Annotated in this window: 53 protein-coding genes, 4 tRNA genes, 1 pseudogene and 1 CRISPR repeat array (1 of these 59 cut by a window edge); of the genes and pseudogenes, 52 read left to right on the plus strand and 6 right to left on the minus strand. The window is 41.2% G+C overall.

Annotated elements, in window-relative coordinates; genetic code table 11:
- Nucleotides 1–524: 524 nt before the first annotated feature.
- The 3 genes from HMPREF9380_RS05135 (at nt 525) to HMPREF9380_RS12025 (ending at nt 4,144) form a co-directional block, all read left to right on the plus strand.
- Nucleotides 525–2,453 (plus strand): CAP domain-containing protein, encoded by a 1,929-nt coding sequence (locus HMPREF9380_RS05135; RefSeq protein WP_002933564.1) that lies wholly within the window; start codon nt 525–527, stop codon nt 2,451–2,453.
- 335 nt (nt 2,454–2,788) lie between these two features.
- Nucleotides 2,789–3,490: a hypothetical protein gene (locus HMPREF9380_RS12020; protein WP_002933574.1), complete on the plus strand. Its 702-nt coding sequence runs from the start codon at nt 2,789–2,791 to the stop codon at nt 3,488–3,490.
- A 45-nt stretch (nt 3,491–3,535) separates the two neighbouring features.
- Nucleotides 3,536–4,144 (plus strand): CAP domain-containing protein, encoded by a 609-nt coding sequence (locus HMPREF9380_RS12025; protein ID WP_002933575.1) that lies wholly within the window; start codon nt 3,536–3,538, stop codon nt 4,142–4,144.
- Between the two features lie 136 nt (nt 4,145–4,280).
- On the opposite strand, the gene HMPREF9380_RS05130 is transcribed toward HMPREF9380_RS12025, so the two are convergent.
- Together HMPREF9380_RS05130 and HMPREF9380_RS05125 are read right to left on the minus strand one after the other, a co-directional pair.
- Entirely contained in the window at nt 4,281–4,523 is a 243-nt protein-coding gene (locus HMPREF9380_RS05130) for a type B 50S ribosomal protein L31 (RefSeq protein WP_002895374.1), read from the minus strand.
- 107 nt (nt 4,524–4,630) lie between these two features.
- Nucleotides 4,631–5,566 carry a DHH family phosphoesterase gene (locus HMPREF9380_RS05125; RefSeq protein ID WP_002933576.1) on the minus strand — a complete coding sequence of 312 codons (936 nt, stop codon included), beginning with the start codon at nt 5,564–5,566 and terminating at the stop codon, nt 4,631–4,633.
- Between the two features lie 105 nt (nt 5,567–5,671).
- Here HMPREF9380_RS05125 and HMPREF9380_RS05120 point away from each other — a divergent pair, with 105 nt between their 5' ends.
- From HMPREF9380_RS05120 to csn2, 11 genes are all read left to right on the plus strand, one after another.
- The gene (locus HMPREF9380_RS05120; protein WP_002933577.1) at nt 5,672–6,112 is read left to right on the plus strand and encodes a flavodoxin; all 441 of its coding nucleotides are present in this window, start codon (nt 5,672–5,674) and stop codon (nt 6,110–6,112) included.
- Between the two features lie 124 nt (nt 6,113–6,236).
- A complete protein-coding gene (sufB, locus tag HMPREF9380_RS05115) occupies nt 6,237–7,619 on the plus strand; it encodes a Fe-S cluster assembly protein SufB (RefSeq protein ID WP_002902982.1) in 1,383 nt (460 codons plus the stop codon).
- Between the two features lie 276 nt (nt 7,620–7,895).
- On the plus strand, nt 7,896–8,159 hold the full coding sequence (locus tag HMPREF9380_RS05110; protein ID WP_002933578.1) for a chorismate mutase: 264 nt from the start codon (nt 7,896–7,898) through the stop codon (nt 8,157–8,159).
- The gene (gene crcB, locus HMPREF9380_RS05105) at nt 8,159–8,533 is read left to right on the plus strand and encodes a fluoride efflux transporter CrcB (RefSeq protein WP_002933579.1); all 375 of its coding nucleotides are present in this window, start codon (nt 8,159–8,161) and stop codon (nt 8,531–8,533) included. Before HMPREF9380_RS05110 ends, crcB (HMPREF9380_RS05105) begins: the two co-directional genes overlap by 1 nt.
- The gene (gene crcB / locus HMPREF9380_RS05100; RefSeq protein WP_002933586.1) at nt 8,530–8,856 is read left to right on the plus strand and encodes a fluoride efflux transporter CrcB; all 327 of its coding nucleotides are present in this window, start codon (nt 8,530–8,532) and stop codon (nt 8,854–8,856) included. Before crcB (HMPREF9380_RS05105) ends, crcB (HMPREF9380_RS05100) begins: the two co-directional genes overlap by 4 nt.
- A gap of 119 nt (nt 8,857–8,975) precedes the next feature.
- Nucleotides 8,976–9,323, plus strand: a complete 348-nt coding sequence (gene rplS, locus HMPREF9380_RS05095; RefSeq protein ID WP_002900259.1) for a 50S ribosomal protein L19 — start codon at nt 8,976–8,978, stop codon at nt 9,321–9,323.
- A 40-nt stretch (nt 9,324–9,363) separates the two neighbouring features.
- Nucleotides 9,364–9,435, plus strand: a tRNA-Arg gene (locus HMPREF9380_RS05090).
- Between the two features lie 266 nt (nt 9,436–9,701).
- Nucleotides 9,702–13,967 carry a type II CRISPR RNA-guided endonuclease Cas9 gene (gene cas9 / locus HMPREF9380_RS05085; protein WP_002933589.1) on the plus strand — a complete coding sequence of 1,422 codons (4,266 nt, stop codon included), beginning with the start codon at nt 9,702–9,704 and terminating at the stop codon, nt 13,965–13,967.
- Nucleotides 13,967–14,833 (plus strand): type II CRISPR-associated endonuclease Cas1, encoded by an 867-nt coding sequence (cas1, locus tag HMPREF9380_RS05080; protein ID WP_002933592.1) that lies wholly within the window; start codon nt 13,967–13,969, stop codon nt 14,831–14,833. The genes cas9 and cas1 overlap by 1 nt, the downstream gene beginning before the upstream one ends.
- Nucleotides 14,830–15,174, plus strand: coding sequence for a CRISPR-associated endonuclease Cas2 (gene cas2 / locus HMPREF9380_RS05075; RefSeq protein WP_002933593.1), 345 nt, complete (start codon nt 14,830–14,832; stop codon nt 15,172–15,174). Before cas1 ends, cas2 begins: the two co-directional genes overlap by 4 nt.
- Nucleotides 15,164–15,826 (plus strand): type II-A CRISPR-associated protein Csn2, encoded by a 663-nt coding sequence (csn2, locus tag HMPREF9380_RS05070; protein WP_002933600.1) that lies wholly within the window; start codon nt 15,164–15,166, stop codon nt 15,824–15,826. The genes cas2 and csn2 overlap by 11 nt, the downstream gene beginning before the upstream one ends.
- 89 nt (nt 15,827–15,915) lie before the next feature.
- Nucleotides 15,916–16,545: direct repeats of the CRISPR family, unit length 36 nt; unit sequence GTTTTAGAGCTGTGTTGTTTCGAATGGTTCCAAAAC.
- A 99-nt stretch (nt 16,546–16,644) separates the two neighbouring features.
- On the opposite strand, the gene mnmE is transcribed toward csn2, so the two are convergent.
- Nucleotides 16,645–18,018, minus strand: a complete 1,374-nt coding sequence (gene mnmE, locus HMPREF9380_RS05065) for a tRNA uridine-5-carboxymethylaminomethyl(34) synthesis GTPase MnmE (RefSeq protein WP_002933603.1) — start codon at nt 18,016–18,018, stop codon at nt 16,645–16,647.
- A gap of 177 nt (nt 18,019–18,195) precedes the next feature.
- Between mnmE and rpiA the strand changes: the two genes are divergently transcribed.
- The 9 genes from rpiA (at nt 18,196) to HMPREF9380_RS11220 (ending at nt 25,617) form a co-directional block, all read left to right on the plus strand.
- Nucleotides 18,196–18,873: a ribose-5-phosphate isomerase RpiA gene (gene rpiA / locus HMPREF9380_RS05060; RefSeq protein WP_002933604.1), complete on the plus strand. Its 678-nt coding sequence runs from the start codon at nt 18,196–18,198 to the stop codon at nt 18,871–18,873.
- Between the two features lie 13 nt (nt 18,874–18,886).
- Nucleotides 18,887–20,098 carry a phosphopentomutase gene (locus HMPREF9380_RS05055; protein WP_002933606.1) on the plus strand — a complete coding sequence of 404 codons (1,212 nt, stop codon included), beginning with the start codon at nt 18,887–18,889 and terminating at the stop codon, nt 20,096–20,098.
- 29 nt (nt 20,099–20,127) lie between these two features.
- Entirely contained in the window at nt 20,128–20,940 is an 813-nt protein-coding gene (locus HMPREF9380_RS05050; RefSeq protein WP_002933610.1) for a purine-nucleoside phosphorylase, read from the plus strand.
- A 287-nt stretch (nt 20,941–21,227) separates the two neighbouring features.
- Complete coding sequence (gene deoD / locus HMPREF9380_RS05045) at nt 21,228–21,941, plus strand: purine-nucleoside phosphorylase (RefSeq protein WP_002933615.1); 714 nt, start codon at nt 21,228–21,230, stop codon at nt 21,939–21,941.
- The gene (locus HMPREF9380_RS05040) at nt 21,938–22,699 is read left to right on the plus strand and encodes a hypothetical protein (protein ID WP_002933620.1); all 762 of its coding nucleotides are present in this window, start codon (nt 21,938–21,940) and stop codon (nt 22,697–22,699) included. The genes deoD and HMPREF9380_RS05040 overlap by 4 nt, the downstream gene beginning before the upstream one ends.
- An 11-nt stretch (nt 22,700–22,710) precedes the next feature.
- Nucleotides 22,711–23,442: an NAD-dependent protein deacylase gene (locus HMPREF9380_RS05035; RefSeq protein ID WP_002933622.1), complete on the plus strand. Its 732-nt coding sequence runs from the start codon at nt 22,711–22,713 to the stop codon at nt 23,440–23,442.
- A 130-nt stretch (nt 23,443–23,572) separates the two neighbouring features.
- The gene (locus tag HMPREF9380_RS05030; protein WP_002933624.1) at nt 23,573–24,592 is read left to right on the plus strand and encodes a hypothetical protein; all 1,020 of its coding nucleotides are present in this window, start codon (nt 23,573–23,575) and stop codon (nt 24,590–24,592) included.
- A gap of 38 nt (nt 24,593–24,630) precedes the next feature.
- Entirely contained in the window at nt 24,631–24,846 is a 216-nt protein-coding gene (locus tag HMPREF9380_RS11215; protein ID WP_050540542.1) for a hypothetical protein, read from the plus strand.
- A 51-nt stretch (nt 24,847–24,897) separates the two neighbouring features.
- Nucleotides 24,898–25,617 carry a hypothetical protein gene (locus tag HMPREF9380_RS11220; protein ID WP_155114627.1) on the plus strand — a complete coding sequence of 240 codons (720 nt, stop codon included), beginning with the start codon at nt 24,898–24,900 and terminating at the stop codon, nt 25,615–25,617.
- Between the two features lie 143 nt (nt 25,618–25,760).
- On the opposite strand, the gene HMPREF9380_RS05025 is transcribed toward HMPREF9380_RS11220, so the two are convergent.
- The gene (locus HMPREF9380_RS05025) at nt 25,761–26,669 is read right to left on the minus strand and encodes a LysR family transcriptional regulator (RefSeq protein ID WP_002895403.1); all 909 of its coding nucleotides are present in this window, start codon (nt 26,667–26,669) and stop codon (nt 25,761–25,763) included.
- Nucleotides 26,670–26,915: 246 nt separating this feature from the next.
- Between HMPREF9380_RS05025 and HMPREF9380_RS05020 the strand changes: the two genes are divergently transcribed.
- The 12 genes from HMPREF9380_RS05020 to nt5e all read left to right on the plus strand — a co-directional run bounded on the left by HMPREF9380_RS05020 (nt 26,916) and on the right by nt5e (nt 39,546).
- On the plus strand, nt 26,916–27,761 hold the full coding sequence (locus tag HMPREF9380_RS05020; RefSeq protein ID WP_002933634.1) for a hypothetical protein: 846 nt from the start codon (nt 26,916–26,918) through the stop codon (nt 27,759–27,761).
- A gap of 30 nt (nt 27,762–27,791) precedes the next feature.
- Nucleotides 27,792–28,766, plus strand: coding sequence for a hypothetical protein (locus HMPREF9380_RS05015; RefSeq protein ID WP_002897495.1), 975 nt, complete (start codon nt 27,792–27,794; stop codon nt 28,764–28,766).
- Between the two features lie 209 nt (nt 28,767–28,975).
- Nucleotides 28,976–29,782, plus strand: a complete 807-nt coding sequence (locus tag HMPREF9380_RS05010) for a dihydroorotate dehydrogenase electron transfer subunit (protein WP_032907372.1) — start codon at nt 28,976–28,978, stop codon at nt 29,780–29,782.
- A gap of 11 nt (nt 29,783–29,793) precedes the next feature.
- On the plus strand, nt 29,794–30,732 hold the full coding sequence (locus HMPREF9380_RS05005) for a dihydroorotate dehydrogenase (RefSeq protein WP_002933636.1): 939 nt from the start codon (nt 29,794–29,796) through the stop codon (nt 30,730–30,732).
- Between the two features lie 247 nt (nt 30,733–30,979).
- A complete protein-coding gene (gene pyrF / locus HMPREF9380_RS05000) occupies nt 30,980–31,672 on the plus strand; it encodes an orotidine-5'-phosphate decarboxylase (RefSeq protein ID WP_002933637.1) in 693 nt (230 codons plus the stop codon).
- Nucleotides 31,673–31,751: 79 nt separating this feature from the next.
- Complete coding sequence (gene pyrE, locus HMPREF9380_RS04995) at nt 31,752–32,381, plus strand: orotate phosphoribosyltransferase (RefSeq protein ID WP_002933638.1); 630 nt, start codon at nt 31,752–31,754, stop codon at nt 32,379–32,381.
- 111 nt (nt 32,382–32,492) lie between these two features.
- Nucleotides 32,493–34,031: a glycosyltransferase family 39 protein gene (locus tag HMPREF9380_RS04990; protein WP_002933641.1), complete on the plus strand. Its 1,539-nt coding sequence runs from the start codon at nt 32,493–32,495 to the stop codon at nt 34,029–34,031.
- Nucleotides 34,028–34,780, plus strand: coding sequence for a DUF4336 domain-containing protein (locus tag HMPREF9380_RS04985; protein ID WP_002933642.1), 753 nt, complete (start codon nt 34,028–34,030; stop codon nt 34,778–34,780). Before HMPREF9380_RS04990 ends, HMPREF9380_RS04985 begins: the two co-directional genes overlap by 4 nt.
- 35 nt (nt 34,781–34,815) lie before the next feature.
- A complete protein-coding gene (locus tag HMPREF9380_RS04980; protein ID WP_002933643.1) occupies nt 34,816–35,469 on the plus strand; it encodes a uracil-DNA glycosylase in 654 nt (217 codons plus the stop codon).
- Between the two features lie 8 nt (nt 35,470–35,477).
- Entirely contained in the window at nt 35,478–35,942 is a 465-nt protein-coding gene (locus HMPREF9380_RS04975) for an NUDIX hydrolase (protein ID WP_002895418.1), read from the plus strand.
- 12 nt (nt 35,943–35,954) lie between these two features.
- Nucleotides 35,955–37,223: a dihydroorotase gene (locus tag HMPREF9380_RS04970; protein WP_002933645.1), complete on the plus strand. Its 1,269-nt coding sequence runs from the start codon at nt 35,955–35,957 to the stop codon at nt 37,221–37,223.
- A 163-nt stretch (nt 37,224–37,386) separates the two neighbouring features.
- Nucleotides 37,387–39,546 (plus strand): cell surface ecto-5'-nucleotidase Nt5e, encoded by a 2,160-nt coding sequence (nt5e, locus tag HMPREF9380_RS04965; protein WP_002933648.1) that lies wholly within the window; start codon nt 37,387–37,389, stop codon nt 39,544–39,546.
- Nucleotides 39,547–39,585: 39 nt separating this feature from the next.
- Here the strand turns inward: nt5e and plsY are convergent, their stop codons facing one another.
- Nucleotides 39,586–40,236 (minus strand): glycerol-3-phosphate 1-O-acyltransferase PlsY, encoded by a 651-nt coding sequence (plsY, locus tag HMPREF9380_RS04960; RefSeq protein WP_002933649.1) that lies wholly within the window; start codon nt 40,234–40,236, stop codon nt 39,586–39,588.
- Nucleotides 40,237–40,426: 190 nt separating this feature from the next.
- On the opposite strand from plsY, the gene parE reads away from it, so the two are divergent.
- From parE to HMPREF9380_RS0111045, 15 genes and pseudogenes are all read left to right on the plus strand, one after another.
- The gene (gene parE / locus HMPREF9380_RS04955; protein WP_002933651.1) at nt 40,427–42,370 is read left to right on the plus strand and encodes a DNA topoisomerase IV subunit B; all 1,944 of its coding nucleotides are present in this window, start codon (nt 40,427–40,429) and stop codon (nt 42,368–42,370) included.
- A gap of 48 nt (nt 42,371–42,418) precedes the next feature.
- The gene (locus tag HMPREF9380_RS04950; RefSeq protein WP_235787797.1) at nt 42,419–42,856 is read left to right on the plus strand and encodes a hypothetical protein; all 438 of its coding nucleotides are present in this window, start codon (nt 42,419–42,421) and stop codon (nt 42,854–42,856) included.
- Between the two features lie 29 nt (nt 42,857–42,885).
- On the plus strand, nt 42,886–43,710 hold the full coding sequence (locus HMPREF9380_RS04945) for a hypothetical protein (protein WP_002933655.1): 825 nt from the start codon (nt 42,886–42,888) through the stop codon (nt 43,708–43,710).
- A 218-nt stretch (nt 43,711–43,928) separates the two neighbouring features.
- Complete coding sequence (locus HMPREF9380_RS04940; protein ID WP_002933656.1) at nt 43,929–44,672, plus strand: DUF6261 family protein; 744 nt, start codon at nt 43,929–43,931, stop codon at nt 44,670–44,672.
- A gap of 15 nt (nt 44,673–44,687) precedes the next feature.
- Entirely contained in the window at nt 44,688–45,038 is a 351-nt protein-coding gene (locus HMPREF9380_RS04935) for a hypothetical protein (protein ID WP_002933668.1), read from the plus strand.
- Between the two features lie 39 nt (nt 45,039–45,077).
- On the plus strand, nt 45,078–45,614 hold the full coding sequence (locus tag HMPREF9380_RS04930) for a GNAT family N-acetyltransferase (protein WP_002933669.1): 537 nt from the start codon (nt 45,078–45,080) through the stop codon (nt 45,612–45,614).
- Between the two features lie 16 nt (nt 45,615–45,630).
- Entirely contained in the window at nt 45,631–46,443 is an 813-nt protein-coding gene (locus HMPREF9380_RS04925) for an aminoglycoside 6-adenylyltransferase (protein WP_032907375.1), read from the plus strand.
- Nucleotides 46,444–47,226: 783 nt separating this feature from the next.
- Nucleotides 47,227–49,677: a DNA topoisomerase IV subunit A gene (gene parC, locus HMPREF9380_RS04915; protein ID WP_032907518.1), complete on the plus strand. Its 2,451-nt coding sequence runs from the start codon at nt 47,227–47,229 to the stop codon at nt 49,675–49,677.
- 168 nt (nt 49,678–49,845) lie between these two features.
- Nucleotides 49,846–50,871, plus strand: a pseudogene (locus HMPREF9380_RS04910) (branched-chain amino acid aminotransferase); the annotation flags it as partial.
- A gap of 105 nt (nt 50,872–50,976) precedes the next feature.
- Nucleotides 50,977–51,207, plus strand: a complete 231-nt coding sequence (locus HMPREF9380_RS04905; RefSeq protein ID WP_002895433.1) for a DUF2969 domain-containing protein — start codon at nt 50,977–50,979, stop codon at nt 51,205–51,207.
- Between the two features lie 49 nt (nt 51,208–51,256).
- Nucleotides 51,257–51,337 (plus strand) — tRNA-Tyr (locus HMPREF9380_RS04900).
- Between the two features lie 13 nt (nt 51,338–51,350).
- Nucleotides 51,351–51,422, plus strand: a tRNA-Gln gene (locus HMPREF9380_RS04895).
- A 163-nt stretch (nt 51,423–51,585) separates the two neighbouring features.
- Entirely contained in the window at nt 51,586–52,788 is a 1,203-nt protein-coding gene (rpsA, locus tag HMPREF9380_RS04890; RefSeq protein WP_002909688.1) for a 30S ribosomal protein S1, read from the plus strand.
- 87 nt (nt 52,789–52,875) lie between these two features.
- Nucleotides 52,876–52,947, plus strand: a tRNA-Arg gene (locus tag HMPREF9380_RS04885).
- Nucleotides 52,948–53,005: 58 nt separating this feature from the next.
- Nucleotides 53,006–53,389 (plus strand): NUDIX hydrolase, encoded by a 384-nt coding sequence (locus HMPREF9380_RS0111045; RefSeq protein ID WP_032907377.1) that lies wholly within the window; start codon nt 53,006–53,008, stop codon nt 53,387–53,389.
- A 77-nt stretch (nt 53,390–53,466) separates the two neighbouring features.
- Here the strand turns inward: HMPREF9380_RS0111045 and HMPREF9380_RS04880 are convergent, their stop codons facing one another.
- Entirely contained in the window at nt 53,467–54,453 is a 987-nt protein-coding gene (locus HMPREF9380_RS04880; protein ID WP_002933678.1) for an L-lactate dehydrogenase, read from the minus strand.
- Nucleotides 54,454–54,647: 194 nt separating this feature from the next.
- Between HMPREF9380_RS04880 and gyrA the strand changes: the two genes are divergently transcribed.
- Entirely contained in the window at nt 54,648–57,107 is a 2,460-nt protein-coding gene (gene gyrA, locus HMPREF9380_RS04875) for a DNA gyrase subunit A (protein ID WP_032907379.1), read from the plus strand.
- Between the two features lie 14 nt (nt 57,108–57,121).
- Nucleotides 57,122–57,671, plus strand: the 5' portion of a protein-coding gene (locus tag HMPREF9380_RS04870) for a class A sortase (protein ID WP_002933682.1). 206 nt of this gene lie beyond the right edge of the window; the window shows 550 of its 756 coding nt (coding positions 1–550); the start codon lies at nt 57,122–57,124; the stop codon falls past the right edge of the window.

Genomic DNA, 57,671 nt, shown 5'->3' on the forward strand with positions numbered 1-57,671 from the left:
AGATATATCTTTAAGTATTGATTTATTTTTTTGCTATTATAAGATACTTCAAAAAATCAGTAATATAAGGGTTTTAGTTTTGTTATTCAAATATGATAAATAAAAAGCAAAAAAATATTTTACACAGTGTAAACTGAATTTAAATATCATTAAATAAAATAACATTCGGATTTAATGCTTTTATAAATAATAAATTCTGGTGTTATAAAAAAAAAGAACAAAAATCCGAACCTTTTAAAAATGACCATCATAAAATTTTACACAATGTCAATCAAAACTGTTGATTTAGAAAAAATCTTGTGCTATAATTTCAAATCGAGGGTGAGATATGCATAAAAAAGTATTTTTTGAGCATATAATCTATTTAATATCTAAACTAAAAAAGGGAGAAGAGATTAGAAGATTATTATGCTGGCTCAAATAAATTATTTTTTTATGAAGTTGTGCACAAAAAAATAATTTACCCCCCTAATAAAAAAGTTTTTTTTGAAGCGACACTCTGTTGCTTTTGGAGGTTTAATTCAATGGATAAAAAATTCAGATTTGTAACTAGATCTGTTTTGGCTGCTGCGGTTATTATTCCAGTTTTGGCTGCGAATAACGCACAAGCGGCTGAATACGGCTACAATAACCGTTACCAACCAGGATATAATTACTGGAATACAAATACACGTACTACTCGTACTTCTCGCAACACAAACAGAACGCGTAATAACTATAGCTACAATAACTATGGTTATAACTACAACAATTATGGCTATGGCTACAACAACTATAACTATGGTTATAACAACTATTACTATGGCTATAACAATTATAACTATGGCTATAACAACTATAACTACGGTTATAACAACTATTACCCAGGTTATAACAACTGGAATTATAACTACAACAATCTTGAAAATGATGACAATTATATTTACTGGAATGGTAACCATTACTATCGCATGAGTGACGGAACTTACCGTATCTACCGTGATGGTGCGTGGAAACCTTTGACAAACAACAGTAACAATAATTCATCAACTAACAATTTGGAGAATGATCCACATTATCGCTATGAAAATGGCTACCATTACTATGTTTTAGAGAATGGTGACTATTACTATTATCAAAATGGTAAGTGGGTGCTTGTTAAAGATTCTGCTGATACAACAACTCCAGCACAGCCAGAACAACCAACAACTCCAACAGAGCCAGCTCAACCAGAAGTTCCTGCTCCAACTCCAGCTGAACCAGCTCAACCGACTCCAGCTCCTAGCGATAGACCTGCAGAGCCAACAACACCAGCTGAACCAAAACCAGAACAACCAACAACTCCAAGTGTTGATTTGCCAGATAATCCACCAATTAATGGTGCTGATAGCGAGTTTGATCCATTCAAACCATCTACAGAAACGCCAGCTGAACCAAAACCTGAAACACCAGCAACACCAGCTGTTCCAACAACACCAGGTTTGGTAACAACTGATGAACCAAGTGAAAACCAAATCCCTGATTATGTTGAAAAACCAGCAGAAGGACTTGAGCACTTGGCATGGGCACCAAATGGACAAACACCAAAATTGGTTTACCCACCAGGAAAACCAGGTGATAAAGCCCTTAAAAATGATAAAAACTACTACTTCGATGGTAGCACACATTATTACTATGTACCATCTAACTCAGAGCGTACAGGTTATTCACCATATTGGAAGTGGATTGGTGGAAAATGGAAACTTCAAGGTATGACTGATCCAAACGATCCAGCACTTGATCCAAAACTTCACGAAAATACTGCTGACGATGAGTACATGTACAGTGATCAAAACTCTAGCGTGAAATTGTACTCAACTAATCTAGTTGCTACTGCTAAAGCAGGTCAGCCGCTTCCGTTTAAGAACGTTGAAGAGTTCAAAAACTACGTTATCGAAAAGATGAAACCTAAGTTCCTTGATAACTCAGGTTGGGATGCTAAAGTTGAGTGGGAAATCGAAGATCCAGAAATCTTTGAGAAAACCAAAGAAAACCCATACGCTAAGGATTATGTCTTGATTGCGAACCTTAAGAGTGGCGTTGAAGACAAGAAATACAGTGATGTAGAGTTTGGTTATGTTAAGTTTGTTTACCGTGTTGAAGCAACAAACGATACAAACTATGACTATGTTTCAAAAGCTAAAGAAGCTTTCGCTAAAATCAATGAAGAACGTAAAGCTCAAGGTTTGAAAGAGTTGACTTGGTCAGAAGATATTTATCAAAATCAAGCACTTCCAAAAGTAAATGAAATCTCACGTCAATACGATAGCTCAGGCTTTGTTGGACGTCGTGATGAAGATGCCTCTGTTGTCGTTAAAAAATGGGCTAACAGCGGTCTGAGAGAATTGCTTCTTGATCCTAACGTAACTGAAGGTGCAGTAGCTACAGTTGTAGACGGAAACGGTGTTTACTACTGGGCATACAGCTATAAATAATATTTAATTTAAATTCCTAATAATATTGACTTAATTAACGGAAAAACACCCTTAGGAGCGGCCTAACTCCCTAGGGTGTTTTTTTATACAAAATAGTAGAAGTGTTTAATTGTAGGATAATATTTTTGTTATTATTTGACGGAGAAAAACTAGAGTATTAAAATATTATAATAAGAAGAGGTGGATTTTCGGTGATTTTTTGTGATAAAAGGAGTGAAAATCATGAACATAAAAAGAAATCACTTATTAAAAGCTTTAATCATTTATGGAGCTCTTGCTTTCTCTTTCTTTTTATTGTCAGAAGTAATGCTGAAACAAATTATGGTAGAGATTACATGATTCAACCGGGCTATCGTTATTATAACAGACGCGGCTATGATTATGGTTATAGCTACGGCAACGGCCGTTATCTGGGATATTACAATCCTTGGTATCGTTCTGATATTTTTTATTGGAACGGCTCTTATTATTATAAGAACAAAGACGGTGACTACTATATCTATAGAAATGGAAAGTGGGAACTCTACTATCAAGATGGCTTTAACAAGCTAAAAAATGATCCTCATTACCGTTATGAAAATGGCTATCACTATTATGTATTGGATGATGGCTCTTATTATTATTACCAAAACGGTCAGTGGGTTTATGTGAAGAAGGCAGAGGAACCATCTCCAACACCGACTCCAGATCCAGAACCAAGTCCAGATCCACAACCAAGTCCAGATCCACAACCAGAACCTAAGCCTGAGCCAGATAAGCCAGAAACACCTGACTGGGCTCCGAAACCGAATATCGACTATAGCAAACTACCAAAACCTCTCTACAGACCTGATGATCCTCGGATGAAGAGTGATCATCGCTTTGTAGATGATAACGGCACCTATTATTACCGAGTCCATCTAGGAGACGAAAACCCTGATGGTATTGATGGATATTACAAGTGGATGGGCGACCGCTGGAAACTCTTTAACGGAACAGATTTAGACGATCCGGCTCTTGATCCAAATAATCATTCCAATCCAAAAGACGATGAATAAAATTATGATGATAATGCATCTAGTGTTAAACTTTATTCTGAAAATGTGGTAGGAACTGGTAAAGCAGGAGAAGCGCTACCGTTTAAGAATAAAGAAGAATTCATTGATTATGTTCAGAAACAGTTGTCACCAAAAATGCTGGATAATGCAGGTTACGAATGTAAAGTAACTTATGAAATCGAAGAAGAAGATGTCTTCAAACAGGCAGTGGAACATGCTTGGGCTAGAGATTATGTTCTGACTGCTAATCTAACCAGCAGCGTTAAGGGTTATGAAAAAACGGAATTCGGTTCCATCAAATTTATCTATCGAGTTGAGAAAACAGAAGATTCTAATTTCCCAGATATAGATAAGGCCAAGGCAGCTTTTGCAGCCATTAATGCTGCTCGTAAGGAGCAAAATCTACCTGAATTAATCTGGTCTGATGATATCTACAATAATCAATCTCTCCCAACAGCTAATAAATTAGCTGTTAGCTATGACAGTGATGCTGGCATTACCTTCCGTCGAGAGGATGATGCGTCAGTACTAGCTTCTAAATGGCTTAAAAGTGGCAATCGTGAGCTATTGCTCAGCCCGGATGCTAAAGAGGGCGCTGTAGCTTGTTTACTAGCAGGAGATGGTACCTATTATTGGATATTCAACTATAAATAATTTTTATTTAGTCTAAATTATTCTTTATAATCTATCTCTTCAAAAAAGCTGGGCACCTCTACCCAGTTTTTTCTCTCTATCTTTACATTTTATAAACATACTAGGATACAAAAAAAGCACCGATTGGTGCTTATGATTATTTGAGACCGTATTTTTTGTTGAAACGATCCACACGTCCATCTGCTTGAGTGAACTTTTGACGTCCAGTGTAGAATGGGTGTGAGTCTGATGAAATTTCTACACGGATCAATGGGTAAGTTTCCCCTTCGAATTCAACTGTTTCGTTTGAACGCTTAGTTGAACCACTAAGGAACTGGTAGCCGGTAGAAGTGTCCATGAAGACAACTGGGCGGTATTCTGGATGAATATCTTTTCTCATTTTACAAAAATTTCCTTTCTGCCATGGTCTCTTTGCGAGCCATAGATTAGTTACTTTGATAGTTTATCAAATTCTGATTGATTTGACAAGACTTTTAGACTAATTTCTTACTTTTTTGCCAATTCTTTCATCTCGGTGTAGATTTGCTCTATTTCTTCTTTAGAAAATGCATTGGCTCCGCTGGCTAAGGGGTGTCCACCGCCGTGATGATTTTTAGCAATACCATTGATAGGAATAACCTTGCTGCGCATGCGGACACGATAGTGCCCGTCTGGTTGCTCAACAAAGATAGCCCACAGACCGACTTCTTCGATTCGTCCAGGTGCCCCGACGATGGCTGCTGTATCAGCATCGGTTAGTTGATAGGCTTGTAAAACTTTCTGAGGCAGAATGACCCGCGCAGCTCCATTTTCATCTATTTCCAATTGCTCATATACATAACCCTGCAGTTTAGCTACTTGGCGGCTGATAGAGTCCATTTTGCGGGACAAGGCTGATAAGTCGAAATCGTACTGGCGCAGCTTGGCAGCTACTTCTAATGTGCGGGCGCTAGTGGAAGGATAAAGGAAGCGGCCAGTGTCGCCGATGATACCAGCATAGAGGAGTTCAGCAGCTTCCTTGCTCAAGTCTAAGTTATTTTCAAAGGCAAAGAGAGCAATCATCTCACTGGCACTGCTAGAGCTTGTATCAACTAGAGAAATATCTCCGTAAACCTCATCATCAGGATGATGATCGATTTTGATGAGGAAGTCGCCTGTCGTGTAGCGTTGGTCGTCAATGCGGGCTGTATTAGCAGTGTCACAGACGATGACTAGGGCCTCTTGGTATTCTTCGTCTGCAACTTGGTTCATTTGCGCCAACCACATGAGATTAGGCTCATCGTAGCCTGTCGCTTTGATTGTTTTTTCTGGGAAATGGTACTGAAGCAGCTTTTGTAGTCCGACCTGACTGCCAAGAGCATCAGGATCTGGCCGCATATGGCGGTGGATAATAATAGTATCGTATTCTTTGATCTTACTTAAAATATCATGATAAAGAGTCATAAATAACCTCGTCAACTTTCTTTACCCATTGTAGCATAAGAGTTTTTATTTTTAAAATAAAAAAGATATGATATAATGAGAGCAGATTAGAATTTGGAGGAAGATATGACCTTAGCGAAAATTGTATTTGCCAGCATGACTGGAAACACCGAGGAAATTGCTGATATTGTGGCGGATAAGCTAAGAGACCTGAATGTAGAAGTTGAAGTGGACGAGTGCACCACTGTCGATGCAGAAGATTTCTTGGAAGCAGATATTACGATTGTAGCAACCTACACCTATGGTGACGGTGAGTTACCTGATGAGATGATGGACTTCTACGAAGACTTGTCTAGTTTGGATTTGTCTGGCAAGGTCTATGGGGTGGTCGGTTCAGGCGATACTTTCTATGACGAATTCTGCAAGGCTGTCGATGACTTTGATGCTGCCTTTGCTGCTACAGGAGCGACGAAGGGTGCAGAAAGTGTTAAGGTGGACCTATCTGCGGAAGATGATGATATTGCACGCTTGGAAGCTTTTGCGGAAGGCTTGGTTAATAAAGTTTAAAGTGATAAATAGAGGAAACGGCTGCGGCCGTTTTTATTTTGCGAAAGTGTTATTTTCTGACAATTCTCATGATTAGGGGTATAATATAGGTAAGCGCTATCCATCAGATAAAGGAGGAGTTCCTATGAAAGAACGTGACTACGCTTTTGGTTTTCATGATGATGTCAAGCCGCTCTTTTCGACTGGTAAAGGTTTGACCGAAGAAGTTGTTCGAGAAATCTCAGAAATCAAGAATGAGCCCCAGTGGATGTTGGACTATCGTCTGCGCTCCTTGGAACTCTTTCATAAGCTGCCTATGCCCGACTTTGGCCCAGATTTGTCAGGGATTCGCTTTGATGATGTTATCTATTATCAGAAGCTAAGCGGAGATCGGGCTCGCAGTTGGGATGAGGTTCCAGAAGAGATTAAGAAAACCTTTGACCGCTTGGGAATTCCAGAAGCTGAGAAGCAGTTCCTATCTGGAGCTGTGGCTCAGTATGAATCTGAAGTGGTTTACCACAATATGAAGGAAGAGTTTGCCAAGCTGGGGATTATCTTTACCGATACGGATACGGCTGTTCAGGAATATCCGGACTTGGTCAAGCAGTATTTTGGTACTGTGATTTCAAACGCTGAGCATAAATTTTCTGCGCTTAATAGCGCAGTTTGGTCTGGCGGAACCTTTATCTATGTGCCCAAGAACGTCCAGTGCCAAGTTCCTGTTCAGACCTATTTTAGAATCAATGGTGAAAATGCCGGCCAGTTTGAGCGCTCTTTGATGATTATCGAGGAGGGCGGTTCTATCCAGTACATCGAGGGCTGTACAGCACCGACTTACACAAGCAATAGTCTTCATGCGGCAAATGTCGAAATCATTGTCAAAAAGGATGCCTTTTTCCGATATACGACCATTCAAAATTGGTCAGACAATGTCTATAATCTCGTAACGGAGCGGGGGATTGTTGATGAAGGCGGCACCTTAGAGTGGATTGATGGGAACTTAGGCAGCAAGGTCAATATGAAATATCCCTGCAGTATTCTCAACGGTCGCAACGCAAGGACTTCTGTTCTCTCTATGTCTTTTGCCAACTATGGCCAGCACTTGGACGCGGGCTGCAAGGTCTTTCATAATGCGCCCAAGACTTCCAGTACCTTAATTTCTAAATCAGTGGCCAAGGATGGTGGTAAGACAGACTATCGTGGTCAGGTTCGCTTTGGCAAGAATAGTGCAGGCTCCAAATCTCATATCGAGTGTGATACCATTCTGATGGATGGTGAATCCAGTTCTGACACCATTCCTTTTAATGAAATCCATAATTCCAATGTCGCGTTAGAGCATGAAGCCAAGGTTTCCAAAGTGTCTGAGGATCAGCTCTACTATCTGATGAGCCGCGGCATCAGTGAAGAAGAAGCCACAGCTATGATTATCAATGGATTTATGGAACCCATTACTAAGGAACTACCAATGGAATACGCCGTCGAACTAAACCAACTCATTAATATGAGTATGGAAGGCTCAGTTGGTTAAAAAGGTTCGGGGAACCTTTTTAATCTGTAGTTAGGGGCTCGCTTCTGCGAGTTCCCTTTAATCTGAGGTCCGGAGGACTGTTTTAGGTTGCGGATAAAAACTCGCTTTTGCGAGTTCTCTTTAATCTAAGGTCCACTGGACCTTTTTAATATGTAGATAGAGACTCGCCCTTGCGAGTTCCCTCTAATCATGGTCCATTGGACCTTTTTATTTAGAATTTAACTAGAAAATTTTACTATTTTTTGATATGATAGATAGAATATAAGGAGGAATGAGATGACGTTAGAAGAAATCAGACAGGAAATTGATCAAGTGGATGATGCAATCGTTGCCCTGCTGGAGCAACGCATGAATCTGGTTGGCCAAGTCGTGGCTTTAAAAAAATTAACAGGCACAGCTGTCTTGGATAGTAAAAGAGAAGATGTGATTTTTGCCAGAGTGGCGGATAAGGTTGAAAACAAAGACTACAAGGAAACTGTTATTGCGACCTTTTCTGACATTTTAAAACGTTCGCGTGAATTTCAGAATAAAAATATCTAATGAAAGAAGTACAGAACTCTATAGCTGTGGCTTTATCTGCGATGGCAGGCGGCTGGCTGCGTTATCAGATAGCTCTTTTATTAGTTGTTGCTGATTCATTTCCGCTGAGTACCTTGCTGGTCAATTATTTGGGAACTTTTTTGCTGGTCTATATTATCAAGGGCTATCTTAGCAGTAAAGTTAAGTCCCAGCGTCTAATTCTAGCGCTTTCGACCGGTTTTTGCGGAGGTTTGACGACTTTTTCTGGTCTTCTGCTAGACAGTATCAAACTAGCAGATTCAGGGCGCTATATGGAGCTTCTTGTCTATCTAGTTTTAAGTGTAGGTGGTGGCCTTGCAATCGCCCTATGGGCTGGAAAGCAGGTGAAGGCATGATGTGGGCGATGTTAATCTGCTGCGGCGCTGGTGCTCTTGTGCGTTATGTTTTCTCCAAGGTCAATAGCAGAGCATCTCTGCCGATTGGGACTTTATTGGCAAACTTGCTAGGTGCTTTTCTCATTGGATATTTTTATAATCATATAGAAGACAAGCAGCTTTATGTGATTTTGACAACAGGCTTCTGTGGTGGACTGACGACCTTTTCCACCTTGAATGCTGAGCTGGCCGGTCTCTTTTCGGATCGAAAGAAATTTGCTCTCTATTTGGCTTTGACTTATATTCTCGGATTTTTAGCGATTCTTTTGGGAATTTTCATTTAAACATCTTTACATTTTTAGAAATTTTGATATAATATAGTTTGTGCCTAATGGAAGCACGAAAAACGGCTAATCCGCTGCGGTCTTGAACCTTAAGATTAGTAAGATAGGAGTAGAAAAAAATGAATCCATTAATCCAAAGCTTGACTGAAGGTCAACTTCGTACTGACATCCCTGCATTCCGTCCTGGTGACACTGTCCGCGTTCACGCGAAAGTTGTCGAAGGAAGTCGCGAACGTATCCAGATCTTTGAAGGTGTGGTTATTGCTCGTAAAGGTGCTGGTATCTCAGAAACTTACACCGTTCGTAAAATCTCTAACGGTATCGGTGTTGAACGTACTTTCCCAATCCACACTCCACGTGTTGACAAGATTGAAGTCGTTCGTTACGGTAAAGTCCGTCGTGCTAAATTGTACTACCTTCGTGCATTGCAAGGTAAGGCAGCGCGTATCAAAGAAATTCGCCGTTAATCTTAGAAAGACTCTGTCGTTGGGCAGAGTTTTTCTCTAAGTCCCCTTAGTTCAATGGATATAACAACTCCCTCCTAAGGAGTAGTTGCTGGTTCGATTCCGGCAGGGGACATGTATATGAAAAAAACTACGTCATTTAACGTAGTTTTTTTCTATTTTTAAATGAAAGCGCTCTAAAATAAATTGTTTTTTTAGGAAAATAGGAGTACAATAAGTTAGTGTAATAAATAAAAAAGCACCGAATCGGTGCGCATAACTGATTATGGATAACCATATTTTAACTCAAAAGAAAAATCTTTTGGCTGTGTTGTTTCGAATAGTTCCAACGTAGTTATTATACAAAAAATAAAATCGAAAATCAAGACAAGGAGTAGTTTTATGACGAAATTTAATAAGAATTATTCAATCGGCTTGGATATAGGTGTATCATCTGTTGGCTATGCTGTTGTAACTGAAGATTATCGAGTACCTGCGTTTAAATTTAAAGTTTTAGGTAATACAGAAAAAGAAAAAATAAAGAAAAATTTAATCGGGTCTACAACTTTTGTATCTGCTCAACCAGCTAAAGGAACTCGAGTTTTTCGTGTTAATCGCCGTAGGATTGATAGAAGAAATCATAGAATTACGTATTTACGAGATATTTTTCAAAAAGAGATTGAAAAAGTAGATAAAAATTTTTATCGTAGATTAGACGAAAGTTTCAGGGTGCTTGGTGATAAAAGTGAGGACCTACAGATCAAACAGCCATTTTTTGGTGATAAAGAACTAGAGACTGCCTATCACAAGAAATACCCTACGATTTACCATTTACGAAAACACTTAGCTGATGCAGATAAAAACTCTCCTGTAGCCGATATTCGTGAAGTTTACATGGCCATATCACATATTTTAAAGTATAGGGGACATTTTTTAACGTTAGATAAGATTAATCCTAATAATATCAATATGCAAAACTCTTGGATTGATTTCATTGAATCTTGTCAAGAAGTTTTCGATTTGGAAATCTCTGATGAATCTAAAAACATAGCAGATATATTTAAGTCAAGTGAGAACAGACAAGAAAAAGTTAAAAAAATACTACCCTATTTTCAACAAGAGCTTCTTAAAAAAGACAAAAGTATTTTCAAACAACTATTACAGCTATTATTTGGTTTAAAAACGAAATTTAAAGATTGTTTTGAATTAGAAGAAGAACCAGATCTTAATTTCTCCAAAGAAAACTATGATGAAAATCTAGAAAATTTTCTTGGCTCATTAGAAGAAGATTTTTCCGATGTATTTGCTAAACTAAAAGTTTTACGTGATACTATACTTCTATCTGGTATGCTAACATACACTGGAGCAACTCATGCTCGCTTTTCTGCTACTATGGTCGAGCGATACGAGGAACATCGCAAAGATTTGCAACGCTTCAAATTTTTTATTAAACAAAATCTATCTGAGCAAGATTATTTAGATATTTTTGGCAGAAAAACACAAAATGGTTTTGATGTAGATAAGGAAACAAAGGGATATGTTGGATATATAACCAACAAGATGGTATTAACTAATCCACAGAAACAAAAAACAATACAACAAAATTTTTATGATTATATTAGTGGGAAAATAACAGGTATCGAAGGAGCAGAATATTTTCTTAATAAAATATCAGATGGAACATTTTTAAGAAAACTTCGTACATCTGACAATGGAGCTATTCCTAATCAAATTCATGCTTATGAACTAGAAAAGATTATCGAAAGACAAGGGAAAGATTATCCTTTTCTACTAGAAAACAAGGATAAATTACTATCCATCTTGACATTTAAAATTCCTTATTATGTTGGTCCGTTAGCAAAAGGAAGCAATAGTAGATTCGCTTGGATTAAACGAGCGACTAGCTCAGATATTTTAGATGATAATGATGAAGATACTAGAAATGGCAAAATACGTCCGTGGAACTATCAAAAACTGATAAATATGGATGAAACTAGAGATGCCTTCATAACCAATTTAATAGGAAATGATATTATTCTCTTAAATGAAAAAGTTTTACCAAAACGTAGTTTGATCTATGAAGAAGTCATGCTGCAAAATGAATTAACTAGGGTCAAGTATAAAGATAAATATGGAAAAGCTCACTTTTTTGATTCAGAACTCCGACAAAATATAATCAATGGTTTATTTAAAAATAACAGTAAACGTGTAAATGCTAAAAGTCTTATTAAATACCTATCGGATAATCACAAAGATTTAAATGCCATTGAAATTGTTTCTGGAGTTGAAAAAGGAAAATCTTTTAATTCTACTTTAAAAACATATAACGACCTTAAAACTATTTTTTCAGAAGAATTACTAGATTCTGAAATCTATCAAAAAGAGTTAGAGGAGATTATCAAAGTTATTACTGTTTTTGATGATAAAAAATCTATTAAAAACTACCTTACAAAATTTTTTGGACATCTTGAAATTTTAGATGAAGAGAAAATTAATCAACTCTCAAAATTACGTTATTCAGGTTGGGGACGTTATTCTGCGAAGTTATTATTAGATATTCGTGATGAGGATACGGGTTTTAATCTATTGCAATTCCTTCGAAACGATGAAGAAAATCGTAATTTAACTAAACTCATATCTGATAACACCTTATCTTTTGAACCTAAGATCAAAGACATTCAATCTAAATCAACTATTGAAGATGATATATTTGACGAAATTAAAAAATTGGCTGGTAGTCCAGCTATCAAACGTGGAATTTTAAATAGTATTAAAATTGTTGATGAACTGGTTCAAATTATAGGGTATCCACCCCACAATATCGTCATTGAAATGGCTCGTGAAAATATGACCACAGAAGAAGGGCAAAAAAAGGCAAAAACTCGTAAAACTAAATTAGAATCTGCACTAAAAAATATTGAAAATAGTCTATTAGAAAATGGGAAGGTTCCTCATTCAGACGAACAGCTACAATCTGAGAAATTATATTTATACTATCTTCAAAATGGGAAGGATATGTACACCTTAGATAAAACAGGAAGCCCTGCCCCCTTATACCTAGACCAGCTAGATCAATACGAAGTAGATCATATTATCCCCTATAGTTTTTTACCAATCGATTCAATTGATAATAAAGTATTAACGCATAGGGAAAACAATCAACAAAAGTTGAATAATATACCAGATAAAGAGACGGTTGCTAATATGAAACCTTTCTGGGAGAAATTATATAATGCCAAGCTAATTTCTCAAACGAAATATCAAAGATTAACTACTAGCGAAAGAACTCCTGATGGTGTTCTGACCGAGAGCATGAAAGCTGGCTTTATTGAACGCCAATTAGTCGAGACACGACAAATTATAAAACACGTTGCTCGCATACTAGATAATCGTTTTTCAGACACCAAAATCATTACTTTAAAATCTCAACTAATTACCAATTTTAGAAACACCTTTCATATTGCCAAAATACGTGAACTTAATGATTATCACCATGCTCACGATGCTTATCTAGCAGTTGTTGTAGGACAAACTCTTCTTAAAGTCTATCCCAAATTAGCTCCTGAGTTGATATATGGCCACCATGCTCACTTTAATCGGCACGAGGAGAATAAAGCAACGTTAAGAAAGCATCTCTATTCTAACATCATGAGATTCTTTAATAATCCAGATTCCAAAGTTAGTAAAGATATTTGGGATTGTAATAGGGATTTACCGATTATAAAAGATGTCATCTACAACTCTCAAATCAACTTTGTCAAACGAACAATGATTAAAAAAGGAGCATTTTATAATCAAAATCCTGTTGGAAAGTTTAATAAACAACTTGCTGCAAATAATCGCTATCCACTAAAAACAAAAGCTTTATGTTTAGATACCTCTATATATGGAGGTTATGGACCAATGAATTCTGCCTTATCTATTATCATAATCGCAGAACGGTTTAATGAAAAGAAAGGAAAAATAGAAACTGTAAAAGAATTCCATGACATTTTTATCATAGATTATGAAAAATTTAATAATAATCCATTTCAATTCTTAAATGACACTTCAGAAAATGGTTTTCTTAAAAAGAATAATATAAATCGTGTTCTAGGCTTCTATAGAATTCCAAAATATTCACTAATGCAGAAAATTGATGGAACAAGGATGCTATTTGAAAGCAAGTCAAACCTTCATAAAGCTACCCAATTTAAATTAACAAAAACTCAAAATGAATTATTTTTCCATATGAAACGACTTTTGACTAAATCGAATTTGATGGATTTAAAATCTAAAAGTGCAATAAAGGAAAGTCAAAATTTCATACTCAAACACAAGGAAGAATTTGATAATATTTCGAACCAGCTATCAGCTTTTTCACAAAAAATGTTGGGTAACACTACATCGTTAAAAAATCTTATAAAAGGATATAATGAGAGAAAGATTAAAGAAATTGATATCAGAGACGAAACCATCAAATATTTTTATGATAATTTTATAAAAATGTTTAGTTTTGTCAAAAGTGGTGCCCCAAAAGATATAAATGATTTCTTTGATAATAAGTGTACAGTCGCAAGAATGCGTCCTAAACCAGACAAAAAATTGCTCAACGCCACCCTCATCCACCAATCCATCACTGGTCTCTACGAGACTCGAATTGACTTAAGCAAACTGGGAGAAGACTAATGGGATGGAGAACCGTTGTAGTCAATACGCACTCTAAACTCTCCTACAAGAACAACCACTTGATTTTTAAAGATGCCTCTCGGACAGAGTTGATTCACCTGTCCGAGGTGGACATCCTGCTTTTGGAGACGACAGATATCGTTCTCTCCACTATGCTGATAAAACGCTTGGTGGATGAAAATATTCTAGTCATCTTTTGTGATGATAAACGCTTGCCAACGGCATACTTAATGCCTTACTATGGTCGACACGATTCCAGTTTGCAACTCTCTCGGCAAATCACATGGAACGAGGAAACTAAAGCACAAGTTTGGACTACCATTATTGCACAAAAAATTCTCAATCAAGCTTTTTATCTGGGGAGTTGTGGTTTTCTGGAAAAGAGCCAGTCCGTCATCGATCTCTATCATGGGTTGGATTTATTTGATCCTAGCAACCGTGAAGGACACGCTGCTCGGATTTATTTCAACGCCTTGTTTGGAAATGATTTTAGCCGTGAACAAGATAATGATGTCAATGCCGCGTTGGACTATGGCTATACCTTGATTTTAAGCATGTTTGCGCGTGAGATTGTTTTGTCGGGTTGCATGACCCAGTTTGGCTTGAAACATGCCAATCAGTTCAATCAATTCAATCTAGCTAGCGATATCATGGAACCTTTTCGTCCGATTATTGATAAAATCGTCTATGAAAATCAAAATAGTTCTTTTGTCAAAATCAAGCGAGAACTTTTCACTATTTTCTCAGACACCTTCCACTATAATGGTAAGGATATGTACCTGTCCAATATCGTCAGTGACTATACTAAGAAAGTCATCCAAGCTCTCAATCAACCCGAGAAAGGAGTTCCTGAGTTTAGGATATGAGTTATCGATATATGCGTATGATTTTAATGTTTGATATGCCAGTTGATACCGTAGAGGAACGTAAGGCCTATCGGAAATTTCGGAAGTTCCTCATAGATGAAGGATTCATCATGCACCAATTTTCTATCTATAGTAAGCTCTTACTCAACAACTCTGCTAATAATGCCATGATTGAGCGACTCAAAATTCATAACCCTAAAAAAGGAAACATTACTCTCTTAACCGTTACAGAAAAGCAGTTTTCTCGCATGATTTACTTAAATGGCGAGCGAAATACCAGCGTAGCAAACTCCGACGCTCGCTTGGTCTTTCTGGGAGAGGAGCCTAGAGATGAAGATTAATTTCCCGCTATTGGATGAACCATTAGCTATTGAAAATGCAACTTTTTTAGTGTTGGAAGACCAGCTTACTTTTTCAACTATCGTCAAGCAGTTCTACCAATATACTGATGATGGGAAGTTGAAGTTGTTTGATAGAAATTTAAAAGCTCTGAAAGAGTCTGAATTACTAGTGATAACGGATGTCTTAGGATACAATCTCAACTCACCTGCAATGCTTAAATTAATACATGCTGATTTAGAAAATCAACTCAATGACAAACCAGAAGTCAAGTCCATGATTGAAAAGCTGGTTGCTACGATTACAGAATTGCTGGCATTTGAGTGTTTGGAAAACGAGTTAGACCTAGAGTATGATGAAATCACCATTCTAGAGTTAATCGATGCACTTGGTGTCAAAGTCGAAACTCTAAGTGATACACTTTTTGAAAAGATGCTAGAAATTGTCCAGGTTTTTAAATATCTTTCTAAAAAGAAACTCCTTGTTTTTATCAATGCGACCGCCTATCTATCAAAGAATGAGTTAGTAAATCTGATAGAGTATATCCAACTAAATCAACTAAGGGTCTTATTTGTCGAACCTCGAAAAGTCTATGATTTTCCGCAGTATGTGCTTGATCAAGACTATTTCTTGAACCCTGAAAATATGGTATAATAAGAGTAATAATGGAATTAAACGAACTGAAGTCTAGCTGAGATGAATGGCGTGATTACGAAATTTCGTAAGAAAAATTTTTCTACGAGGTTTTAGAGCTGTGTTGTTTCGAATGGTTCCAAAACCACGGTTTTAGGAATTTTGAAAAGTCTGGTGTTTTAGAGCTGTGTTGTTTCGAATGGTTCCAAAACTTGCCTCACAGTATCCTAGATATAATGTAAGTTTTAGAGCTGTGTTGTTTCGAATGGTTCCAAAACAATATAGAGAGGCTTAATGTTGCCTTTGTAGTTTTAGAGCTGTGTTGTTTCGAATGGTTCCAAAACAATATCCATGGCGTCCATGTTCAACAGGTTGTTTTAGAGCTGTGTTGTTTCGAATGGTTCCAAAACACAAGTGCAATCACATCACCACCCTGGTGAGTTTTAGAGCTGTGTTGTTTCGAATGGTTCCAAAACAGCTGGGACGACGAATTGACAATCGACGGTGTTTTAGAGCTGTGTTGTTTCGAATGGTTCCAAAACATTTTCTGTCACAATTGATACGGCTACTAAGTTTTAGAGCTGTGTTGTTTCGAATGGTTCCAAAACCTTTTTGCCAACGGAACTTTTTCAAGCTGCGTTTTAGAGCTGTGTTGTTTCGAATGGTTCCAAAACTAAAATCAAGTTGCACATGCAAGGCCAATAGTTTTAGAGCTGTGTTGTTTCGAATGGTTCCAAAACCAGAATCTTATCTGAAAAAACCAAAACATAGTTTTAGAGCTGTGTTGTTTCGTTTTTATTTATCATAAAAAGGACTGAGTAAATCAGTCCTTTTGTTCTCTACTTCCCTAAGCAGAATTGGCTGAAGAGTTGGGTGATGAGTTCGTCTGGTGCGGCGTCACCAGTGATTTCGCTGAGGATTTCCCAGGTGCGAGTCATATCGACTTGGAGAAGATCTACCGGCATACCCATTTCCAAGCCTTGGTTGACGGCTTGCAGGCTTTCCAGAGCCTTTTCAATCAGGGAGATGTGACGGGCATTGGAAAGATAGGTGGCGTCTTGCTCGAAAATACCAGCATTTTCAAAGAAGAGTTGATTGATGCGTTCTTCAATTTTATCGATATTTTGGTTGTGAAGCACAGAAATCTTGATAGCATCTGCTGGCAGCTGATCCAGCTCAATCTTTTCCTCAAGGTCAGTCTTGTTAAGTAGGACGATACGATTGCTATCTTGGCTGATTTCAAGCAATTGTCTGTCCTGATCCGTCAGAGGCTCGCTGGCATTGAGGACTAAAAGAACCAAGTCAGCTTCCTGCAGGGCTTTTTTAGATCGTTCAACTCCAATCTGTTCTACAAGGTCATCGGTTTCTCGAATCCCTGCGGTATCGATGAGTTTGAGCGGCACACCCTTGATATTGACATACTCCTCAATCACATCCCGAGTCGTACCCTCGATATCAGTCACAATGGCCTTGTCCTCCCGCAGGAGATTGTTGAGCAGGCTGGACTTGCCAACATTAGGTCGGCCGATGATAGCAGTGGAAATGCCTTCGCGTAAAATCTTACCTCGTCGTGCAGTATCGAGAAGATTGCTCAGCAGAGCCTCGAACTCAGCTGTTTTTTCTCGCATAAGCTTGGTCGTCATCTCTTCCACGTCGTCGTATTCAGGATAGTCAATATTGACCTCGACCTGAGCCAGTGTGTTGAGAATTTCCTGCCGGGTATTGTTGATAAGGTTGGAGAGAGAGCCATCCAGCTGCTTGACAGCGTTGTTCATAGCTTTATCGGTCTTGGCTCGGATGATGTCCATAACGGCCTCAGCCTGAGTCAAATCTACGCGCCCATTGAGAAAAGCCCGCTTGGTAAACTCACCAGGCTCAGCCATTCTAGCACCCTCGCGGATAGCCAACTGCAGGATTTCATTCGTGACCGCAATCCCGCCGTGGGTGTTAATCTCAATGATATCCTCGCGCGTGAAGGTCTTGGGAGAGCGCATAGCACCAACCATGACCTCGTCCAAAATTTCCTGATTTTGAGGGTCAACGATATGGCCATAGTTGAGTGTGTGACTTTCTACTTTGCTTAGATTTTTCCCTTTGAAGATCTTTTGGGCAATAGCAAAGCTGTCAGTCCCGCTTAGTCTGACGATACCGATGGCTCCTTCGCCAAGAGGTGTAGAAATCGCAGCGATTGTATCAAATTCTCTGGTAATCATACTGTATTTTTCCTTGTGTTTTAAAATCAATTAATCTAATTGTAACGCAAAAATCAAGGAGGAGCAAGGCTTTCGATTATCAAGCAGAGTAAATGAATTTTAAGTCTGGTAAAGAAAACACTTTCATGTTAGTGAGAATCATGATATAATGAAAGTAGTGTGATTTGAGGAGGTGCTATGGAAAATCTAAAGAAACTGGCAGGAATCAAGGCTGCTGAATTTGTTCAAAGCGGGATGATAGTTGGTCTCGGGACGGGTTCGACCGCTTATTATTTTGTCGAAGAAATTGGTCGGCGGATTAAGGAAGAAGGATTGCAGATAACAGCTGTTACGACTTCCAGTGTCACTAGCAAACAGGCGGAAGGATTAGGTATTCCGCTCAAATCCATTGATGAAATTGACTTTGTTGATGTGACAGTTGACGGTGCTGATGAGGTTGACACCGCTTTTAACGGTATCAAAGGCGGTGGCGGCGCACTTCTCATGGAGAAAGTCGTAGCGGTACCTACAAAGCACTATATCTGGGTAGTCGATGAGAGCAAGATGGTCGAGAAGTTAGGTGCTTTCAAGCTACCAGTAGAAGTTGTTCAGTACGGTGCTGAGCAGCTCTTTCGTCGCTTTGAGCGTGCGGGCTATAATCCATCCTTTCGTCAGAAGGATGGTCAGCGTTTTGTTACGGACATGCAGAATTTCATTATTGACTTAGATTTAGGTGTGATTGAAAATCCAGTTGAGTTTGCGCAAAAACTAGATCATATAGTGGGCGTAGTGGAGCACGGACTGTTTAATCAAATGGTAGACAAGGTCATTGTTGCTGGAAAATCGGGTCTTCAAGTTTTAGAGGCCAATAAATAGAAAGAGGTATTTTATGCCAAAATTTAATCGTATTCACTTGGTAGTCATGGACTCAGTTGGTATCGGTGCTGCGCCAGATGCCAATAACTTTGTCAATGCAGGGGTACCAGATGGTGCTTCAGATACTCTGGGACATATTTCCAAAACTGTAGGACTGAATGTGCCAAATATGGCTAAAATCGGGTTGGGAAATATCGAGCGCCCTGCTCCTTTGAAGACAGTTCCTCAAGAAGAAAATCCTAGTGGTTACTACACCAAGCTGGAAGAAGTATCACTCGGAAAAGACACGATGACAGGCCACTGGGAAATCATGGGTCTCAATATTACTGAGCCTTTTGATACTTTCTGGAATGGCTTCCCAGAAGAAATCCTGACTCAGATTGAAGAGTTTTCTGGTCGCAAGGTCATTCGTGAGGCTAACAAGCCATACTCTGGTACAGCAGTTATTGATGACTTTGGCCCTCGTCAGATGGAAACAGGCGAGCTGATTATCTACACCTCTGCTGACCCAGTATTGCAAATCGCGGCACACGAAGAAGTGATTCCTTTGGAAGAGCTCTATCGTATCTGTGAATTCGCCCGCTCTATTACCTTGGAACGTCCTGCGCTTCTGGGACGTATCATCGCTCGTCCTTATGTAGGTGAGCCAGGTAACTTCACTCGTACAGCAAATCGTCACGACTATGCCGTATCTCCGTTCAATCCAACTGTACTTGACAAGCTCAATGAAGCCGGAATTGATACTTATTCTGTTGGTAAGATAAATGACATCTTTAACGGTGCTGGAATCAATCATGACATGGGACACAATAAGTCTAACAATCATGGTGTAGATACATTGGTCAAAGCCTTGAAAGATGAAAACTTCAAAGAAGGTTTCTCATTTACTAACCTAGTAGACTTTGATGCTCTTTATGGTCACCGCCGTGATCCACATGGCTACCGTGACTGCTTGGAAGAGTTTGATGCTCGCATCCCAGAAATTATTGAAAACATGCGTGAAGATGACTTGCTCATGATTACTGCTGACCATGGTAATGATCCGACCTATGCCGGAACGGACCACACTCGTGAGTTCATTCCGCTCTTGGTCTTCGGAAAATCGCTGAGCGGTCATGGTCATATTCCTGTCGGACACTTTGCAGATATCTCAGCTACCGTTGCTGAAAACTTCGGAGTGGATAAGGCGATGATTGGTCAAAGCTTCTTGGACAAATTGATTTAAGCATAATAAGAGAGTGAGGGAAATATTTTATGACAAGCTTATCAGAAAAAATCAAAGCAACAGCAGCCTTTTTGAAAGAAAAAGGTATGACAGAACCTGAATTTGGTCTGATTTTGGGATCTGGTTTGGGAGAATTGGCTTCTGAAATCGAAAATGCCGTTAGTCTTGACTATGCGGATATTCCAAACTGGGGCCGCTCAACTGTTGTTGGCCATGCTGGTAAATTAGTCTATGGGGACTTGGCAGGACGGAAAGTCTTGGCGCTGCAAGGCCGTTTCCATTTCTATGAAGGAAATCCTTTAGAAATCGTTACTTTCCCAGTGCGTGTGATGAAGGCTCTTGGTGCGACAGGTGTTATTGTGACCAATGCTGCCGGTGGTATCGGCTATGGCCCTGGTACGCTTATGGCGATCACTGACCACATCAATATGACTGGCCAAAATCCTTTGATCGGTGAAAACTTGGATGAATTTGGTCCACGTTTCCCTGATATGTCTAAATCTTACACTCCAGAATACCGTGCCGTCGCTCACAAAGTTGCTGATAAGCTTGGTATCAAGCTGGATGAGGGTGTTTATATCGGTGTAACTGGACCAACTTATGAAACACCTGCTGAAATTCGTGCTTACAAGAGTTTGGGTGCAGATGCAGTCGGCATGTCTACTGTTCCTGAAGTGATTGTAGCAGCACATTCTGGTTTGAAAGTCCTTGGAATTTCATGCATTACAAACTTTGCTGCTGGGTTCCAAGAAGAGCTTAATCATGAGGAAGTGGTGGAAGTAACAGAACGTGTCAAGGGTGATTTCAAACGACTGCTTAAAGAAACACTTGCTGAATTGTAAAAAAATGTTGAAAGGCGGAGTGTCTGGGTTGGTAATTAAACCCGGAACAGCCTTTCTATCTATGCTGATAAAATCATTAAACTAAAGAAAGGTAGAGCGAGGTGTTCAGATTTGAACACAAGCGGAAAACTATCTTTCAAATAAACACAGAAAGGAAGGGCATCTGAGTTTGAATTGAACTCGGGCTAGAGGCGGTGCAAAAAAGATAAATCTACCTAGATGCAGTCGCATCTTCGTTCGTTTCCTATTTTTGCTTTGCCTCTTTTAAGCCCTTAGTATCTTATATTATGTCTATTCATATTGCTGCTAAACAAGGCGAGATTGCTGATAAAATCCTTCTTCCGGGGGATCCGCTTCGGGCTAAGTTTGTTGCGGAAAATTTCCTTGAGGACGCTGTTTGCTTCAATGAAGTCCGCAACATGTTTGGCTACACTGGAACTTATAAAGGCCAGCGTGTTTCTGTTATGGGGACAGGGATGGGAATGCCATCAATCTCTATCTACGCGCGTGAGCTGATTGTTGACTACGGTGTGAAAAAGCTAATCCGTGTCGGAACAGCGGGCTCGCTGAATGCTGATGTGCATGTTCGTGAATTAGTACTGGCGCAGGCGGCTGCAACTAACTCCAACATTATCCGTAATGACTGGCCACAGTATGATTTTCCGCAAATCGCTAGCTTTGATTTACTAGATAAAGCCTATCATATCGCCAAAGACCTCGGTATGACAACCCATGTTGGGAATGTTTTGTCGTCTGATGTCTTTTACTCAAACTACTTTGAAAAGAATATCGAGCTTGGTAAGTGGGGCGTTAAGGCAGTTGAAATGGAAGCGGCAGCTCTTTACTATCTGGCTGCTCAGCACCATGTAGATGCTCTGGCAATTATGACTATTTCTGACAGCTTGGTCAATCCTGAAGAGGATACAACAGCTGAAGAGCGCCAAAATACCTTCACCGATATGATGAAGGTTGGTTTGGAAACCTTGATTACAGAAGCATGAAACTAGATGTCAAAGAAGCCATTCTCTTTGCTATTTCCCGCTATGACTATGCTTATGCTCATAAACTAGCTGAGAGAGCAGGAAGTGGTGTCCAGTCTGACTTGGTCCGTCTTCTTGGCGCTTTAGCGGAGCGAAGAGAGCTCAACATCCAATCTATGATGAATCTAAAGTTGGAAATCACTGGGTCTAACCTAGCTGATTTTCAGCTTTTTTGCCATGAAAATGAATCGGACGAGCAGCTGGTCAATTACCTTTATGATCTGGAAGCCAAGCTGAGAAATGAGCAGCTGATTGACTTTATCCGAGCTGTTAGTCCAGCTATTTATCGGATTTTTATGCGGCTGATTCGCATGCAAATACCGGATATTGACTGCTATATTCATAACTCGCGAGGGGCTAGTTACGACCGTTGGAAGTTTGAAAAGATGCGAAATTCTGATAATCCTGACCTGCAAAATTTTCATGCAGAAAGCACGGTCAATTCTTCTAGTTTGACGGAGCTGATTTTGCAGTTGAATTTACCCGAATCTGTCAAAGAATCAGCACAGCAGCTAAGAGAGTTAGAAAAATCAGTCCGCAATCCGTTGGCTCATCTTATCAAGCCTTTCGATGAGGAAGAATTGCACAGGACGACAGGTTTCTCGTCTCAGCACTTTATGGCGCTTCTGGTTGATTTGGCTCTGGAGACAGGCATTGTCTATCAGAGAGAACCTTTTTACTTTGACCGAGCGAATGCGGTCATAGAAAGTCTCTTATAAAGAGTAGCAGGATGGATAAGATTGCAAGGCTGCAAGAATTAATAGACCAAAGTCAGAATATCGTCTTTTTCGGTGGAGCGGGGGTTTCGACTGAGTCCAATATTCCGGACTTCCGCAGTTCTGATGGGATATACAGCGTCAAGCTAGGACGGCATTTTACAGCGGAGCAGCTGGTTTCTCATACTATGTTTGAGCGCTATCCGCAGGAGTTTTTTGACTTTTACAAGAAGTACCTGCTCTATCCGGATGCCAAGCCTAATGCTGCTCATGTCTACTTGGCGGACTTGGAGAAGACGGGCAAGCTCAAGGCTGTAGTGACTCAAAATATCGATAGCTTGCATGAAATGGCCGGTTCAAAGAAGGTTCTCAAACTACATGGCAGCGCGGATAGAAATTACTGTCTGAATTGTCAGCGATTCTACGATTTGGACGTCTTTCTGGCTCTGCAGGGTACCATTCCTCACTGCCTTGACTGTGGCGGTATTGTCAAGCCAGATGTGACTCTTTATGAAGAGCCTCTAGATATGGAAGTTTTCCGTCAGGCGGCCCAAGCTATCCAGCAAGCAGATCTGCTGATAATCGGCGGCACGTCCTTGGTCGTCTATCCCGCAGCCAGCCTCATCCAGTACTTTGCAGGTAAGCATCTGGTTGTCATCAACAAGACCAGCATCCCTCAAGACAGCCATGCAGATCTAGTCATTGAAGGGAAGATTGCCCAAGTATTTTCTCAATTAAGACAATAAAAGAACACCTGAAAGAAGTGGAAATCCACTTGTTTCAGATGTTTTTTGATTGAATGTTCTCTCATTAGGAAGTCTATAATAATGATGGTGATTATGATATAATGAAATTAATTTCCCAGGAGGTGAGGAGTTGAAAAAGGTAAAAAAAGTGAAGCGTAAAATTCCACTTACTATTAAAGTTTTAGTTTGTTTTGCTATTGGACTTTATATTTTGCTTCGATATTATGTTGCTCCTGGCTTATTTGATAGCAAAAATCAATACATCAAAGTATATAATTATCAAACTAGTTCGATAAAAGCTAGACAGTCAACCATAAAAGAAATAAATCTAGAATTTATTTATGAGAAAGAGGCTGAAGTTCCTGAGGGACTAACTTGGTCAGAAATGACTTTGACAAATGCTGATCGCTATTATAAAAGTAGGGTCATTTTGAATGCTAAATTGGATGATGGGACAAGTGTTTGGATTCCGCTAAAAAAATTTTCTGAAACGGGTCCAGCTTTTAGCGATAAATTTTACATTGATGATGAACTTTTTCTAGACATGACCCAAAGATTTCCAGGCTTAAATAAGGCATATATGTCTGGTTATAGGCTCGTCTTTCTCTCTGGGATGCTATATACTGGGGATACATTATACCAAATTCCAAAAGCATCCGTTGTAACTCGTTTTGACCTCAAAAATCCTAGAACAGGTAAGTTACAGACCTATTATGAGTATGGAAATCCTCCAGGAAAAACAATATTTCCGATTTATTTGAAAGTTGAAAGAAGAGCGAATCAGGACGGATTGCAAGAATTTTATGATGATTATAACACCAGTAGTCTTGGTTATTGGGATAAGAGCTCTGACATCCCTAGAAAAATGCTTAGTCATGATTTTACTTTTCTATATGCTAAATGGTATTATTCCGATGCTTTAACTAATCTTCCTGTGAGTGTCAAACTGACGGGTTCAAAATTTAAAATCTCTGTTACAAGGACTCAACTACTGGATTATGGTTATGGTAAAGTAAAAGTACGAAAGGCGACCAAGTTATATTCAGAAGAAAATAAAGACGAATACATCAAAGAAGTTCTAGACGATCTTGATACTTTTGTAAAATCCAATGATGACGCTTTAACAAAAAGATATAAAAATAAAAAATAAGCTATCATTTTATGAAATTAATTTCCCAGGAGGTGAGTATGAAGAAGTTGAAGATTAAGAAGAAATATATCTTTCTCGCTTTAATTAGTTTGTTTATTGGCTATATTGGTCTTCGCTATTATATCAAGCCAGAGTGGTTTGATTCGGAACACATTTATCATAGAGTTTATAATTTAAAAGTTAGTCATAAAAAGGGCCAGAAAAAGACTATACAAGATATTAATATTGAGTTTGTTCATTTTAATGAGGAATGACCTGTCGATGGTCAATGGTCAGAATCTATAAGAACTGATTTAAAATCTGATTTGAATTATACCATTATACATTTGTCCTTTACTGATAATACAAAAATAGATATCTTATTTGACCGTTATAATAGCGGTTCATTCTTTAAATCGGATGGCTTTAATTATAAACAGTTTAATAAATTATCACTTCGTTTTCCGGGAATTGACCACGGAGATGGTAGTGAGTTTAGAAACTACCTGATGATTTACCAAGGGGATACGATCTCCCAAAATTATGGTAATCAATATGAAGTTACGAGTTTCCAGTTGAAAAATCCACAAACTCATAAACTTCAAACCTACTATGAATATGACGTTACACCCGAATCTAATATTTTTCCACCAGTTTATTTTTTACAAGATACTTCACATTCAGCAGAAGGACGTCAAAAATTTTTTGATGATTATCAACCTAATGATAGTAGAAATTATTGGATACGAAGTTCTATGAGATTTTTTAGTGGTACTGATAGTTTATGGAATAACAGGCTAAATATCGAGCTTGAAAGCTATCCCTATCAATTATTTTATTCTGAACGGTTTGAAAACTTACCAATACACCTTGATATGACAGGTGATAACTTTAAAATGGTTGTAACTGAAACGTATGTGATGGATCATAAAGATAATAGTAATGGTATTAGGGTTCAGTCTAGATCAAAAACTTATACAAATGAGAATAAGGACCAATATGTAACTGAAATACTAAATAATAAGGAAAAAACTAACGTCAGATAGTATAAAGCTATCTGACGTTAGTTTTTAAAGGTGTAATTTCCATCAGTAGTATTCGGATTTGAATTGTAGTTTACGGCCAGGAGTCCAAGGATAAATATAATTGTAGCAAAAGCTAGAATTGTTTTTACCTTCATAGTCTCTCCTTATTTATCAAACTGTACTTCCTCAATCAGATACTCAATGAAACGTTCTCCCATTTTGGAAAGGCTGGCTTTTTCGTGTTGGATGTAAACCAATTCAATCGGATCATCAATGTCCAGTGGGATTGACACGATATTATCTCCGTTGAGGTTGCTATTGAGGATACCAGTTGCAATCGTGTAGCCATCCAGACCGATCAAAAGGTTAAAGAGGGTCGCACGGTCGCTGACCACGATAGATTTTTTATGGTGTTCCTGAGAGAGAATTTCCTCAGAAAAGTAGAAAGAGTTGTGAGTCCCTTGGTCATAGCTGAGGTAGGGGAAGTTTTCTAAGTCAGATAATTGGACCAGCTTTTTCTTGGCAAGTGGATTGGACTTGCTGACAAAGATATGGGGCTGGGCTGTGAAGAGATGAGTTGCAATCAGGTGATTGTCATCCAGCATCTTGGATAGGACATCGCGGTTGTAGCTATTGAGAAAGAGGACGCCGATTTCGCTGCGGAAGTTTTTTACGTCGTCAATAATTTCCCAAGTTCGAGTTTCCCGCAGAAAGAGCTCGTATTTCTCCATATCGCTTTTTTTAAGCAGGGAGACAAAGGCATTAACTACAAAAGCATAGTGCTGAGCAGACACGCTGAAAAGCTCGCGGTGGGCGACAGGGTTTTTGTATCGCTCCTCTAGAAGTTGCGTCTGCTCAACAACCTGCCGGGCATAGGAAAGAAACTCCATGCCGTCCTTGGTCAAGGTAATTCCTTTGGGATTGCGAATGAAAATTTCAATGCCCATTTCATTTTCCAAATCCCGCACAGCATTGGACAAACTAGGCTGAGTAATGAAAAGCTGCTTCGCAGCTTCGTTCATACTGCCGGTCTCGACGATTTTGATAATATAGTGTAACTGTTGAATTCTCATAGGACTATTTTATCACAAACTGGGGATTTTTTCCCGGTAAATCAATGAAAGGTAGCATGTTTTTATAATTGAATTTATTAAAATGGACAGATGGTAAAAGCAATTCTATTGGATATAGTGACATTTTTAAAGTTTATTCTTATCGGAATTATAAAGCGATTTTATCAAGTCTTTTATAATGAAACAGGTTTTGCAATTTCAAGTTATTCGTGATATGATGATTTTTAGACTGTAAAAGGAGTAGTTATGAAGAGAAAAGAAGATTCTTTTGAAGATATTGCTTTTGAGTTGGAGAAGGAGACATCTAAGTCTAAGTTCTTACCATTCGTTCTATTAGCCATTATTGGCTTTTCTATCGTTGGAGCAGTTTTTTTGATGCTTTCTATATCGCAAAAGACTAAATCTAAGCAACCGGTGAGCCAGTCAAGTCAGATTATTTCACCATCAAAAAAATTAGAGGATAAGAAGACTGAAGTAAAAAAATTTGCTGAGAGCCTTATCGTTTCTCCAGAAAAAAGCGGTCCCTTTCTTTGGACGGTTGACAAGGCAGTTTCTCTACCCATGGACAAAGATAAAGGCGGAGCGGCCTTGGAAGATGTTTTAAGAGAATTTGGAAGACCTGTTGAAGCTGGTTCGTGGATTGATTTTTCATCAAATAATGAAATTCAAAAGCATATTCGTCTTTTTTGGAAAGAGAAGGATGGTGCTCTTGGTTATGTTTCTTTAACCTTTGCTGAATTTGATGGTGTCTATAAGCTCATTTCCAAGTACCATTCTAACCTTGCAAGTGATGAAATTAAGGTGGATCAAAATCCTAATAGAAACTTTTTATGGACACAAGAATATATAGATAGTCTTGTTATTGGTGCTAGAGAAGGTACTGACAAAGGTACGGTGTATGATGAGATTGTTTCAAATGTTGGTTTGCCGCTGTATCAGACGATTTTGGGAGAGGACAATCAACTTCAAATGCGAGTTACTTATCATAATCCTCATTCTTTGACAAATCCGGAACAATTGAAGTCTGTCAATCTAGAATTCTATAAGCAAGAAGATGGAACATGGCGTTTGGTTTCTAAACAAAACCAGTAAACTAAAATAAAAAAGACAGAGGAGATAATCTTGAGAAGGAGTAGCAAGAAAAAACATGATGCTAATTCATTTAGAGCCATAAAAAAAGAACTTTATCAACAACAAAAGATAAAAAGAGAAGAACTTAGCATGATGGCCATACAGGAGGAGAAAAAAAGGATTAATTCGGCCTTTATTCTTCTTTGTTTGACCTTGTCATTTGCTTTATTCTTTGGCTTCTATTATTTTTCTCAAAAGATTCCTAGAGCCAACCTTAAGTACAAATATAATAAGACAGTGTCGTCAGTTAGTAAAGAAAGCTCTACTACTCAGCAAGATGAAGCTGAGTTAGAAATGGACAAAAAACAGAAGGAACTGAAAAAGAAAATTGTTGAGGAAGATGAAAAAAAGTTTGTTTTTAATTGGACATTAGACAATTTTGTAGAACTCAAAATAGCCAAAGTCGGGGAGTGGGAAAATAATCCGACTTTGGAAGAGGTTATTACGAAATACGGTAAGGGTTCAAATGTGAGTTTTACCGAAAATGGATTGACACTAACTTATAAGACAAGAATTGTAGATGTTCCGAGATATGGTTCATCAGGACATCCTCAGGAAATCAGTTTGGGTTTTTATGACCCCGATTCCAATGGAAAAAAGTACTATTTAATAACTAAAACGGCAGTTTACTTGGATGACATTCATAACCTACCAGCTATCAAAAATGAGTTTGTTTTTAAGTGGAAGCCAGAAGATATGGATACATTGACAGTAGGTGATAGTCAATATGGAAAAGGTGGAATGACATATCAGGAGATTGTTGCTCGATTTGGACTGCCTTCAGATAGTAATTTTTCTGGAAGCGATACAGATTATAGCCCGTTATCGTTGCGGGTGAATTATTTTAATATTCATCGTCCACCTGCTGAACGAAAATTGGATAGGGTGTCTTTGATTTTCAAGAGGCAGGAGGATGGCAGCTTTCGTCTTGCGGATGCAAGAAGTGAATTCGACAAGAGCTGGTAATGCTTCGATTCATTAGTGATATGAAAATTCTAATATTTTTTATGCCTTGACAATCCTCATTTCTAACGATATAATGTTTACAATTTAACCTTTAATCAAGTCCAGTGAGGCTGCAAGGTGGGAAAAACGGTATAAGAGGCAGTTGGCTGCCTTGTTTTTTGCGAAACCTTGCTGTGGCGAGGTTTTTTCTTGTAGAAAGTGAGGTTGTCATGGTTAGTGACAGTTGCAAAAAGAGATTTGGCAAAATTATGCTGGAGCAGATGCAGCTGCTGGAGCAAGTAGAGATTGCGCCTAATATTTTTTCTATGATTCTAAAGGGCCAAATGGTTGCTCAGATGCAGGCTGGGCAGTTTTTACATATTCGAGTACCAGATGACAGCAAGCTTTTGCGCCGGCCTATCTCAATCGCTGAGATTGACCGAGACAATCTGAATTGTCGCATCATCTATCGGATAGAAGGCGGCGGGACGGCTATTTTTTCTCAACTGACAGTCGGCTCGTTTCTTGATGTTATGGGGCCTCAGGGCAATGGCTTTGATTTGAGTCCTGTAAGGGCAGGTGACCACGCTTTGGTTATCGCTGGTGGGATTGGTGTCCCTCCCTTGCTTGAGGTTGCTAAAGAATTGCATACCAAGGGTGCACAAGTGACAGCTGTACTGGGATTTGCTGATAAAGCTGCTGTCATTTTGGAATCAGAAATGAAAAAATACGCTGATGTCATTGTCACGACGGATAATGGTTCCTATGGTCGCAAGGGCTATGTATCAGCGGTGGTAGATGAGATGATTCAAGACTATGCGGCTGTCTATTCCTGTGGAGCGCCAGCCATGCTCCAGTATGTCGATCGTAAGTTTCAGGACCATCCGCATGCTTATCTCTCCATGGAGTCTCGTATGGCTTGTGGTATGGGCGCTTGCTATGCCTGCGTCGTTCATGTGGCAGGTCAGGACGAGTCAGTCAATAAGCGCGTTTGTGAAGACGGTCCGGTCTTTGAAACGGGCACGATTATTGTCTAGGAGGGGAAAGAATGAGTGACCAACGTTTAAGGATTTCCTTGCCAGGCTTGGACCTGAAAAATCCAATTATTCCAGCATCAGGCTGCTTTGGCTTTGGACAAGAATATGCCAAATACTATGACTTGGACTTACTGGGTTCTATCATGATAAAGGCTACGACTTTGAACCCCCGCTTTGGCAATCCCACTCCGCGGGTGGCAGAAACGCCAGCTGGTATGCTCAATGCCATTGGCCTTCAAAATCCAGGTGTTGAGGTTGTTCTAGCTGAAAAACTGCCCTGGTTGGAAAAACATTATCCCGACCTTCCAATCATCGCTAATGTAGCGGGATTTTCCAATCAAGAATATGCCACAGTGGCTGGGAAAATTTCCCAAGCCCCCAATGTCAAGGCTATTGAGCTCAATATCTCCTGCCCTAATGTTGACCATGGAAATGCTGGCCTTTTGATTGGCCAAGTTCCAGAATTAGCCTACGAAGCAACCAAGGCAGCAGTAGATGCTTCTGCAGTACCTGTCTATGTCAAATTAACTCCGAGTGTGGCTGATATCACTCAGATAGCTAAGGCTGTTGAAGACGCTGGTGCTGCTGGTTTTACCATGATTAACACCTTAGTAGGTATGCGATTTGACTTGAAGTCGCGCAAGCCTATTATCGCTAATGGCACAGGTGGTATGTCGGGTCCGGCTGTCTTTCCGGTAGCGCTCAAGCTGATCCGTCAAATGGCGCAAGCAAGCAAACTTCCCATTATTGGTATGGGTGGAGTTGATTCGGCAGAGGCTGCTCTGGAGATGTTTATAGCGGGCGCTTCAGCTATTGGAGTGGGAACTGCTAATTTCACGGATCCTTATGCCTGCCCGACCATCATTGAAGATCTGCCTGAGCTTATGGATAAATACGGCATCGAAAGTCTTGAAAGCTTACGAAAAGAAGTTCGAGAGAATTTGCTTTAAAGTTACATTTTTACTTGACAATCCTGCTGTGAAATTATAGAATGAACTAAATATAACCTTTAAAGAAGTCCAGAGAGGCTACTAAGGTACATACGTTTGAATGGCAAATACTGCCACATTTTCGTGTAACCTTGCTCTCGGGCAAGGTTTTTCTATGGCTTTGAGCCTAATGCGAAGGTTGGTTTTGAGATATAAATGCCTAATGGACTTTTTTGAAGATAATAATTTAAAAGGAGATTTTCCCCTCATGCGTGAAGAACGGCCTATTATCGCCCTCGACTTTCCATCTTTTGATGATGTCAAAGATTTCTTGGAGCATTTTCCAGAAGATGAAAAACTCTATGTCAAAATCGGTATGGAATTCTTCTATGCCATCGGTCCAGAAATCGTTCATTATCTGAAAGGTCTTGGACACAGCATTTTCTTGGATCTGAAACTGCACGACATTCCCAATACGGTGCGCTCAGCCATGTCTGTCTTAGGAACTTTTGGTATCGACATGGTGACGGTCCATGCAGCAGGCGGTGTAGAGATGATGAGCGAAGCCAAGAAGGTCTTGGGAGATAAGGCTAAGTTGGTTGCGGTGACTCAGCTGACCTCGACCAGCGAGGAAGATATGCGTGATTGCCAAAATATTCAAACTACGGTTCAGGAGTCTGTTGTCAATTACGCTCGGAAGGCCAAAGAAGCCGGTTTGGATGGTGTCGTTTGTTCGGCTCAAGAAGTTGAACTGATTAAGGCGGCAACTGCCGATGACTTTATCTGTGTGACGCCGGGTATTCGGCCGTCTGGATCAGAAATCGGTGACCAAAAGCGGGTCATGACTCCGCAGGAAGCCCATCAAATCGGCAGTGATTATATTGTAGTCGGCCGTCCGATTATCCAGGCTGAAAATCCTTGGGATGCTTACCATGAGATTAAGAAGCAGTGGAATAGCTAGACAGTAACACGGGATTCGAATTAAATCGTTATACGTAATTGACAGCATCAAAAACATTCAAATTTATAAGGAGCAAAAAATGACTTTAGCAAAAGAGATTGCGCGTGATTTATTGAAAATCAAAGCTGTGTATTTGAAGCCAGAAGAGCCTTTTACGTGGGCGTCGGGCATCAAATCACCTATATATACGGACAACCGTGTGACCTTGGCCTATCCAGAGACTCGGACCTTGATCGAGGATGGTTTTGTCGAAAAGATTCGGGCGGAATTTCCAGATGTAGAAGTCATTGCTGGAACTGCGACAGCAGGCATTCCTCATGGAGCCATTATCGCGGATAAGATGAACCTGCCATTTGCCTATATCCGCAGCAAACCAAAAGATCACGGAGCGGGCAATCAAATCGAAGGTCGCGTAGCGCCTGGGCAGAAGATGGTTGTCATTGAGGATTTAATCTCAACTGGCGGTTCGGTCTTGGATGCGATTGCTGCAGCGAAACGAGAAGGTGCGGATGTGATTGGAGCAGCAGCCATCTTTACCTATGAGCTGCCAAAGGCAGAAAAGAACTTCAATGAAGCGGATGTGAAATTGGTGACTTTGTCAAACTATACGGAACTAATCACTCTGGCTGAAGCAGAAGGCTATGTCAGTCCTGAGGGCTTGACCTTGCTTGAGAAATTTAAGCATGACCAAGAAAATTGGCATGTCTAGACCGAATAGAAATAAAATGATCTGACTCTTATTCAGGTCATTTTTCAGTAAAACGTCCTTGTCTTACCTTTAAAAATGGCTTAAAGTCTAGGCATTTGGTATAATAGAGCTATGTCTAAGATTTATCATCTATCCTTTTCAATATTACAGAAAGTTATGCTGATTACGGCTGTTCACTGGTTTCTGATTGCCATCTGGCATGTTGCAGAGCTGAATAGTATAGCTATAATTGCCTTTGCTGGCTTGGCTTATCTGGCCTATCGCTATCGGCATTTGCTAGAAAAAGCTTATCATTGGCTGATGAAGCATAAACTTCTTATTATGCTAGCCGTCTTTATTTTTCAGCTGATCATGCTCTTTTCAGCAGAGCTTTTGATTAGGCGGGATGCAGCAGTTGTCTTTACAGGAGCTTTCAAAACTCTGAAAGAAAGCTCTATTTCCAGCTATCTGACCCGCAACCCTAACAATGTCTCACTCTTTCTCTACGAGCGTTTTTTCTTTAACGTATTTGGGGAATCTGGTCTATGGGTCATGCAGGCCTTGAATATTGTTTATACTAACGTAACGGCCTTGATTCTCTACAAGGGCTGCCAAAAGTATTTTTCCCAAAAGGCTGCAGATGCTGTCTTTAGTCTTTATGTGCTTTTACTGGGCTTTTCTCCTTATTTCTTTTCAATGTATACCGATATTCCGCCCCTTCCTTTCATCAGTTTGCAGATTTTCCTAGTTCTGGGATTGCTGAAAGGAGAGGAATCAAGCCGACAGCTGGTTTGGCGTAGTATATTGCTTGGGCTAATGACTAGTCTGGCTTTCTTCTTTAGACCAACAGTAATGATTCTGCTGATAGCTGTCTTCGGAGTTCTCTTTTTCAAAAAGAACTGGAAGAAGTTCTTTCTGACACTAGTCGTTTTTGCTTGCAGTTTTGCGATTAGTTACGCCCCGCTGCATTACTGGTCCAAGCATCAGACGGAAGTGCCGATTATGAAGGGAGAGGGACTAGCAAAAGGTCCCCTGCTCTTTATCAATTTGGGTCTGACCTTCAATGGCCACAATCAGGAAGACATGAAAGAAGGGCTCTTGCAGTATATTGAGCCCGATAAGCAGTATGACTATAACAATGGCATGTTTGCCAAGGAATATGTTATCAAGGAAATCAAGCGGCGCTTAAGTGAATATAATCCTTTGACTTTAGCTCATCATCTCTTCCACAAGCAGTCTCTGACTGTGGCAGAGGGAGATTTGGGCTGGCTCTACCGCAGTGTTGAAAATGAAAAGACGCCTTATATATCGCCTTTTTACCAAGATACGAAGGATAATCCTTTAACTCAGTTTGTCCGTGACTTCTTCCTGAACACTGACAAGTCAGAATTTGTCTATTTCTCGCTGTCCAAGCAGGTGGTTTGGATTGTCATGGCAGCAGGACTTGTCTTTGCCCTTTGGGAATATCGCTCCAGTGATGAGCTGAATTTTCTAACCCTAGCTGTTTTTGGCGGCCTGCTCTTTTTGCAGATTTTCGAGGGAGGAAAGACGAGATACCTGATTCAGTTTTTGCCACAAATTTTGATTCTATCCACCCTAGGATTAGCCCAGTATCCTCAAGCTCTAGGGAAGTTTCGCTTTTGGACTAGAAAGCAGGAGTATTTAGAATGAAAAGACCTGTTCCTATCTATGAACCGCTTTATACCTTGAAACCTATTGCCGAGAATATCTGGATTGTCGACGGTGATTTGATTGAGATGGATGCGGTTCTGACACAGTTGCCCTTTTCCACCCGCATGACTGTCATCAAGTTAGCAAATGGCCAGCTCTTGTGTCATTCACCAATCCAACCAAATCAAGCCTTGTTTGACCAGTTGGACGCTTTGGGACCAGTTGCGCATCTTGTTTCACCTAATAAGATTCACTATGCCTATATAGCTGACTGGAAGAAGCGTTATCCTGAGGCAATTGCTTGGTCTAGCCCAGGAGTGGAAGAGAGAGCAGCCAAGCAGAAAATACCAGTCTCTTTTGATGAAAAGCTGACAGATGAGGCTCCAGAAGCTTGGGCAGGTCAGATAGATCAGTTGATTTTCAAGGGAAGTACTCATATTGAGGAAGTTGTCTTTTTTCATAAGGACAGTCAGACCTTGATTTTGACAGATTTGATTGAGAATTTTGAAACAGAGCATTTTCCAAGTCAGATTCGCGGCAAGGCTTATAAATTAGTTCGTGTTGCAGCTCCGGATGGACAGACGCCTATTGACTACCGTATGACCTTTATCGGTCATCAAAAAGAAGCCAAAGAATGTCTAGAGCAGATGCTGGCTTGGCAACCGGAGAAAATCATACTAGCTCATGGTCGTTGTTTTCTGGAAAATGGCACAGCAGAACTCAGAAGAGCGCTTAGGTGGATAAGGTAAGAGAATTTTATCGTAGGAAATGAGAGGAGACATGTATGCAGCATTCAGCTTGGCATGCTTTGATTAAGGAGCAGCTGCCGGAAGGTTATTTTGCAAAAATCAATCATTTTTTAGACGAAGTGTATGCTTCAGGGACTATTTATCCACCTCGGGAAAAGGTGTTTAATGCGATTCAGACGACAGATTTAGCGGATGTTAAGGTAGTTATTTTAGGGCAGGATCCCTACCACGGACCGAGACAGGCACAGGGCTTGAGTTTTTCGGTACCTGATGATATTCCAGCTCCGCCTTCTTTGCAGAATATTCTCAAAGAACTGGCTGATGATATCGGAGTGAAAGAGTCGCATGATTTGACTTCTTGGGCTCAGCAGGGTGTTCTCTTGCTCAATGCTGGGCTGACAGTGCCTGCTGGTCAGGCCAATGCGCATGCCGGTTTAATCTGGGAGCCTTTTACGGATGCTATTATCAAGGTAGTCAATGAAAAGTCTGATCCAGTTGTCTTTATTCTCTGGGGTTCTTACGCCCGCAAGAAAAAAGCCTTGATAAGCAATCCTCAACATTTGATAATCGAGTCAGCTCACCCAAGTCCGCTGTCCGCTTATCGTGGTTTCTTTGGTAGCAAACCCTTTTCACGGACTAATGATTTCTTAGTAGCAAAGGGCTTGGAACCTATCAATTGGTTAGCATAGGAGGTAGTATGGTTCAGTTAGCAACGATTTGTTATATCGATAATGGTCGGGAGTTTCTCATGCTGCACCGCAACAAAAAGCCCAATGATGTTCATGCTGGGAAGTGGATTGGTGTCGGTGGCAAGCTAGAACGAGGAGAGACCCCGCAGGAATGCGCTGCACGTGAGATTCTAGAGGAAACAGGTCTAAAGGCCAAGCCTGTTCTTAAAGGCGTTATCACTTTTCCAGAGTTTACTCCCAACTTGGACTGGTACACCTACGTCTTCAAGGTGACGGAGTTTGAGGGGGAATTGATTGACTGCAACGAAGGGACTTTAGAATGGGTGCCCTATGACCAGGTTTTGTCTAAACCAACTTGGGAAGGCGATCATACTTTTGTTGAGTGGCTTCTAGAAGACAAGCCTTTCTTTTCAGCAAAGTTTGTTTATGACGGGGATAAGCTGCTGGATACGCAGGTGGACTTTTACGAATAAGGAGATAAGACGATGCTATTAATCAAAAACGGACGAGTTATGGATCCTAAGACTGGTTTTGACCAAATTGCCGACCTCTTGGTTGAGGGGAAGAAAATTATTAAAATTGGTCAAGATTTACAGGTGAAAGATGCAAAAGTTATTGATGCCAGTGGTTTGGTTGTGGCTCCTGGTTTGGTGGATATACATGTGCATTTCCGGGAGCCGGGCCTGACTCATAAGGAAGATATTCATACGGGGGCCTTGGCAGCAGCAGCGGGTGGCTTTACGACAGTTGTCATGATGGCCAATACCAATCCGACCATCTCTACGGTTGCAACCCTGAAAGAAGTGCTAGAGTCGGCTAGTCGCGAAAATATCCATATCAAGTCGGTTGCAACAATCACAGAGAATTTTGATGGGCGGCATCTGACAGATTTCCAAGGTCTCTTGGCAGCTGGTGCAGTAGGTTTTTCTGATGACGGTATTCCATTGACCAACGCTGGCATTGTCCGCCAAGCCCTCGTAGAAGCACGTAAAAATGACACCTTTATCAGCTTGCACGAGGAAGATCCCAATCTCAACGGCATACTCGGTTTCAATGAGCATATCGCTAAAGAGCATTTTGATATCTGTGGCGCGACAGGTGTGGCAGAATACAGTATGATTGCGCGCGATGTTATGATCGCTTATGATGCAAAGGCTCATGTACATATCCAGCATTTGTCCAAGGCTGAGAGTGTAAAGGTGGTTGAATTCGCTCAGAAGCTAGGCGCTCAAGTCACCGCTGAAGCAGCACCTCAGCACTTCTCTAAGACAGAAGCTCTGCTATTGACCAAGGGCAGCAATGCTAAGATGAATCCGCCTCTGCGCTTAGAATCGGACCGGCTAGCGGTTATTGAGGGACTTAAGTCTGGTGTCATTTCTGTCATTGCGACGGACCATGCTCCACATCATGCTGAAGAGAAAAATGTGGCCGATATCACTAAAGCGCCTTCTGGTATGACTGGGCTTGAGACTTCGCTTTCTCTTGGTCTGACCTACTTGGTAGAGGCTGGTCATCTGAGTTTGATGGAACTTTTGGAAAAAATGACAACCAATCCAGCTCAATTGTATGGTTTTGATGCTGGTTTCATTGCTCAGGATGGTCCTGCTGATTTGACAATATTTGACCCAGAAGCCGATAGACTTGTGACTGACCACTTTGCCTCCAAGGCTGCCAATTCGCCTTTCGTTGGTGAAAAGCTTAAAGGCCAAGTAAAGTTTACCATCTGTGATGGGGAAGTTGTCTTTAAAGGATAATGCAGATTAGACTCTGATGAATTTCAGGGTCTTTTTTAACACAGAAAATTTTCTAGTAATTTTCTGAAAAACCGAATGTTTGTTAAAATAGTAGTGGTTTAGTTCCTTTTTGAACCAAAAAGATGTATAATATAACAAAATACTAAAGAGGAGTGTTCGTTATATGAAGAAGAAATTTTTCATCTTACCTGTTCTATCGACAGTGCTTTTGGCACCTGCTTTTTTGGCCCATCAAGTCTCTGCAGAAGAGGCTCAGCCTAGTCCAGAGCCAGCAAAGGCTGAGTTGACCAATCAGCCAGCTGCTGAGACAGCTTCTGAAGTGCAACCAACTGCTCCAGCAGCTTCAGCAGAAGAAAAACCAGCAGCACATAGTCAGAATACAGCAGCTCCGGCTGGTCCAGCTGCGACAGAAGCCGCTGCAGCACCAGCCCAGTCTGAAAATCTGCCAGAGGCTACGATTCTCCATACCAACGATGTGCATGGCCGTATCGTAGAGGAAAAAGGCGTTATCGGTGATGCTAAGCTGGCAACTGTCATCAAGGAAGAGCGCGCTAAAAACCCTAAAGCGCTAGTTGTGGATGCGGGTGATGCCTTCCAAGGGTTGCCAATTTCCAATAGCTCAAAAGGGGAAGAACGAGCGAAAATCCTCAATGAAATTGGCTACGATGCTATGGCAGTCGGGAACCATGAGTTTGACTTTGGTCTAGACGAGGCGAAAAAATACAAGGAAATTCTTAAATTCCCACTCCTCAGTTCTAACACCTATGCCAACAATGCTCGAGTTTTCCAAGCATCTACCATTGTAGACAAGGATCCAGCGGTTGAGGGGGATGAGTTTGTGGTAATCGGTGTGACAACACCTGAAACTGCTACAAAAACTCACCCTAAAAACATTCAAGGTGTGACCTTCACTGATCCAATTACAGAAGTTAATCGGGTCATTGACGAAATCGAAGCACGCGCAGTGGCAGAAGGAAAGAACTACAAAAACTACGTTGTTCTAGCTCACTTGGGTGTTGACACGACCACACCGACTGAGTGGCGCGGTTCAACCTTGGCTGAAGCTCTTTCTAAAAATCCTAAGCTCAAAGGCAAGCGCGTAACTGTTATTGACGGCCACTCTCACACAGTAGAGTCTACGACTTATGGTGATAATGTAACTTACAACCAGACCGGTAGCTACTTACACAATATCGGAAAAGTAACTTTCAAGGCCAATCAACTTCTGGGAAATCCTCAGCAAATTCCTGCTGAAATAGCTAAAAAAGTCACTCCAGACCCAGTTGTTGCAGACATGGTCAGCAAGATTAAAGCTAGGTACGACGCTGATAATGCCAAGGTTATCGTAGCAAACAGCCCTGTAGAGCTTAATGGTGACCGTGAAAATGTCCGTGTTCGGGAAACCAATCTGGGTAATGTCGTAGCGGATGCTCTCTACGATTATGGTCAAACTGGCTTTGCCAATAAAACAGACTTAGCTGTTACTAACGGAGGCGGTCTGCGCGAAACTATTGCCAAAGACAAGCCAATCACCAAGGGAGATGTTATCGCCGTATTGCCTTTTGGGAATACTATTTCTCAAATCAAGGTTACTGGTCAAAATATTGCAGATATGTTTGCCAAATCTCTAGGCTCTATTCTCCAGGAGAAAGATGGTAAACCTGTGCTGGATGAGAACGGCCAACCCTTGCTAGAACCAAGCGGTGGTTACCTGCAAATCTCTGGAGCTAAAGTCTACTACGACACGACTCTGCCAGCTAATCAACGTGTCCTCCACATCGAGATTAAGAATAAAGAAACTGGTGTTTATGAGCCTCTTGATCCTAATAAGACCTACTATCTGACGACCAATGACTTCTTGGCTGCTGGTGGTGATGGCTATACCATGCTGGGTGGCCCTCGCGAGGAAGGACCATCGATGGATGTGGCTTTTGCAGACTATCTTGCAAAAGCTGATTTGACAGCCTATGCAGTTATCAATCCAAACTCACGCGCCATCTCTATTTCATCCACTAAGGATTCTGACGGTGATGGCTATACAGATATTGAAGAAATCAAGCAAGGAACGGATCCGGTTAATGCAGCTTCCTACCCAGCTGGTACCAAAGCAGCTGATCCTGCAAAACAGGCAGCTCCACTGGTTAATACTCCAAAACAAACCAAGCAAGTAGCAGTTCATGTTGCCAAGACCTTCACTAAGGACCCTGCAGCTAAAGAACTGCCACAGACAGGCAGCGAATCAGCAGTTGCCTTGAGCCTAGTTGGTATGGTTTTAGGATTCTTTGGATTGGCAGGAATCAAGAAAAGTCACAAAGAAGACTAGTTAGAAGACACAATAAAACGGAAGTTGTTCACTTCCGTTTTATTTCTTAGCCTCAGGATTTTGATGTGTGATATTCAAGCCCCAAGGAATTAAATTTTCTTTTTTCTGTTTGATACGTTGGATATTGTCCTTGTGCCGGAGGATAATAATCAAAGCCAGCGCAATGATAATCAGAGTAAAGAAGAGGTCATAGCTAGGCAGTATAAAGCCAACTAGAGGAAAGAGCAGCGCCGACAGGATAGCGATGACTGCTGAGAGCACACTTGCCAAAGAAATCATACTTCCCAGATAGAGGATGCTGGCAAAGATGACAATCAGATAAACAAAGAAGGCAGGTGAGAAGCCCAGAACAACCCCTGCACTGGTTGCCACAGCTTTGCCCCCATTAAAGCCAGCAAAGATAGGAAAGGTATGGCCAATCACAGCCAAGAGGCCAAAGACAAGCGGCGAAACTCCCTCAATATGCAAAAAGAAAGGCAGCAGGGTCGCTGCAGTTCCTTTGAGAAAGTCGATCGCAAAAGTAGCCGTCCCCGCGGTCTTTCCCAAAATGCGGAAAGTATTGGTCGTTCCGGTATTGCCGCTGCCGTATTCTCGCAGGTTCTTCTTAAAGAAAATTTGCCCAATCCAAAGCCCAGTCGGAATAGAGCCCAGTAAATATGCTAGTATTAATCCAATTATCGTGTTCATCATGATTTTATTATACCATTATTTCGCTTTCTTACAATAGAAAAGGATAGAATTTATAGCTGGAAATGTCTACTCGGATATTGGATTCTTTTTCGTGTGAAATCAGTCCTCATCAGCAGTTTTTTCAAAAAAATCTTTGCAATATTTGCCAAAAACTTGTAAGATAGAAAAGATGAATCATTAGGAGGTTCTTGTGGCAAAAAAGGAAATCAATATTAACAATTATAATGACGATGCCATTCAGGTATTAGAAGGGTTGGATGCAGTCCGTAAACGTCCAGGGATGTATATCGGCTCAACCGACGGAGCGGGACTCCACCATCTGGTCTGGGAGATTGTGGACAATGCTGTCGATGAAGCCCTGTCAGGCTTCGGTGACCGGATCGATGTGACAATCAACAAGGACGGCAGTCTGACCGTCGCAGACCACGGACGCGGGATGCCAGTCGGCAAGCACGCTATGGGCATTCCCACGGTTGAGGTCATCTTCACCGTTCTCCACGCTGGTGGTAAGTTCGGTCAAGGTGGTTATAAGACCTCAGGTGGTCTCCACGGTGTAGGCTCCTCTGTTGTCAATGCCCTGTCTAGCTGGCTGGAAGTGGAAATCACACGGGATGGGACTGTTTACAAGCAGCGCTTTGAAAATGGCGGAAAACCAGTCACCACACTCAAGAAAATTGGCACGGCACCTAAGTCCAAGTCTGGGACTAAAGTGACCTTCATGCCAGACGATACGATTTTTTCAACGACTGATTTTAAGTATAACACTATTGCCGAGCGGCTTAAGGAATCAGCCTTCCTGCTCAAGAATGTCCGCCTGTCACTGACCGATGCGCGGACTGGCGAAGAAGTAGAGTTTCACTATGAAAACGGGGTTGAAGACTTTGTCAGCTATCTCAATGAAGACAAGGAAACCCTGACTCCTGTCCTCTATTTCGAGGGCGAGGAGAGCGGCTTCCAAGTCCAAGTGGCTCTCCAGTACAACGACGGCTACGCCGATAATATCCTGTCCTTTGTCAATAACGTCCGCACCAAGGACGGCGGTACCCACGAGACGGGGCTCAAGACCGCAATTACCAAGGCCATGAACGACTATGCCAGAAAGACCGGCCTGCTCAAGGAAAAGGACAAGAATCTGGAAGGATCGGACTACCGCGAAGGTTTGGCTGCTGTCCTGTCCATCCTGGTCCCTGAGTCGCACCTGCAGTTTGAAGGCCAGACCAAGGACAAGCTGGGCAGCCCTTTGGCTCGTCCGGCCGTAGACTCCATCGTCTCTGAGAAGCTGACTTTCTTCCTCTTGGAAAATGGTGAGCTGGCTTCTAACCTTATCCGCAAGGCTATCAAGGCCAGAGACGCTAGGGAAGCAGCCCGCAAGGCGCGTGACGAAAGCCGAAACGGCAAGAAAAATAAAAAAGATAAGGGCTTGCTGTCTGGTAAGCTGACTCCGGCCCAGTCCAAGAACCCAGCCAAGAACGAACTCTATCTGGTCGAGGGAGACTCTGCCGGTGGCTCTGCCAAGCAAGGCCGTGACCGTAAGTTCCAAGCCATACTGCCCCTGCGCGGTAAAGTTATCAATACCGCCAAGGCTAAGATGGCCGATATTCTCAAGAACGAAGAAATTAACACCATGATCTACACGATTGGAGCGGGTGTTGGGACAGACTTTACCCTTGAGGATGCCAACTATGACAAGATTATCATCATGACCGATGCGGACACTGACGGTGCCCATATCCAGACCTTGCTGCTGACCTTTTTCTATCGCTATATGCGCCCGCTGGTCGAGGCTGGCCGCGTCTATATCGCCCTACCGCCTCTCTACAAGATGTCCAAGGGCAAGGGCAAGAGCGAAGTCGTTGAGTATGCCTGGACCGATGGCGAGCTGGATGACCTGCGCCGCAAGTTTGGCAAGGGTGCCATGCTTCAGCGCTACAAGGGGCTTGGTGAAATGAACGCTGACCAACTCTGGGAGACGACCATGAATCCCGACACCCGCACCCTCATCCGTGTCACTATCGAAGACCTGGCCCGCGCCGAACGCCGTGTCAATGTCCTCATGGGTGACAAGGTCGAACCACGCCGCAAGTGGATTGAGGATAATGTCAAGTTTACGCTTGAGGAGAGTGGGGTGTTTTGAAAATTGAGGAATAAACAATTTATGATAACTGAATTGAAAAAAATAGCTATGAAATTTAGAAAAGCTGTTGAAAAAGCAATTCAGACAGAAGAGATTATTGATCATACTCTAGTGAAATTTCCTGAAGGATGCTGCAGTTTTGTAAGTGAATACCTTCAGAGGTATTTATATGAACATGGAATCGAATCATTATATGTTTCTGGCGAATATGGTTCTGGATGGGAAGGGGATTCTCATGCTTGGTTAGTCGCCTACGAAGATATAATTGTTGATATTACAGGAGATCAGTATCAAGATAACGAAGGGGAACTCTTTTATGATATTCCGGTGTATGTCGGCGAAGAGGATGGGTTTCATAAATTATTTAAATACAATGGCCCACCGATTTCATATCCTGAGCAAGAAATAAATGATTCTCGTAATAGTCGTTTAAAAGAAAAGAAAAACAAAAATTACAATATAATTTTGAAATACATTCAAAATTAGAGTTTTGGACTGTGAAAAGGAGAAATCTTATGAAAGATTCAGATGTTCTGACTAGACTTGGATTGAAAGATAAGGGCGAATTGGTCTCTTTGTTAGAAAATAGTGGGTTAAACGAAAGATTGTTTAGACTTGCTTCTGTTAATAGAGAAACACATTCTATTAAGTTAGAATTTTGTGAATCAGGATGTTACTTTAAAATAGTACAAGGTGATGTAAGGGATATATCGGAAGTTACTGAAGAAAGTACAAATGTTCATAGAAAGGGCTGGTCTTGTATTTTAGAATCCTCTACGGAGGAAATAAACTTTAAAAAAACCCCTAAACCAATCGGATTCCCTAAATCAAACTGCAGAGTAGAAATGGATAAAGTAAAAGTCTGGTATTTTCATAAGGGGCATATATTGGGAAGAGGAGTTTCTAAGTATGTATCCAGATGTTGTTATTTTAGTAATGATTCAGAGGAGAATTTCGGGGGCTTAAATCGAGAGTTAATTGATAACATAAATACAAATTTATTTACGCAATTTGCAAGTGCAAATTACCAAATAGGCTCTTCAACAAGAAAGAGTCAGGCTTATTTTGAAAGAGAAGTTGAGAATTTTTTTAAGGCTAGCGAAAATGGAGTGATTTTCTATGAAGTAAAGGCCATTTATAAAAAATCAGAAGATTCAATAGATAAATATCCTATTGGAACGGAAATTTTTTATACAACTTTAGGTAATAATAGCAGAGAAGAATCTATAGAGCAGCATGTTTTTATCCCCAATTGTGATGTCTATTTTGACTTATCTGGTTTGGGCGTCAGTTATAAACAGTTTTATAAACATGGATATGATGAAATATTCCAAGAATAATATCTCGCCAGAGCTTAAGTGAGACCGTCAGATTTTCTGATGGAGTGTTTTGGAGCAAATTCTGTTTGGTAGAAAATCTGGCGAGTGTTTTTTGAGTAAAAGACGAACGTTTGTTTTTCTGGTGAGCAGTTTTTAAGCAAAAAACTTTTTCTGAAAATCAGAAAAGGTAAAAAGGGAATTAAAGTTAAAATAAATAAAAAATTTAGGAGATTATAAAAATGAAAAAATTTTATGGAATTACTAGTGTAGATGTTCAGACTTTAGAAAACAACGAATTTTTCCAGCTCATGTCCGAGAGTCGGAGTGAGGTTGCGGCATTTATCAAGGAAAATAAGGTGGATGGCATTTACACGACCAAGCTGGATGAGATGGACAAACTTCTGGAACAGCTGCAGGGCGGGCTTCATCAGACCAAGTCCAGCAAGCTGGTGGCTAGTTTGGATCAGGCTGACCGCGAGCGCGATGATGCCTTGGGCACGCTCCAATCTTTAGTTCGGGCCTTTGCAAGGGTCAAGGATGCAGCGACCAAGGAAGCTTATGAGACCCTGTCTCAGCTTCTGAAAAACTACACCGGTCTAGCTGCGACTAGCTTGGAAAAGGAGACCGAGGGCATCAACCACTTGCTCCAAGAGCTGAAAAAGCCGGCCTACCAGACAGCGCTGGCTAAGCTTCATCTGGAAGCCCATGTCGACAGTCTGGCTGCTGCTCAGAAGGTCTTTGAAAAGAACTACAAGGAGCGCCTGACTGAACTCAAGGGCAAGACACCGAGCCAGAATAAGAACGTACGCCTCAAGCTGCAAGAAATCTATGATTTTCTAGTGGATTTCACTGCAATCATTGCCTACGCTTATCCTGAAAGAACTCACGTGGTCAATCTCCGCGACCACCTCAACACTATCCGCAGCCGCTACAAAAAACGTAAACCTACTAAGAAGGTGAAAGAAGAAATAGTAACAGCATAATAAAGGAGTAAAACTATGAAAAAAATCTACACACTTACATTACTTGCATTTTCAGCATTTATTTTAACCGCTTGCTCTTCGCAGGAAGCTTGGCTTAATGGTACTTGGAAGAGTGACAAAACTAAACAAACCTATGTTTTTGAAGAAAAGCAAAGCAAATGGACCATTTTAAATGGTAAGGAAAAACTTGCTGAAAAAGGTGAAGTACAAGATAAAAAAGGCGATCAATTCATTATTGTTGATGCTAACGGTAATCGTCATCAGATAAAAAAAGTTGATGAAAATACTATTGAGTATCAGCCTTTTACATCTGATGGCATTTCTGCAACCAATGGAGAAAGTTTTAAATTAAAAAAGGAAAAGTAGAATTATTCTGTTTGTTTGAGTTTTCAAAGGAGTGATTAGATGACAATGCTTGAAACTGACCGTCTCATCTTGCGAGACTTGCAGGAATCAGATTTGCCGGCTTTGATTGCTCTGAATCAGGATCCAAAGGTCATGCAGTATTTCCCAAAGCCATATAATCAAGCGGAGTCCTTGCGGCTTTATCAGGGGATTCAAGATGAAGTTAAGGCTTATGGCTACAGTCTTTGGGCTGTTGAAGAAAAGTCCAGTCAGGAGTTCATCGGCTTGGTAGGTCTGCACCATTCGGATTTGCGGATTTTTGCTGGAAAAGAAGCTGTAGAAATCGGCTGGCGTCTGCGAAAAGAGTTTTGGAATCGTGGTTATGCAACGGAGGCTGCCCAAGCCTGTCTAGACTTTGCTTTTCAGCAAGCTGGCTTATCAGAAGTTTACTCTTTTACATCCTTACTCAATCTCCCTTCGCAAAAAGTCATGCAAAAGCTAGGTATGGAATTTGTCAAAGAATTTGATAATGAAAAAGTTCCAGCTGACAGTCCGCTTTATAGACATGTCCTCTATAAAATCAAAAATCTTCACTAATAAGGTAGGTATTCCTATGAGAACTGAAACCGAGATGTTTGATGTGATTTTGCAAACCGCAAAAGTGCTACAGGTTGACGCTGTTGCTATGTCCGGCTCGCGGACAAATCCAAAGGCTCCCAAAGACGAGTTCCAAGACTATGATGTGATCTACGTTGTGGAGGATTTGGATGGTCTGGTGGCTGACCTTGCTTGGTTGGAAATGTTTGGCGAGCGCATGATTGAGCAGCATGTCCTACTAGACCATCGCCGCCTCTATCTCATGCTCTTTGAAGATGGTAATCGGATAGATTTGACCCTCTGCCCTAAAGAGCACATCAAAGAGTGGGTGGATAGCGAAGCGGATTTCACGGTGCTGGATGACTCGCAGGGGCTGTTTGCTCCTTATGCACCGACACCCAAGCGCTATTGGACGGCACCAGCCAGTGTGACTGACTTTGACAAATCCTGCAATGAGTTCTGGTGGGTGTCAGCTTATGTAGTCAAAGGCATTCATCGGAACCACCTGGTCTATGCGACGGATCATCTGTATGGAATCTGTCAGCAAGAATTGCTCAAGCTTTTAGCTTGGCAAGTGGCAGCAGATAAGGGTACGGTCGATGTTGGCAAGAACTACAAGTATCTCTTTCAGCATTTGCCTGCTGAGAAAGAGAAAGAATTTACAGTCTTGCTTGATTTTTCTGACCAGAAAAAAATCACCAAGTCTCTCTTAGCTACCATGCACTTTTTCCACAAAGAGGCACAAGCTTTCTCTCTCAAAACCGGCTTCCACTATGACAAAGAAACCGCAGAGAAGATACTTGAGTATGCTGAGGAGAAGTTGAAATAGTTTCAGAGACACTTGCAAGATGAACAAAATCTTTGGTTTATAATAGTTATTGAGGTGAAATAGTATGTTGGATTTTATGTTTGGAATATTTGCTATGTTATTCCCATTTCTTCCGATTGTGTCCATAATCTTATCAATATATATTGCCTTACAAAATAATAAACTTGGCAAAAGATTTTATGGTTTATTTTTTCCTGTAATTATCACCATATGTAATATTTGGTTGTTTCCCGTAGATCGGACAGATATGTTTCACGATGCTTTAAGGTTCTATTTTTTTCTAATTGATTTTTGTTTACCTATGCTCATTGCTTCCACGCTCTATCACTCAATACGCTTATATTATTTATACAAATCAATCAAGTGGAGAGTTTTCCCTATAAGTATCTGTTATTTTTTCGGTTTAATTTTTCATTATCTTAATACAATGCATTGGGAGGAGCTATTTCGAGGGCAAAAGTTTGTATTTGATATCTTGCTGATATCAACTGCTATAATTTCTTATTTACCTTGTCTATATTTGTACATACTTCAAAGAAGAAAGAACAATCCATAGGGAATAGTTGCATTTGCTTAATCTAAATAAGTGTTTGTGAATGACTAAAATAATATCTAAAAATATTTTTCTTAAGTTCCAATTTTAATGTAAAAATCTACTCTACATTCTTTGAAAGGAGTTGAACACGCCCTAAATGGTGTGTGAATATGATAAATTTTCTTGCGAGCATCGCTCACAGCAAGAATTTCCTATTTTCACTTTGCATTTTACGGGTTTTGTATCCTATGAGTAACATTCAAAACATGTCCCTTGAGGACATCATGGGAGAGCGCTTTGGTCGCTACTCCAAATACATCATTCAAGAGCGGGCCTTGCCGGACATTCGCGATGGCTTGAAGCCTGTTCAGCGCCGTATTCTTTATTCGATGAATAAGGACGGCAACACCTTTGACAAGGGCTACCGCAAGTCTGCCAAGTCTGTCGGGAACATCATGGGGAATTTCCACCCTCACGGTGACAGCTCCATCTACGATGCCATGGTCCGCATGTCTCAGGACTGGAAAAACCGTGAGATTCTTGTAGAGATGCACGGTAACAACGGTTCTATGGACGGTGATCCTCCGGCGGCTATGCGTTATACCGAGGCGCGGCTGTCTGAGATGGCTGGCTACCTTTTGCAAGATATTGAGAAAGATACTGTTCCTTTTGCTTGGAACTTCGACGACACCGAGAAGGAGCCGACTGTTCTGCCGGCAGCCTTTCCTAATCTTTTGGTCAATGGAGCAACTGGGATTTCCGCTGGTTATGCGACGGATATTCCGCCTCATAATCTAGCGGAAGTCATTGACGCGGTTATCTATATGATTGACCATCCGTCGGCCAAGGTGGACAAACTCATGGAGTTTCTGCCTGGTCCAGACTTCCCGACAGGAGCTATTGTCCAAGGACGAGATGAGATTAAGAAAGCTTATGAGACTGGTAAAGGTCGTGTCGTGGTGCGTTCCAAAACTGAGATTGAAAAGCTGAAGGGTGGTAAAGAGCAAATCGTCATCACCGAGATTCCTTACGAGATTAATAAAGCAGTCTTAGTCAAGAAGATAGACGATGTACGGGTCAATAACAAGGTGGCCGGCATTGCTGAGGTACGGGACGAATCCGACCGGGACGGTCTTCGCATTGCCATCGAGCTTAAGAAAGATGCTAATACCGAGCTGATTCTCAACTACCTCTTTAAGTACACTGATCTGCAAGTCAATTACAACTTCAACATGGTGGCGATCGACAATTTCACGCCTCGTTTGGTGGGGATTGTACCAATCTTAACCAGCTATATTGCCCACCGCAAGGAGATTATTCTGGCTCGCAGCCGCTTTGACAAGGCCAAGGCTGAGAAACGGCTTCATATTGTGGAAGGACTGATTCGGGTTATTTCCATCTTGGACGAGGTGATTGCCCTGATTCGTGCTTCCGAAAACAAAGCAGACGCCAAGGAAAATCTTAAAGTCAGCTATGATTTCACCGAGGAGCAGGCTGAGGCTATCGTCACTCTCCAACTCTACCGTTTGACCAATACAGACGTAGTGGTTCTGGAAGAGGAAGAAGCAGAGCTGCGCGAGAAAATTGCCATGCTGGCTGCCATTATCGGTGATGAGCGCACCATGTATAACCTCATGAAGCGGGAGCTCCGCGATGTCAAGAAGAAGTTTGGCAATCCGCGTCTCAGCGAGCTGCAGGATACAGCAAATGCCATTGAGATTGATACAGCTAGTCTCATCGTTGAGGAAGAGACCTATGTCAGCGTGACACGTTCAGGTTATATCAAGCGTACCAGTCCGCGTTCCTTCTCAGCTTCGACCCTAGAAGAGATGGGCAAGCGTGACGATGACCGACTGATTTTCGTCAGCCCGGCCAAGACGACTCAGCATTTATTGATTTTCACCAGTCTGGGAAATGTTATTTACCGGCCTGTTCATGAGCTATCAGACATCCGCTGGAAAGAAATCGGAGAACACCTCAGCCAGACTATCAGTAACTTTGATACCAAGGAAGAGGTTATCTATACAGAGTTGCTGGACAGTTTTGAGGAGGGCACTTACTTTGCAGCGACCAAGTTAGGTCAAATCAAGCGAGTGGAGCGCAAGGAATTCAGTCCTTGGCGGACCTATAAGTCTAAGTCACTCAAGTTTGCCAAGCTGAAAAATGAAGATGACCAGGTCATTGCTCTGGCGCCGATTAAGCTGGATGATGTTATGCTCGTGACCAAGAACGGCTATGCCCTTCGCTTCAATATTGAGGAAGTACCTGTCATCGGAGCTAAGGCAGCTGGTGTTAAAGCCATTAACCTCAAGAAAGACGACGTCCTTGCAGCGGCCTTTATCGCCAATACAGACTCGCTTTACCTCCTGACTCAGCGCGGTTCGCTCAAGCGTATGGCAGTCGCAGACATTCCTGTTACTAGTCGAGCAAATCGCGGTCTTCAAGTTCTGAGAGAGCTTAAGACCAAGCCCCATCGTGTCTTTGCAGCTGGACCAGTCTATGGCGAAGCAGTGGACTTTGACCTCTTCACAACAGAAGCAGAAGCCGGCGAGGAGCAGATTTTGCAGGTGCTTTCTAATAAAGGAACTGCCTATGAAATCAATCTGGCCGACCTCAGCTTGTCTGAGAGAACTAGCAACGGCAGCTTCATTTCTGATACCATTTCAGACGAAGAAGTCTTCTCAGCTTATATCAAGTAATCATCAAACCAGTTCACAGGAGCTGGTTTTTTTCAATTTCTATGAGTTTGATAGCAGAAAAAAGATTGGATAACAAAATTTTCTGAAAATTGAAAATAATACTTGAAAATATCTCAAAAAGGTGTAAAATAGGGAGTATCTAAAAATGAAGTTTGGAAGAAGAGGAGAAAGACCATGACTGTAAATCTTGACTGGGAAAATCTAGGATTCTCATATATGAAACTGCCTTATCGCTATTTAGCTTACTATCGCAATGGCCAGTGGGAAGAAGGGACGTTAACGGAGGACGCTACACTCCATATCTCTGAGTCGTCTCCTAGCCTTCACTACGGCCAGCAGGCTTTTGAAGGTCTGAAGGCTTATCGAACTAAGGACGGCAGTATTCAACTCTTCCGTCCGGATAAAAATGCGGAGCGTCTGCAACAAACAGCTGATCGCTTGCTCATGCCGCAAGTTCCAACAGAAATGTTTGTGGATGCAGTTAAGCAGGTTGTCCGAGCTAATGAAGAATATGTACCACCATACGGAACAGGCGGAACCCTTTATATTCGACCTCTCTTGATTGGAGTCGGCGATATTATCGGCGTAAAACCAGCTGAAGAATATATTTTTACGATCTTTGTAATGCCTGTTGGTAATTACTTCAAAGGAGGCCTGACTCCGACTAACTTCATTGTGTCGGATGACTATGACCGCGCAGCACCGCACGGAACTGGTGCGGCTAAAGTTGGAGGTAATTACGCTGCTAGCTTATTACCAGGAAAGATTGCTAAGGATAAGCATTTCTCAGATGTGATTTATCTCGATCCGGCAACCCATACCAAGATTGAAGAAGTGGGTTCTGCCAACTTCTTTGGTATCACAAAGGATAATGAGTTTGTAACGCCGCTCAGTCCCTCAATCTTGCCATCCATCACTAAGTATTCTTTGCTTTATCTGGCGGAGCACAGACTAGGACTCAAGCCGATTGAGGGAGATGTTCCACTGACAGACTTGGGTAAATTCACTGAAGCAGGAGCTTGCGGAACAGCGGCTGTTATTTCTCCTATCGGTGGTATCCAGCACGGCGATGACTTCCACGTCTTTTATAGCGAGACAGAAGTCGGTCCAGTCACTCGGAAGCTATATGACGAATTGACTGGTATCCAATTCGGCGATGTTGAAGCGCCAGAAGGTTGGATTGTAAAAGTATAATCTAAAAACTGTCCTTGATGGGGCAGTTTTTCTGTAATTCTAGCCCAAGATAGCTTGCGTAGTCAGCCTTTTTCGTGTACAATAGAAATTTGAAAGAGGTAAGTTATGAGTAAAAAAGATAAAAAAATTGAAATTCAAATCACAGATAGCAAAGTGAAGGTCGGAGCAGACCAATTTGACGGTTATAGTCTTGCTATTGGCAAGAAGGTTATTGGCGAGATTGCTGAACTAGATGGCCAGTTTGCAATCATCAAAAATGGAAATGCTGAAAGTTTTTATAAAAAACTTGAAAGAGCCGTGGAAACTTTGATTGAAACCTATAATTTAAGCAAATAGGGCTTGCATTTTCATTGTATCAATGTTATAATAGATAGCGTTGATTGTCGGAGAGATAGCGAAGAGGCTAAACGCGGCGGACTGTAAATCCGCTCCTTTGGGTTCGGGGGTTCGAATCCCTCTCTCTCCATTCTTTATATTGATGGGGTATAGCCAAGCGGTAAGGCAAGGGACTTTGACTCCCTCATGCGTTGGTTCGAATCCAGCTACCCCAGTTCTTAGGTAATAGATCTGATAAAATAATAAAATGTCTTCTGGTGTTTTATTTCTTTATAGGATGGAAATCGTTAACGATAGATCAATGTCATTTGCGGGTGCTTAGGAAAATAAATAAGTAGTATGTCAAGCGAAAGCTTGATTGTTGGAGGATTTTTTTAGATGAATGAATTTGAAGATTTGCTAAACAGTGTTAGCCAAGTTGAGCCAGGTGACGTCGTTACTGCTGAAGTATTGACTGTTGACGCTAACCAAGCTAATGTTGCAATCGCTGGAACTGGTGTTGAAGGTGTATTGACTCTTCGTGAGTTGACAAACGACCGCGACGCTGATATCAACGACCTTGTAAAACCAGGTGAAACACTTGAATTGCTTGTTCTTCGTCAAGTAGTAGGTAAAGATACAGACACCGTAACTTACCTGGTATCTAAAAAACGTTTGGAAGCTCGCAAAGCTTGGGACAAATTGGTTGGTCGTGAAGAAGAAGTTGTCACTGTTAAGGGCACTCGTGCTGTTAAAGGTGGACTTTCAGTTGAGTTTGAAGGACTTCGTGGATTTATCCCTGCTTCAATGCTTGATACTCGTTTCGTTCGTAACACTGAGCGTTTTGTAGGTCAAGAGTTTGATGCTAAGATCAAAGAAGTAGATCCAAAAGAAAACCGCTTCATCCTTTCACGTCGTGAAGTTGTAGAAGCTGAAGCTGCAGCAGCACGTGCTGAAGTCTTTGGTAAGTTGAATGTTGGCGATGTTGTAACTGGTAAAGTTGCTCGTATTACTAGCTTCGGTGCTTTCATTGACCTTGGCGGAGTTGATGGATTGGTTCACTTGACTGAATTGTCACATGAACGCAACGTATCACCTAAGTCTGTTGTATCAGTTGGTGATGAAATCGAAGTGAAAGTTCTTGACTTGAACGAAGAAGAAGGACGTGTGTCCCTCTCTCTTAAAGCAACAACACCTGGACCATGGGATGGCGTTGAGCAAAAACTTGCTGCAGGCGATGTGATCGAAGGAACTGTAAAACGTTTGACTGATTTCGGTGCTTTCGTTGAAGTATTGCCAGGTATCGATGGATTGGTTCACATTTCACAAATTTCACACAAGCGTGTTGAAAGCCCTAAAGATGCCCTTAAAGTTGGTCAAGAAGTAACTGTTAAGGTTCTTGAAGTGAATGCTGCTGATGAGCGTGTATCACTTTCTATCAAGGCTCTTGAAGAACGTCCAGCTCAAGAAGAAGGACAAAAAGATGAGAAACGTCAATCACGTCCTCGTCGTCCAAAACGTCAAGAAAAACGTGACTTTGAACTTCCAGAAACTCAAACTGGATTCTCAATGGCTGATTTGTTTGGCGATATTGAATTGTAATTAGATAAAAGAAGTTGAGTTTTCTCAACTTCTTTTTCTGATTTTCACTTGTATTTTCAGAGAAAATCAGTTATAATGAATTAGTTGCCACCCTTAGTGTAATGGATATCACGCAAGATTCCGGTTCTTGAGATGGGAGTTCGATTCTCTCAGGGTGGATGACTTAAAATTGGACTCTTCGGAGTCTTTTTTGCTCTTTCTTGGAGGAATACATGTAATGACAGTAAAATTAATCTCTCATACCTTAATCGAGAAAGAGGGGAAGTATTTGCTTATCAAACGCTCTAAGATAAAGCGAGGCCTTCCTAATGTTTGTCCATCTTATTGGGATATTCCAGGCGGAAGTGTAGAAGAGAATGAACTGCCTAGGGAGGCAGCTCTACGTGAGGCTATGGAGGAGGTTAATCAAAAGATTCTGATTGATAAGATTATCCATGAAGATAGTCAGTTTGATGCTAGCAAAGATACTGTTTTCACACGTTTAGTTTATGCGGGTAGAATTTTGGAAGTGCGTGATATTATATTAAATCCAGAAGAGCATACAGACTTTGTCTGGATTTCTTCTTTGAAAGACCTAGAGGAGCAGCTCATCGTACCTTAGTTGTTTGATATTTTTGCGGACAAATCTATATAAAACAACTAAAAAACATCCCCTTTTATTAGGAGATGTTTTTAAAATTAGTTTTTAGATGCTTCTTGGAATTCTGGATTCTTCCATGCTTCATCAATAATTGCTTGCAATTCTTTAGCAGAAGCTTGCATTTTTTGAGTTTCAGCATCGTTCAATGGGATGTTTACTGGACGCACGATACCGTGAGCACCAACGATAGCTGGTTGACCAATGAAGACATTTTCAACACCGTATTGTCCTTCTTGGAAGACTGATAGTGGCAATACAGCATTTTCATCGTCAAGGATAGCTTTTGTGATACGAGCCAAAGCAACCGCGATACCGTAGTAAGTTGCTCCTTTTTTGTTGATGATTGAGTATGCTGCGTCACGGACGGAGATGAAAAGATCAACCAAGTCTTGTTCGTTCAAGTCGCGGTTAGCTTGCAACCATTGCTCCAATTTGACACCTGCAACGTTAGCATGTGACCAAACCGCAAACTCAGAGTCACCGTGCTCACCCATGATGTAGGCATGGACAGAACGAGCATCAATACTAATCTTTTCAGCAAGAGCTTGACGGAAGCGAGCTGAGTCAAGTGAAGTCCCTGAACCGATAACACGCTCTTTAGGGAAACCAGAGAATTTCCAAGTTGAGTAAGTCAAAATGTCAACTGGGTTAGCAGCAACGAGGAAGATACCGTTGAAGCCTGATTCTACGACTTGAGTAACGATAGATTTGTTGATAGCCAAGTTTTTACCAACAAGGTCAAGGCGAGTTTCACCTGGTTTTTGAGGTGCACCTGCAGTGATAACAACGAGGTCAGCATCCGCACAGTCTGCATAAGTAGCTGCATAGATTTTTTTAGGTGAAGTGAAAGCAAGGGCGTGGCTAAGGTCTTCAGCATCACCGACAGCCTTTTCAAATAATTGAGGGATTTCAATGATACCAAGTTCTTGAGCAATACCTTGGTTTACAAGAGCAAATGCGTAAGATGAACCTACAGCACCGTCACCAACAAGGATGACTTTTTTATGTTGTTTAGTAGCAGTCATTTCTAAACATCTCCTTATTTTTTTAGGGAATATTTCCCGTACACATTCATTCTACCACTTTTGGTATATTTTGTCACGGTCAACTTGTATATCTAGCGATGTAAACGTTTTTACAAACGGTTCAAAATACTGAAAAATTAAAGAAAATGTGGTATAATATAGGATAGTTTAATATGAAAGAAAGGCATTTTTTAATGCAAGACAGAAACTTAGTAAATGTTAATCTGACTAGTGAAATGAAGACTAGTTTCATCGATTACGCGATGAGCGTTATCGTGGCTCGGGCACTTCCTGATGTTCGTGATGGTCTCAAGCCTGTTCACCGTCGGATTCTCTATGGTATGAATGAGTTGGGTGTGACGCCTGAGAAGCCTCACAAGAAATCAGCTCGTATCACAGGGGATGTCATGGGTAAGTATCACCCGCATGGTGACTCCTCTATTTATGAAGCGATGGTGCGGATGGCTCAATGGTGGAGCTATCGCTATATGCTTGTAGATGGCCATGGAAACTTCGGTTCTATGGACGGAGACGGGGCTGCTGCTCAGCGTTATACAGAAGCACGTATGAGCAAGATTGCTCTGGAGATGCTTCGTGATATTAATAAAAACACTGTTGATTATATTGACAACTATGATGCCAGCGAGAGAGAGCCTGTAGTTCTTCCTGCTCGCTTCCCTAACTTGCTTGTAAACGGTGCGACAGGGATTGCAGTTGGGATGGCGACCAATATCCCACCGCATAATCTTGGTGAGTCTATTGATGCGGTTAAGCTTGTCATGGATAATCCAGAGGCAACAACTCGCGATATCATGGAAGTTCTGCCTGGACCAGATTTTCCGACAGGAGCACTGGTTATGGGCAAGTCCGGTATTCACCGGGCTTATGAAACAGGGAAGGGTTCGATTGTCCTTCGTTCTCGCACTGAAATCGAAGAGATGAAAAATGGCCGTGAGCGAATTGTCGTAACCGAGTTTCCATACATGGTTAATAAGACCAAGGTCCATGAGCATATTGTTCGTCTGGTGCAGGAAAAACGAATTGATGGTATCACAGCTGTTCGTGATGAGTCCAACCGTGAAGGTGTCCGTTTCGTCATTGAGGTTCGCCGTGATGCCTCTGCTCATGTCATTCTAAACAACCTTTTCAAGCTGACTCAGATGCAGACCAATTTCAGCTTCAATATGTTGGCTATTCAAAATGGTGTGCCGAAGATTCTGTCTCTTCGTGAGATTTTGTTAGCCTACATTGAACACCAAAAGGAAGTAGTGACTCGACGGACGGTCTTCGATAAAGAAAAGGCAGAAGCTCGAGCTCATATCTTGGCTGGTTTGCTGATTGCGCTGGATCACATTGATGAAGTGATTCGGATTATCCGTAATAGCGAAACGGACGCAGAAGCACAGGCTGAATTGATGGCTAAGTTTGAGCTGTCTGAGCGCCAGAGTCAGGCTATCCTCGATATGCGTCTGCGTCGTCTGACTGGCTTGGAACGTGATAAGATTCAGTCAGAGTATGACGAGCTGATTGCCTTGATTGCGGACTTGGCTGATATCTTGGCTAAGCCAGAGCGCGTTATCGCTATTATCAAGGAAGAGTTAGATGAGGTCAAGCGTAAATTTGCGGATGACCGCCGAACTGAGCTGATGGTTGGAGAAGTTCTTTCGCTTGAAGATGAAGATTTGATTGAGGAAGCGGATGTTTTGATTACCCTGTCTAATAAAGGCTATATCAAACGTCTGAATCAGGCAGAATTTACTGCTCAAAAACGTGGTGGCCGTGGTGTTCAAGGGACTGGTGTCAAAGACGATGACTTCGTCAAAGAGCTGGTTTCAACGAGTACCCACGATAGACTGCTCTTCTTTACAAATAAAGGTCGAGTTTATCGTCTCAAAGGATATGAAATCCCTGAGTATGGTCGGACAGCTAAAGGCTTGCCAGTAGTCAATCTCTTGAAGCTTGATGAAGGAGAGACTATTCAGACTATTATTAATGTCCAGCAAGACCGCAGTGATGATTCCTACCTCTTCTTTACTACTCGTCATGGGGTGGTCAAACGGACCAGTGTAACAGAATTTGCTAATATTCGTCAGAATGGTCTTAAGGCTTTGAATTTGAAAGATGAAGACGAGTTAATCAATGTCTTTCTGACGGACGGTGCTGCAGACGTTATCATTGGTACGAAGTTTGGTTATTCTGTCCGCTTCAATGAGACAGCTGTCCGGAGCATGAGCCGTATAGCGACTGGTGTTCGCGGAGTTAATCTTCGAGATGGTGACCAGGTCGTTGGAGCTGGTGTGATTGCTGAGGGAGACGAAGTGCTTGTCATCACCGAAAAAGGCTATGGTAAGCGAACTCTTGCTAGTGAGTACCCAACCAAGGGCCGTGGTGGTAAAGGGATTAAAACAGCCAATATCACTGATAAGAACGGACCTCTTGCTGGTCTGATGACAGTTACTGGCGAGGAAGATTTAATGATTATCACTAATACAGGTGTCATCATTCGGACCAGTGTGGCAAATATTTCTAAGACAGGCCGCTCGACCATGGGAGTTAAGGTCATGCGTCTGGATCAAAATGCACAGATTGTCACCTTTACAAGCGTCGAAGCAGACGATAAAGAAGATGTAGCAAAGGAAGAAAACGAATCGTAAAAGAGGACCTCTATATGGTACAAGGAAAAAGAAGTCGAAAAAGTAAACAAAAAAGCAAAAGAAATATTTTTATCAATATTGTTGCGACATTATTAATTATTGTGGCCCTTGGCTTAATCTTTAATGCGCAAATTCGAAACATGATTATGGTTTGGCATACCAACCAATATCAGGTCAGCAAGGTTTCCAAAGACTCTATTAATAAAAATAAAAATGTTGAGACCAGTTTTGATTTTAACAAAGTTGAGTCGCTTTCTACAGAGGCGGTCATCAATGCGCAGTGGAAAGCGCAGCAACTGCCTGTTATCGGAGGTATCTCTATTCCAGAAGTATCCATGAATTTGCCAATCTTCAAAGGGCTGGATAATGCTGGATTGTATTATGGTGCTGGTACGATGAAAGAGACTCAGCAGATGGGGCAGGGAAATTATGCCTTGGCTAGCCACCACGTCTTTGGCATCACAGGGGCTAGTAATATGCTCTTTTCCCCACTGGATCGTGCTAAGGCTGGTATGAAAATCTATATCACCGATAAAGAGCAAGTCTATACTTATGTAATCACCA

The sequence above is a fragment of the Streptococcus sanguinis SK49 genome (genome assembly GCF_000212815.1).
GTDB lineage: Bacteria > Bacillota > Bacilli > Lactobacillales > Streptococcaceae > Streptococcus > Streptococcus sanguinis_C.

Excerpts from the sequence above, each read along its gene's own strand:
- HMPREF9380_RS05135 (WP_002933564.1), top strand. The coding sequence starts at position 525 with ATGGATAAAAAATTCAGATTTGTAACTAGATCTGTTTTGGCTGCTGCG.
- HMPREF9380_RS12020 (WP_002933574.1), top strand. The coding sequence starts at position 2,789 with ATGATTCAACCGGGCTATCGTTATTATAACAGACGCGGCTATGATTAT.
- HMPREF9380_RS05130 (WP_002895374.1), bottom strand. The coding sequence starts at position 4,523 with ATGAGAAAAGATATTCATCCAGAATACCGCCCAGTTGTCTTCATGGAC.
- HMPREF9380_RS05125 (WP_002933576.1), bottom strand. The coding sequence starts at position 5,566 with ATGACTCTTTATCATGATATTTTAAGTAAGATCAAAGAATACGATACT.
- HMPREF9380_RS05120 (WP_002933577.1), top strand. The coding sequence starts at position 5,672 with ATGACCTTAGCGAAAATTGTATTTGCCAGCATGACTGGAAACACCGAG.
- sufB (WP_002902982.1), top strand. The coding sequence starts at position 6,237 with ATGAAAGAACGTGACTACGCTTTTGGTTTTCATGATGATGTCAAGCCG.
- HMPREF9380_RS05110 (WP_002933578.1), top strand. The coding sequence starts at position 7,896 with ATGACGTTAGAAGAAATCAGACAGGAAATTGATCAAGTGGATGATGCA.
- crcB (WP_002933579.1), top strand. The coding sequence starts at position 8,159 with ATGAAAGAAGTACAGAACTCTATAGCTGTGGCTTTATCTGCGATGGCA.
- crcB (WP_002933586.1), top strand. The coding sequence starts at position 8,530 with ATGATGTGGGCGATGTTAATCTGCTGCGGCGCTGGTGCTCTTGTGCGT.
- rplS (WP_002900259.1), top strand. The coding sequence starts at position 8,976 with ATGAATCCATTAATCCAAAGCTTGACTGAAGGTCAACTTCGTACTGAC.
- cas9 (WP_002933589.1), top strand. The coding sequence starts at position 9,702 with ATGACGAAATTTAATAAGAATTATTCAATCGGCTTGGATATAGGTGTA.
- cas1 (WP_002933592.1), top strand. The coding sequence starts at position 13,967 with ATGGGATGGAGAACCGTTGTAGTCAATACGCACTCTAAACTCTCCTAC.
- cas2 (WP_002933593.1), top strand. The coding sequence starts at position 14,830 with ATGAGTTATCGATATATGCGTATGATTTTAATGTTTGATATGCCAGTT.
- csn2 (WP_002933600.1), top strand. The coding sequence starts at position 15,164 with ATGAAGATTAATTTCCCGCTATTGGATGAACCATTAGCTATTGAAAAT.
- mnmE (WP_002933603.1), bottom strand. The coding sequence starts at position 18,018 with ATGATTACCAGAGAATTTGATACAATCGCTGCGATTTCTACACCTCTT.
- rpiA (WP_002933604.1), top strand. The coding sequence starts at position 18,196 with ATGGAAAATCTAAAGAAACTGGCAGGAATCAAGGCTGCTGAATTTGTT.
- HMPREF9380_RS05055 (WP_002933606.1), top strand. The coding sequence starts at position 18,887 with ATGCCAAAATTTAATCGTATTCACTTGGTAGTCATGGACTCAGTTGGT.
- HMPREF9380_RS05050 (WP_002933610.1), top strand. The coding sequence starts at position 20,128 with ATGACAAGCTTATCAGAAAAAATCAAAGCAACAGCAGCCTTTTTGAAA.
- deoD (WP_002933615.1), top strand. The coding sequence starts at position 21,228 with ATGTCTATTCATATTGCTGCTAAACAAGGCGAGATTGCTGATAAAATC.
- HMPREF9380_RS05040 (WP_002933620.1), top strand. The coding sequence starts at position 21,938 with ATGAAACTAGATGTCAAAGAAGCCATTCTCTTTGCTATTTCCCGCTAT.
- HMPREF9380_RS05035 (WP_002933622.1), top strand. The coding sequence starts at position 22,711 with ATGGATAAGATTGCAAGGCTGCAAGAATTAATAGACCAAAGTCAGAAT.
- HMPREF9380_RS11215 (WP_050540542.1), top strand. The coding sequence starts at position 24,631 with ATGAAGAAGTTGAAGATTAAGAAGAAATATATCTTTCTCGCTTTAATT.
- HMPREF9380_RS05025 (WP_002895403.1), bottom strand. The coding sequence starts at position 26,669 with ATGAGAATTCAACAGTTACACTATATTATCAAAATCGTCGAGACCGGC.
- HMPREF9380_RS05020 (WP_002933634.1), top strand. The coding sequence starts at position 26,916 with ATGAAGAGAAAAGAAGATTCTTTTGAAGATATTGCTTTTGAGTTGGAG.
- HMPREF9380_RS05010 (WP_032907372.1), top strand. The coding sequence starts at position 28,976 with ATGGTTAGTGACAGTTGCAAAAAGAGATTTGGCAAAATTATGCTGGAG.
- HMPREF9380_RS05005 (WP_002933636.1), top strand. The coding sequence starts at position 29,794 with ATGAGTGACCAACGTTTAAGGATTTCCTTGCCAGGCTTGGACCTGAAA.
- pyrF (WP_002933637.1), top strand. The coding sequence starts at position 30,980 with ATGCGTGAAGAACGGCCTATTATCGCCCTCGACTTTCCATCTTTTGAT.
- pyrE (WP_002933638.1), top strand. The coding sequence starts at position 31,752 with ATGACTTTAGCAAAAGAGATTGCGCGTGATTTATTGAAAATCAAAGCT.
- HMPREF9380_RS04990 (WP_002933641.1), top strand. The coding sequence starts at position 32,493 with ATGTCTAAGATTTATCATCTATCCTTTTCAATATTACAGAAAGTTATG.
- HMPREF9380_RS04985 (WP_002933642.1), top strand. The coding sequence starts at position 34,028 with ATGAAAAGACCTGTTCCTATCTATGAACCGCTTTATACCTTGAAACCT.
- HMPREF9380_RS04980 (WP_002933643.1), top strand. The coding sequence starts at position 34,816 with ATGCAGCATTCAGCTTGGCATGCTTTGATTAAGGAGCAGCTGCCGGAA.
- HMPREF9380_RS04975 (WP_002895418.1), top strand. The coding sequence starts at position 35,478 with ATGGTTCAGTTAGCAACGATTTGTTATATCGATAATGGTCGGGAGTTT.
- HMPREF9380_RS04970 (WP_002933645.1), top strand. The coding sequence starts at position 35,955 with ATGCTATTAATCAAAAACGGACGAGTTATGGATCCTAAGACTGGTTTT.
- nt5e (WP_002933648.1), top strand. The coding sequence starts at position 37,387 with ATGAAGAAGAAATTTTTCATCTTACCTGTTCTATCGACAGTGCTTTTG.
- plsY (WP_002933649.1), bottom strand. The coding sequence starts at position 40,236 with ATGATGAACACGATAATTGGATTAATACTAGCATATTTACTGGGCTCT.
- HMPREF9380_RS04950 (WP_235787797.1), top strand. The coding sequence starts at position 42,419 with ATGAAATTTAGAAAAGCTGTTGAAAAAGCAATTCAGACAGAAGAGATT.
- HMPREF9380_RS04945 (WP_002933655.1), top strand. The coding sequence starts at position 42,886 with ATGAAAGATTCAGATGTTCTGACTAGACTTGGATTGAAAGATAAGGGC.
- HMPREF9380_RS04940 (WP_002933656.1), top strand. The coding sequence starts at position 43,929 with ATGAAAAAATTTTATGGAATTACTAGTGTAGATGTTCAGACTTTAGAA.
- HMPREF9380_RS04935 (WP_002933668.1), top strand. The coding sequence starts at position 44,688 with ATGAAAAAAATCTACACACTTACATTACTTGCATTTTCAGCATTTATT.
- HMPREF9380_RS04930 (WP_002933669.1), top strand. The coding sequence starts at position 45,078 with ATGACAATGCTTGAAACTGACCGTCTCATCTTGCGAGACTTGCAGGAA.
- HMPREF9380_RS04925 (WP_032907375.1), top strand. The coding sequence starts at position 45,631 with ATGAGAACTGAAACCGAGATGTTTGATGTGATTTTGCAAACCGCAAAA.
- parC (WP_032907518.1), top strand. The coding sequence starts at position 47,227 with ATGAGTAACATTCAAAACATGTCCCTTGAGGACATCATGGGAGAGCGC.
- HMPREF9380_RS04905 (WP_002895433.1), top strand. The coding sequence starts at position 50,977 with ATGAGTAAAAAAGATAAAAAAATTGAAATTCAAATCACAGATAGCAAA.
- rpsA (WP_002909688.1), top strand. The coding sequence starts at position 51,586 with ATGAATGAATTTGAAGATTTGCTAAACAGTGTTAGCCAAGTTGAGCCA.
- HMPREF9380_RS0111045 (WP_032907377.1), top strand. The coding sequence starts at position 53,006 with ATGACAGTAAAATTAATCTCTCATACCTTAATCGAGAAAGAGGGGAAG.
- HMPREF9380_RS04880 (WP_002933678.1), bottom strand. The coding sequence starts at position 54,453 with ATGACTGCTACTAAACAACATAAAAAAGTCATCCTTGTTGGTGACGGT.
- gyrA (WP_032907379.1), top strand. The coding sequence starts at position 54,648 with ATGCAAGACAGAAACTTAGTAAATGTTAATCTGACTAGTGAAATGAAG.